The organism is Streptomyces sp. NPDC001002, from assembly GCF_053599215.1.
This window is the reverse complement of sequence record NZ_JBSFLV010000073.1, coordinates 1-47,380: the sequence shown is the minus strand read 5'-3', so window position 1 is coordinate 47,380 and position 47,380 is coordinate 1. Positions and strand designations below refer to the sequence as shown.

Sequence of the window (47,380 nt, the reverse complement as noted above, 5' to 3'; positions counted from 1 at the left end):
CCGTCGACGCGGGTGTCCCGGAGCCACGCCCGGCCTCGACGGCACGATGACCTTGGTCTCGTTCTCGTTCATGGATCCTCACGGCTGCTGCAAGGGGAGCGACTGGCTGAACGCTTGCGTCGATCACAGCCCATACGGCGAAACGTGTCCCCACTCCCCCAGGTGAAGACCACACGAAAAATTGCCCAACGGTCACGCCAACGGGTGCCGTTCCGCCGTGTCCGATGTGTGCGTGAACTCCCGGACGAGCTGGGCGAGTCGGGCCGGCTGATCCAGGGGGCGTGTAGCTGTCTTCGACCTCGACCAGCCGTCCCTGCGGAAGGAGTTCGGCCAGGCGCCGACCGTGTTCGGGGCGCATCACCCGGTCTTCGCTCGCCCAGACCACCAGCGCGGGTCGTTCGAAGGTCGTCAGGCGTTCGGCCGCCTTCGACAGGATCTCGGTGTCCGCCGCTGCGGCTCGTAGCACTCGTACGGTGTCCCGGCGGATGTCGGCCTGCCGCATGACCGGCCTCGACCATCGAAGAGTGGCGGCGTCTCCGCGTCGGGTCAGCCACCCGAACGCGATCGGGAGCCGCCGGATCGTCTTCAGCCTCATCTGCTGCATGAACAGCCCGAACATCCGGGGCGAGAGCCTGCCCGCGAGCACGAGTGTCCGGCCCGTCAGACCCGGCGGGAAGTTGTCGAAGGCATCGCAGGAGACGAGCACGGCTCGCCCTACGCGGGCGACGCCGTCACCCATGAGCAACTGGACGAGGGCCCCGCCGGTGTCGTTGCCGACAAGGGTCACATCCCGTAGATCGAGTCGGTCGAGAAACTCCGCGACCAGCCGGGCCACTCCAGGCAGCGACAGGTCCACGTCGAGGTGCATCGCGCGACGGTGTGCGCCGAGTGGGAGGGGCGGTGCCACGCAGCGGTGGTCGGCGGACAGGTCGACCATCGGTCCGTGCGCCCCGTGCGCGGGACGGTCCGTCGGCCGCGCACGGGGGCGTTCGGTTCGTCAGCCGGTGTAGCCCGCGAAGATCTTCGCGAACTCGTACGGCGACTGCGCGATGTTGGTGCACATGTACAGCGCGCCCGTGCAGGCGTTGCGGTCACGGGTCGCTTCCCAGAAGGCGAGCTCCCCGAGATGCGTGCTCTTGGCGAAGGCGACCAGTTGGCGGGCGTCGGCCTGGTCGTAGATGTGACCGTCGTCGTTCTGCCCGAGCATGGGCGTGACGCCGACCTTGGCCCAGATCTGGGCGTCACTGCTGCCCGGGTACAACGTCTTGAGCTGGGCGAACGTGCTCTGTGCGGCCTGCACGGCGGCGTCGCCGTAGTCGACGTTGCGGTAGTAGTCCATGGCCATCACGTTGACGACGTCGAGGTTCACGCCGGCATCGCGTGCCGACCGGACCACGTTCAGGCCGTCCGTCGTCAGGCCCTCCGGGAGCGCCGGCAGGGTCAGCGACACCCGCAGGTCGGGGTGGGCCTGCTGGAGGCGGGCGATGGCCTGCGAGCGACGTGCGACGGAGGTGGGGTCGGCGGTGGCGGCACCTTCGATGTCGAAGTCGACGTACTTCAGTCCGTACGCGTTCACGACCGCGTTGTACTCGGCGTAGAGCGCGTCCACGGTGGAGCAGGCCTGCGCCAGTTCGATGCCGCTGGCGCCGCCGAAGGAGACCTTGACATCGCCGCCGCCGGCTCGGATGGCGTCGATCTGGTCCTTGGCCCAACCGGCCCGCGGGTCATAGGCGTTGAACCACATCGCCTTGCAGGCCGAGGCGGTGATGAAGGCCATCGTGTAGTTCTTGATCCCGCTCGCCGAGGCCATGGCCGGCATGCTCGGCGTGGGCCACGCGCCCATGTCGACGTACGGCGCGGTGGACAGACCGCCGCTCGGCTGCTGGCCGCCACCCGCGGTGGTCGTGCCGGTGACGGACGTGCTGTAGGCGGAGAGGTTGCCCGCCGCGTCCCGGGCCCGTACGCGGAACGCGTAGGCCGTACTCGCCTGGAGCCCCGTGGCCGTGTACGACGTGCCGGTGACGGTGACGGGCGTTGCGCCGTCGCGCGAGACCTCGTATCCGGCGACGGACCCGGAGTTGTCGGTGGACGCCGTCCACCGCACGGTCAGCGAGGAGCCGGTCGCCGAGCCGACGGTCACTCCGCCCGGCACGCTGGGCGCCGTGGTGTCGGTGCTGCCGGTGCACGACCCGCCGTTGAGCTTGCAGTTCGTCGGCGTGCCGGTGCCGGCCGACACCCAGCCGAAGGCGGCGGACGCGCCCGGTGCCAGAGTGCCGTTGTACTCGCGGTTCTTGAAGGTGTAGTGGCTCCCGCTCTGGGTGAGCAGCGCGTCCCAGTACGAGCCGACCGTCGTGCCGGAGGGCAGGTCGAATTCGACGGTCCAGGCGGACAGCGTGGTGCTGCCGGAGTTCGTGACGGTGTACGCGCCCTGGTAGCCGCCGGACCAGGTCGAGGTCTGGGCGAAGGTCGCCGTGGGCGTGGTGGCGGCGGAGGCCGGTGGGGCCAGGACGGCGAGCAGCACTCCCACCAACAGGGCGAGAAGTGTCGAGGGTCTGCGCATTGCTGTCTCCAGGGGGGTTGGGCGCCGGATGGGCGCAAGAGACTGCATCGAATTGGTCCATACCAAAGCTCTGCTTGTGTACGTACCGACCGCTGGACCGCGCGTCAAGACCCGAGCAGGGCGTCAGGGACCGCGCCGCGACAACCCCCTTGATCAACGGCTGCTGCACAACTCCACGCCGAGGACGCTCAGTTCGTGGTAGACGCGGGTGCCGTAGCGGCGGGAGACGACGAGCCCGGCGTCTCTGAGCACGGTGGCGTGCTCGCTCGCGGAGGCCGGTGAGATCCGAGCCTTGCCGGCCAACTCGGTGGTGGAGGCCGGGTGTTCGGCGAGCGCCATGAGCACGGTCGCTCGCGTACGGCCCATCAGCGCGGAGAGCGGGGCGTGAGCGTGTTCCATGTTCGGGTTCAGCCATGCCAGGTCGTGCTGGACCGGGTAGACGAGGACGTGCGGGCCCTCGGCGTTCTTCAGCGTGGTCGGTGCGCGCCAGCAGAAGAAGGAGGGGATCAGGGTCAGTCCTCGTCCCGCGAGGTGGATGTCGCGGTCGGCGGGATGAAGCGGCAGGGAAAGTACAGGTGGTTCCCACAGCGCCATGGGACGCAGGGCGGTCAGGACACCTTCGACGCCGTGGGTGAGGAACGCGCGCCCGAGTCGGTTCCTCTCGGCTCGGACGCTTTCCCTGATCTGCCCCCAATAGGGTTCCACCGCGTGTCGGTAGTACCCCGTCAGCGCGGTACCCAGCAGCTTGAGAGCACCCGGTTCGGCGTCACGCATCGCGGAGACCCATGTCGTCGGTGCCTGTCCCGCCGCCAGCTGATCCATGTCCGCCCGCAGCCGCCCGCGGGGCGTGCTGAGCACGCGGTCGACAGCGGTGCCGATGTCGGGCAGCGGGTCGGACGGTGTGAGGAAGTCCGGCGAGTAGCCCCACGGCGGCGCGAGCATGAGCAGCGGCCGCATCTGCGGCGCCAGCCTCGGCCGAGTGCGTCGGCGCCACCGGTCGAACACGAGAGCGCCCTCGGTCTTGCCGAGCAGATGCGCGCTGAGCAGCACCTCCCACAACGGCTCAGCTTCTGCCGCGACCCGGACGCGTGCCAGATCGTCACTGGTCATGTGAAAGCGCAGTGCCAAAGGTCATCCCCCGGTGCCGACGGCTTCACGCTTGGACGTCCGGCGCGTTCCGGAACAAGATCTCTCAGTTGAACGCGCTGGTCCAGGCCACTTCCGGCCAGGTGCTCGGCCGGTTCGGCCCGCTCTCGCCGGTGTCCCGGCAGGAGTTTCGGTCCAGCCCGAAACATAGTGCGGTGCCTCCGTCGACGACTGCACCGTACTGACGCACGGCCCAAGGGTGCGGCGGGCCGCGCCTCGTCCCCGCCCATGGCGGGGGCACCTTCACAGCCGTAACCGTCCGCGCAGGAAAGGGGAATTGGGGTCGATGAGACGTGCACTCATGTCACTGTGTGCGGTCATGGCGGCCACTCTGGCGGCCACGGCCGGATGCGCCGACGGCGGGGCGCAGCAGGATCCGCCACCGCGTCCCCGGGCACTGGACTGGCAGCAGGAACTACGTGTCTCCGACGCACAGCAGCATCTGACCAGGCAGTGCATGTCCCGCCACGGCTTCGCCTACTGGGAGGACCGTGGCCTGACGCTCCAGGAGAGCCGCCCGGTGCGCTACGTGCAGGACGACGTGGCCTGGGCCCGCACGTACGGGTACGGCGGCCGCATCGACGAGAGAAACCAGCGTGTCCACGAGCGCAACCCCAACGGCACCTACCGGCTGAGCCTTTCCGCGTCGCGCCGCACCGCCTTCGACACCGCCCTGGACGGCGGCGACAGCGCCCGCATGCTCACGGCCCCGCTGCCCCGCGGTGGAGAGATCAGCAAACGCCTCGGCGGCTGCACGGAGGAGGCGGAACGCAGGCTCTACGGCGACCCCGCCGTGTGGTTTCGCACGGGAAAGATCGCCACCGGCCTCAGTGCCCTCTACGGCGACCGGCTCATGCGCGACCGGAAACTCAGCTCCGCCATCCGCGCCTGGTCGCGGTGCATGGAGCAAGCGGGACACCCCTTCAAGGATCCCCAAGCAGCCCGTGACGCCGTCCGCGTCCAGACCGGCCGACTGGGCGCGGCCCGCGCCGAGGAGGCCTTCACCGCCGAGCGGAAGACCGCCGTGGCAGACGCGACCTGCGCCCGTAAGACCTCCCTGGGTCCCGTGGCGACGGCTCGGGAGACGTACTACCTGAACCGCCTGCGCGACCGGTTCGGCGCGGACATCGACACCTACCGACGCCTCGGTCAGCGGGCCTACGACCGGGCGGTGCGGATCGTTCCGGAGCGGGACTGACCACCTCACGCCACGGACGGACACCGCCCGTCGGTGCGGGCACGCCGGCAATTCAGCCAGGCGGACCGGCACCGAAGCATGCCCATCACCACAAAGACAGTGACCAACGAAGGGAACCAGCATGCGCAAGTTCACCGCCACCGCCGCGGTCCTGGGGCTCGCCGCCCTCGGTCTCGCCGTACCCGCCACTGCCGCGCAGGCAGCCGAGAGCGGCGTCCCGGGCCCCGGCTGCAACAGCAAGTGGGGCGCGCGCAACGGCTTCATGTACGCCTGGCAGGACCTGGACTGCACGGGCACTCTGCTGATCAGTACACCGGGCAGCAGTTCCTACTGGGGTGCGGCGGCCAACGACAAGGCGACCTCCGTCATGAACCGCGGCTTCGTCGGCGGCAACGACCACGTCGTGTTCTGGGAGGACGCGGGCTTGGTGGGCGGTCACACCTGTCTCGCACCCGGCGAGCTGTACGCCGACAACCTGACCGATGACTGGTTCACCAGCGGTGTGGTGGTCAACGACAACATCAGCTCACACGAGTGGTTGACCGCCTTTCACTGCGGGGCCTACCTGCACTGATCCGCTCACTTGAATCGCGGGGGTCCGGAACCGCCCCACGGTTCCGGACCTCCGTATCGTTTTTCAGGTACACCGGATCGCAAGAGCCCGGTCCCTCAGCCGGTGTGAAGGATCCGAAAGCGACCAGGCTCCGCCGGATCGCGGTCGACGATCTGCACCGGGGCCGAGCCCCATTGCCACACGCTGATGCCTTCCACACGGGAGAACCGAATCTGTCCGCGCGTCCCTTCGACCGCGACGCGCCCCCAGGATTCGGCGATACGCGCCCGGTCCACGCCCTGCGAGCGCAGCGTCTCGGCGAGGACGGTGATCGTGTCGTAGCCCTCGAAGGCGACGAAGGAGGGCGCTTCGTCCAGTCGCTCGCCCAACGCCTTCTCGACTCGTGCGCCGAGAGGGCTGAGGGCCTCCGGCAGGTAGCGCAGGAACGGAACCCCGGCGCCGTCGTCGCTCAACAGCCTCGCCCACTCCGCGAACTCCGGTTGCCCGGCCGGAGCACCGATCATCACTTCGGCCAGGCGCTGATCGCCGCGGACCGCCTTGACGATCGACACGGCAGGCTCCGGAAACCCAGCCAGAATCAGGAGAGCAGTCGCACGGTGGCCGACGAGTGCGTCGCACACCTCCGCAGAGGTGAGCGCGCTCATGTCGAGTTCGGTGACGGTGCCGCCGTGTGGAGCGAAGTGGTCGCGCAGGATGCGGATCCCGGACGCCCAATACACGCTCGGTTGGGATGCCACTGCGATACGGCTGTGCCCCGCGCCGAGGAGGAAGTCCGCGTAGACCCGCCAGCCGCGCGACTGCGGCGGGGCCAGGCGCGCGACCCACTCCGTGGGCTCGTCGGTGAGGGCGTCGAGTACCGCGGACGAGCACAAGAACGGCACGCCCAGGGCGTCGGCCCTGGCGGCAGCCGCCCGGGCGACGACGCTGTGGTACTCCCCCGCCAAGGCCACGACACCCAGGCGGGCCAGTTCGTCCACGGCCGCCGTGGCCTTCTGCGGATCCGCCGCAGTGTCCCGGACCACCAGTTCGACCGGGCTTCCGGCGATGCCGCCGGCGTCATTGACTTCGCCGACGGCAAGCTCGAGTCCGGCCAGCAAGTGCCGGCCCGCCTCGACCCAGCCGGGCCGAGTGAGCGGAACGAGCGCTCCGATCCTGACGGCGGATCCGTCGGTCGGTTCCGTTCCTGATGCTGGTCGTGGCGCGTTCATGTGCTGACATCTCCCCCGTGACGACTCGGTCGCACGTTACCCGGATCGCCGGATGTCAGGCGCCTGTCGGTCTCGGCGGGCCGAGCCCCTACGTGCTCAGACCCGTACGGGTGTGGGGCGTTGCGAAGTCAGGGCGATCTCGCCCTTGAGCATCCGTCCGCCGTCTCCGGTCAGGCGGAGGTAGTAGTCCGCGGAGCAGGACGTGCCGTCCTCGTCGAGGGCGAAGATGCCCGACCCGGCGGGCACGTCGGCCGCGGTTTCGGCGGTCTTGGCGATCTGGTTGGCCTCGTTGAACTCGTCGAACATGGAGATGTAGATCCCCTGGGCGCCGAGCCGGACCATGTTGTAGAACTGCCGCCACATGAAGTCGCCGTGGGCGCGCTGGCGGTCCTGCAGGTCGCCGGGGAGGACGCAGGGCTGGTAGTCGATGCCGTGGGCGGCGCAGTCGGTGAGGTCGGGCTGGTTGACGTTCTGGTAGAAGTTGTCGGAGTCTGCGGCGGTGCCGATGCGGCCGACCATCCACGGGGACAGCATGTGGAAGGCGTGGTACACGTCGGCGAAGCCGGGCCGTGAGTCCTCCGTGCCGGTGCGCCAGTGGGTGGGGACGCCTCCGATGACGTAACAGCCTCGGTTCTTGAACCAGTTGACGACGTCGAGGCACTCGGCGGCGCCGAACGGCCGGGCGTCGTCGCTGAAGCCGAAGCCCCAGATGCACACCACGGGCTTGCCGTTCTGCTGGGCGTAGGCCGAGGACTGGGTGTGCGCGGACATCTTGCTCGTCCAGTCCTCCTTGATCTGGCTCGCCATCGAGGTCCAGTTGGTGACGTCGTACATGATGTAGAACTTGCGGCCGTTGGCCTCGGCGGCGGAACGGACCTTCTGCGCCATGGCGTCGCGGGTGGGGCCCTCGCCCCCGAACGGGTTGAAGCGCTGGAGGGCCGCGGTGTCGATGGCGTTCTCGCGCATCCAGCGGAAGTGGGTGTCGACGGTCTGCTGGTCCCAGGAGGAGAAGAGCACCGCCGGGGAACCGCCGTTCAGGTTGGGCATGTTGGTCCGGTACGTGGCGGTGTAGTCGCGCACGTCGGGCCACGACTTCGCACTGTTGGCGCCCGGGGCCGGGGCCTTGGACATGTCGGGGCTCCAGTGCCACCAGCCGTTGATGGGGGCGCCGTCGCCGCTGCAGGCGAACCAACCCTGGTAGCCGACGGTGACCTTGCCGACCACGTCACCGACGGGGCTGGCGACGGTCCGCAGCGAGGTCTGGGTGGCGGCTCGGGCAACGGCCGTCGACAGGGCGGCCGTTGAGACGGTTCCTGCGGCCAGGGCGAGAGCCTGGCGGCGGGTGATGGCCATGGGTGGGGTCCTCTCGGTGCGGTGGGGGGAGTGAGGCCAGAATCGGAGATACGTCGGTCAGGGCTGTCCGCTGCCGGGCGTAACCGGTGCGCTGCCCACCGGAGTTCGCCAGCTGTGGGCAGGGGTGAAACCCAGCAGTCGCTGCGCGCGCGTGCTGTCGAAGAGGGAGCCGTGGCGGCCGATGCCGGCCAGGATCGCGGTGTCGGGATAGTGGGCCAGCAGCAGTTCGCCCGTGGGCAGTCGGGCGGAGGTGTCCGGTGCGGCGGCGTTCACGACATGGTGTCCGGTCAGTGGCGCCGTGAGCGCGGCTCGTACCGCCTCGGCGGCGTCCTTGGTGTGCAGCCAGGCCCACAGTTCACGGCGGTTGGCGGCGGGGTCGTCGGCGACTTCAGCGAGCCTCGCCTCAAGACGGGGGCCCTCACCGACGAACGGGAACCGCAGCATGACGGTGGTGGTCCCCCAGCGACGGGTGGTGAACGCGGCTGCCTGTTCGCTGAGTTGTTTCGACAGGCCGTAGGAGTCGACGGTCAGGTCGGGGTGGTTCTCGTCGATCGGCAGATAGCGGGGGGCCTGGTCGCGGTCGGCCCAGGCCAGGCCGACGGCGGCCGCGCTGGAGGCTCCGACGATCCGGTGGGCCGATCGTCGGCCGGCTTCCTGGAAGACCGTGTACGCGCTCATGGTGTTGATGCGGAGCGTCTCGTACTCGTCGACGATGCCCGGTGCGGGGACGGCGGCCAGGTGGACGACGTCCAACCGGCCGCCGGGCTCGACGAGTTCGACGGTGGCGTCGAAGGCGGCCTCGACGGCTGCCGGGTCGCTCAGGTCGCCCTGGGTGGTGGCCGCGAGGTGCTTGGTGTCCGCGACCGGGCGGGCGTCGGTGCCGACCACGGTCCATCCGCGAGCGGCGAGATGGGCGGTGACCGCGGTGCCCAGTCCGCCCGCGGCGCCGGTGACGAGGGCGGTGCGGGGAACGTCACCGGCGGTCCTGTGCTGCGAGGTCATCCCTTGACCGCTCCCATCAGTCCGTTCACGAAGTAGCGCTGGGCGCACAGGAAGATGGCGATCACCGGGACCACCATGATCAGTGCGGCAGCCATCAGGGAGTTGTACTGCACGACGTTCTCCGACTGCATGGCCTGGAGGGCGATCGGCAGGGTGTAGGTGTGCGGGTCGTTCAGCGAGATCCGCGTGAGCTGGTACTCGTTCCAGGTCGGGATCGCCGTCAGCAGGGCGATGGTGACCAATGCCGGGCGGGCCAGCGGGAGGTAGACGCGGGCGAAGATGCGCAGTTCGCCCGCTCCGTCGATACGGGCGGCCTCGCGCAGTTCGGTGGGGACCGTGGTGAAGGCGTTGGTCAGCATCAGCACGGCCAGGGGCGCGGAGCCGTTCACGAACGGCAGGACCAGGCCCCAGTGGGTGCCGAGGATGTCGAGCTTGCTCTCCAGCAGCACGATCGGCAGCAGGGTGACGACGCCGGGCACGAACAGCAGGGCCAGGAACAGCCGGTAGAACAGGCGCTTTCCGGGGAAGCGCAGCACGGCGAAGGCGTAGGAGGCGGCCGCGTACACGACGACGACCAGGACCGTGGTCAGCACCGTGACCTTGACGCTGTTGGTGAAGTAGTGGAAGAAGTCGAGCTTGTTCCAGGTGTCGGCGAGCGTGCTGCCGGTGGGGTGGTGCGGGATGAGGTGGCCGCCGGAGACGACCTCGGCGTTGGTCTTGAACGCGGCCGACACCATCCACAGGAACGGGTAGAGGCTGATCGCCGCGTAGGCGGCCAGGACCAGGACCACGACGGTACGTGCGACCAGGGCGCCGGCCGGTTTTCCGCGCCGGGGTGCCTGGGTCCGGGGCGCGGTGGCCGGTCGTGGGGTCAGAGTGAGGGTCATCCCAGCCTCCGCAGGGCCCGCTGGTTGATGAAGGCGACGACGAGGGCGGCGACGAACAGCAGCCAGCCCAGGGCGCTGGCCAGCCCCAGCGTCGGCGACAGTTCGGACAGGAAGGCGAGCCGGTAGGTCTCCAGGCCGAGGACGTCCGTGGCGTTGCCGGGCCCGCCGTTGGTCATGATCAGGAACAGCTGGAAGCCCTGGAGCGCGTCGCGCAGATTGAGCAGGGTGATGACGAGGGTGATCGGGCGCATCAGCGGCCAGACGACGTGCGTGGCCACGCGCAGCGCTCCGGCCCCGTCGAGGGCGGCGGCTTCCAGCAGCGAACCGTCCAGCGACTGCAGGCCGGTGAGATAGAGGAGGGTGGCGACGGGTACGGCGGACCACACCATGACGACGATGAGGGTGGGCAGGGCCGTGTCGGGGTTGCCGAGCCAGCCCTGCGGCTGGGACAGCGAGCCCATGCCCACTGACTTCAGCAGCAGGTTGACCGCGCCGTCCGGCTGGAGGATGTACTGCCAGGCGAAGTACACGGCGATGCCGCTGGTGACGTACGGCAGGAAGTAGATGGAGCGCAGGATGCCCTGCAGGCGCCGCACCGAGTTGAGGACCAGCGCCAGCGGGTAGCTGACGAGGACGGTCAGGATGGGTACGGCGATCATCACGTACAGGGTGTTGACCGCGGCTGTCCTGACGATGGGCGCGTAGGTGGGGCTGTTGCCGAGCAGGTCGGTGTAGTTCTTCAGGCCCACCCAGCGCCAGTGCGGCCAGAAGCCGTTCCACTGGGCGAAGCTGAGCGAGAAGCCATAGACGATCGTGTAGACGCCCATGACGCCGAAGAGCACCAGGGCCGGGGCGATGAAGGCGTAGCCCCAGGCCGTCTCGCGCAGCCGGGCCGACCTGCGGGGGCCTTCGGCCCGGCTGGTGAAGCGGCGCGTGCGGGCCGGGGTCGGGCCGGGCAGGTCTCCGGTCGTGGAGGCGGGGAGGTCGAGGGTCATGGCTACTGCTCCGCCCAGTTCGACTTGATCATGGAGCCCATGCGGTTGCCGGTCTGCCGAGCGTTGGCCGACTTCAGGGGGGTGAACTCGGCGAGGACCGCGCCGACTTTGCCCGCGTCGTACAGGCTCGGGCGGTAGGCGGTGTATCCGGCGTTGTACGCGTTGTCGCCGGTGCCGAAGGTGTCGAGCATGCCGGTCAGCAGAGGGCCGAGGGCGGTGCGGTCGGCGCCGGTGAGGGTGTTGGGCGGCACGTCGAGCGCGGTCCGGCCGAAGGCGGCGGCGGTGTCGGGCCGGGAGAAGAAGCGCAGCCACTCCAGGGCCTGCCGCTTGCGCGGGGAGGTGCGGGTGACCGACAGGCCGGTCAGGGCGAACGGCGAGAGTTGGAGGCCAGGGATCACGGCTCGTCGGGGCGAGGGCACCGGGAAGGTCATGATGCCCTTGGTGTCACGGCCGTTCTCCGCGAGGAAGGCGAGCGTGAACGTCCCTCCCACCAGGAACGACGACTTGCCCTGCGCGAAGGAGAGGTCGGCCTCGTCGATGGCCTTGGCCGCGGTGCCTGGCATCCAGTACGGCGTGATCTGCCCGTAGGTCTCCAGGACTCGCTGTCCGTCCGCGGAGGTGAACCCCTTGGACGCGTCGCGTCCGAAGAGCGCCTCGAAGCGTTGCTTGCCGAGCATCCCGAACGCCATCGGCTGCATCAGCCATTCCAGCGCGGTGGAGGGCTGTTTGACGCCGATGGTGATGCCGCCGGTGCGCGGGTCCGTGCGGTGCACGGCGGCCAGCGCGTCCATGAACTCCTCCCAGGTGGAGGGCGGTTCGGTGATGCCGGCGGCGGACAGTCGGGAGCGGTCGGCGTAGACGATGCCGAAGGTGCCGACGGTCAGCGGCACGCTGAAGCGCTGGCCCTCCTTGACGCCCATGGTCTTGGCGCCCTCCACGAGGGAGTTCTCGTACTGCTGCTCGGTGACGGTGCCGTCCGTGCGCACCTGCGGCAGATAGCGGGCCAGCCAGGTGTCGTCGACAGTGTCCTGAAGGTCCTCCAGCAGGCCCGCGCCGCCGAAGGAGAGGTCGTCGCCGTTGGCGTGGACCTCCATGACGTCGGGCAGGTCGTTGGTCCGCGCCGCGGCCTGCACCTTGGTCAGGAACGCGTCGTCGGGGGTGATGGCCTGCACGCCGACCTTGGTGCCGGTGGCCGCGGTGAAGCGGGTGGCGGCGTTCTGGAGCGCCTTGACGTGGGACTGCTTGAACGTCCACATCGTCAGGGTGTTGCCGTCACCGGCTCCCTGACCGCGCCCGCAGCCCGCGGCGGCCAGGGCGAGGGCCGGCGCGAGGGCGAGGAGACGGCGGCGGTCGCGCCGGAACGGAGGGCTGTGACTCACGCAAGCGGCCCTTTCTCGAGGGGGCTCGCGGTCCGCGCTGGCGAATCGCTGCCCGCTGACGTGCCGGAGTGTGCTGGGCCCTCTGCCTGGGCCCTCTGCGCACAAAGGGGCGGGGCGGCTCAGCCACGGGTATCTAAATCGAGTTGATGTACGGTGTCAACGCCTGTAACAACCCGAGAATCCGCGCACGGTCCCCGTCCGCCGCGGCCGCCACGACTGAACAGGACTTCGCTCGTGTCTCCTTCTCCGGCTTCCCCCGCACCGCGACCCGTGCCTGCTCCCCCCACACCGCGACCCGTGCCCGCTCCGACCGCACCGCGACCCGTCCTCGCCCCGGCCCCCTGGTCCGCCACCACGGCGGACGGGGTCCGCGTCACCGCCGTACGCACCTTCACCTGCGCCCCGCAGGGCTGCCCGTACGTGATCGTCCGGGTGGAGACCAACCAGCCGGGCCTGTACGGGCTGGGCTGCGCGAGCGATCCGCAGCGCACCACGGCGATCCGTGCCGTGGTCGACGACTATCTGGGCCCCATGCTGCTGGGCCGCGACCCTGGCGACATCGAGGATCTGCACCGGCTGCTGCTCAACAGCGGCTACTGGCGCGGGGGTTCGATCGCCAATAACGCGCTGGCCGGCATCGACGTCGCGCTGTGGGACATCAAGGGCAAGACGGCGGGACTGCCCCTGTACTCGCTGCTCGGCGGGCGGGTCCGCGACGCGGCCGACGCCTACACGCACGTGGACGGCCAGGAGGCGGGTGAGATCGCCGACCGGGTCCTGGCCGCGGCGGAGGAGGGGTGGCGGCACGTGCGCGTGCAGGTCGCGGTGCCCGGCACGGACACCTACGGCACCGCGCCCGCAGACCCGGCCGAGGCACGCCGACGCGAACTGCGCGCGGGCAGCTGGGACTCGCTGAGCTATCTGCGCCAAGTCCCGCCCGTACTGCGGGAGATACGCGAGCGGGTGGGCACTGGTGTGGAGCTGCTCCACGACGCCCACGAGCGCCTTACGCCTTCGCAGGCACGGGAGTTGGTCCGTGCCGTCGAGGAGGCACAGCTGTTCTTCCTGGAGGACGCGCTAGCCCCGGAGGATGCGCCGCACTTCGCCCAGTTGCGTGCGGCCGGCACCGTGCCCCTGGCGGTCGGCGAGCTGTACAGCGAACCGCAGGCGTATCTGCCGTTGCTGACCGAACGGCTCATCGACTTCGCCCGGATCAGGATCCCCACCCTGGGCGGCCTCACCCCGACCCGCAAACTCGTCGCCGCCTGCGAGCTGTTCGGGGTGCGTACGGCACCGCACGGGCCCGGTGATGTCAGCCCGGTGGGCATGGCCGCGAACCTGGCGCTAGACCTCAGCTCCCCCGCGTTCGGCGTGCAGGAGGCGGCCACCTTCACCGAGGCCACCCGTGAGGTCTTCCCGGGCACCCCCGTGCCCCAGGGAGGCGCACTGCTCGGCTGGAGCGCGCCCGGGCTCGGCGTGGACTTCGACGAGAAGGCGGCCGCCCGCCACCCCGTCACCGCACCGCTCCAGCACGACCGTTGGGCCCTGCTGCGCGCCACCGACGGCAGCGCCCATCGCCCCTGAGCCGACCGCTGCGCCGACCGTCCCCGCCTCCCGGCAGTCAGCGCAGCAGCAGGCTCTTCGGCTGCGCTGACAAGCTCTGGTCGAGGACGAGACAGGCCGCCCCGACGGCGGCCACGTGCTCACCGATCGTCGTGGTGGTCACGACGGTCGGGTGCACGGCCTTCACGAACGGCGACGAGGCGACCATCGGCTCGATGACCTCCAGGAACGGCCCGGACATCTGCGGCCACAGCGGACCGCCGAAGACGATCGTGTCGCTGTCCACGAGGGTCGCGGCGGCGCACACGCCCCGCCCGATCCGGATCGCCCAGCGCCGGACGACGCTCGCGGCCGGCTCCTCCCCCGCCCGTGCCCGGCGGGCCAGCTCGTCGAGGCTGCGGCGGGCGTCCTGCGGGCCGATCGGGGTGAACTCGTGGCCCAACGCCCCCTCCTTGATGGCCTCGTCGACCAGCGCCTTGGTGGAACAGGCGGCACCGAGCCCGCCGACCTCGCCCGCGTTGCCGGACACCCCGCGCAGCACCGAGTCCTCCACCACCAGGCCCATGCCGGAGCCGGTGCCCAGGTAGAAGAAGAGGAAGTCGCGGGTCTGGCTGGCCGCGCCGACCCACCGCTCGGCGACCGCGGCGGCGATCACATCCTTGTCCAGCAGCGTGGGGAACCCGGTCTCGGCGGCGAGCCGCTCGCGCAGCGGAACGCTTCCCCAGTCCGGCAGTTCGGGCGGATCGACGACGTACCCGTGCTGCGCGTCCAGCGGTCCGGGAGCGGCGATGCCGAGCCCCAGGATCCGGTCGCGTTCGACGCCCGACCCCTCCGCGAGCGCCTTCACCGACCGGGCCATCTCTGTCATGACCTGGTCGGTGTCGACGCCGAGGGGGGTGGGCTCGCCGTGCTGGGCCACCACCGTGCCCAGCAGGTCGAGCAGGACGTAGGTGATGACGGCCGGGTCGAGGTGGACGCCGAGCGCGTAGCAGGCGCCGGGCACGACCCGCAGGAGAGTACGCGGCTTGCCGCCCCCGCCGCTCCACTGCTTGCCCGACTCCTCGGCCAGTCCCTGGTCGATCAGCCGGCGGCAGATGTTGGACACCGTCTGCGCGGACAGGCCGGTGGCCTGGGCGAGTTCGACGCGGCTGAGCCCCTCGGGATGGCGGCGGATGGCATCCAGGATGACGGACTCGTTGAAGTCGCCCATGCGCGGCAGGTTCGTACCCCGCCTGATCGCCGTGTTCCTCATGCTCACTTCTTACCTGTCCCCCTCACGACGGTGCACGTCACAGGCGCGCGGCCGTCGACGGCCCTTCAGCGCCACGCTCCCCCGCGCATCCGCTCCGCAGGCGGCCATCACGACACCTGCCGGACCATGATGACCGACCAGGGCTGTGCCGGCCTGCTGTAGTCCACCACGCCCTCCGTGTCGGCGCTCACGGCCTCCAGGCGGGTCGCGTGCGCGCGCCGGTCCAGGTGGGCGAGCTGCTCGCGGGTGGGCGCCGCGGGCGAGCCGAGATCACGCCAGGCGCCGAGGGCGTCCCCGTGTCCCGGTTCGAGGCTCTCCACTTCGAAGCAGGCCCCGGGTCGAAGTCCCGTCAGGCGCACCCGGAGGGGACGCGGACGCCCCTTGGCCTGGGTGGCCTCGGCGAGCGCCCGATCGTCGAAGGAGGCCGGGACCGACTTCGGCTCCTCCTGCGGGTAGTGATGGATCAGTACGACGAGACGGTCGGTGCCGCTGTCTTTGGTGACGACGTGGTCCTCACCGCGGTCGAGCAGCCGGTCGCCGAGCGCGCCGAGCATGCGGTAGGCGTGGTAGGTCGGCTTGGGGATCCCGGGCAGCGTGAGCATGCCGAACCCGCCGTGGAACAGCTCGTCGCCCGCGCCGCCCTCCTCGAAGACGTCGGTGAAGGTCCAGTAGGCGAGGGAGTCGACGGTTCCGACGGAGTGCAGCACGGACCGGACGACGTAGGTGGCAGCGGGCACGGTGTCGTGCGTGTGGTCGCGGGGCGAGGACGAGGACGACCACTCCGTGAGGTGGATCTCCGCGTCGGGGAAGGCGCTCTTGGCGACCAGGTCGCGGAGCAGTCCGAGATCGGTGGGCGTCGCGTCCTTGCCACGTGTCAGCTTCTCCCCCTGACCGTGCTCGTCCAACGCCCAGTCGGTGGGGTAGGGGTGGGTCGAGACGAAGTCGACGGGCAGCTCCTCGGCCGCGCAGAAGGCGAGGAAGTCCTCCACCCACACCGGCCGCCACTCCAGGTCGTCGATGTCGTCGCGGCCCGCGACGATCCGCAGGTCCACGTTCTCGCGCTCACCCGAGAACCGGCCGTCAGGAACGAAGTTGGAGGTGGCGGGACCGCCCACCCGCAGGTGCGCGTCGACCGCCTTCACGGCACGCGCGGTGACCTTGTAGAGCTCGAAGTACTCCGCGCGCGTACCGCGGAAGAAGCCGTTGAGGTTCGCCTCGTTCCACACCTCGAAGTACCAGCGACGAACTTCCTCGATGCCGTAACGCCCCACCCAGTGGCGGACGGTGGCGTCGATCAGGCCGGCCCATTTGTCGAGGTCGACGGGTGGCGAGCCGTGGGCTCCCCACCAGAAGACGGTGTTGGTCTCGCGGGCCAGGGCGCGCGGGCTGAAGCCGAACTCGACGAACGGGCGCACGCCGGTGTCCAGCAGGAAGTCGAACAGGGCGTCGACGTACTGGAAGTTGTGGACCGGCGTGCCGTCCTCGCGCTCCGTGTAGACGAACATGTCGTCGTGGAAGAGGCCGTGGAAGCGGATGTACTCGAACCCGCAGTCGCGCCGGGCGGCGACGAGTTGGCGCTGCCAGTCCGCGCGCAGTCCCTCGTTGGCACGTCCGGCACCCACCACTCGGCGCCAGAAGGGGGCGAGCGGCTCGCCCTCCGTCGCCGCGTCGACGTCGATGTGGATGGGTGTTTCCCCGCTCGGGCGTTCTGGCACAGCCCCTCCCTCACCGCGATACTAAATCAATTTGATTGAGGTGAGCTTAACAGGGCGACTCCCGCAGAAAGCGAGACCGGGAGGCGAGTGATCCCGGTCAGCCCCTGCGGGTGGAGCGGGTCAGGCGGAACGCCGAGACGAGGAAGAAGATCCCGCCGAGGATGGCGTATCCGGCGAGGGCGCCGAGCGAGGGGGCGTCCTGCGAGGCGCTTCGGATGAAGCTCGCGCCGGCCAGCACCGAGATGCCGCCGCTGACGATCATGGCCCACTGGCCGCCCATGGGCCGACGGGCGACGCCCACGAGGAGCTGGACCAACCCGGACACGACGGCCCACGCACCCCAGACGCGCAGCACGTCAGCGGTGCCCGAGGCCCCGGCGATCGCGACGCCGACAGCGGCCAGCGAACTGACGGCGATGTTGACGTACAGGCCCTTCACCGGCCCGTCCGTGCGCGCCGACCTGGCGTCGACGACGGCCGCGACCACGTCGAAGGCCGGATAGACGAACAGCAGCACCCTGGCCGCGACGGTGAGGTCCGAGCCGGACACCAGGAGGAGCACCGCCCACACGGCGGCGAAGACGAAGCGGACGACGTACAGCCGGCGCAGGGCGGGCGGGGTGCCGACATGTGCGGCGGGAGCGGCGGATGCCATGGGGTTCTCCGTGGGTCAGGGTGGGAGGAGATAAGAGAGAACGTTCTCTCTACCTCGGAGCCTGACACATCCCTTCCACGAAAACAAGAGAGAGCGTTCTACCCGCTATCCTGGGTGGCATGACGCAGACGGAAGCCGGCACAGGCACCGGCAGGAGAGTCTCCGAGGCCCGGGAGCGGCTCCTGAGGACCGCCGGGCAGCTCTTCTACGCGGAGGGCATCCACACGGTGGGCGTCGACCGTCTGGTCGCCGAGTCGAAGGTCACCAACGCCACCTTCTACCGCCATTTCCGCAGCAAGGAAGACCTTGCCGTCGCCTACATCGGCAGCGTCGACCAGGCGATCCGCACCCAGATCGGTTCCCTGACGGCCACGGACGCGTCCCCCGACGGCGTCCTGCGGGGCATCGGCGCGTCCCTGGTCGAGCAGATCCGCTCGCCCGGCTACCGCGGATGCGCTTTCCTCAACGCGGCGGCGGAATTCCCCGATCCCGAGCACCCGGTCCACCGTGCCGTCGTGCAGCACCGCGCGTGGTTTTTGCAGACGATCACCGAACTGTTCGCCGCCATCACGGTCGCTGAGTCCGAGCACGCGGGGCGGCACTTCGTCATGGTCCGCGACGGCGCGATGAGCGGCGGCTACCTCGGCGACCCCGTCCTGGCCGGCGAGACGCTGCTGCGCGGCATCGACGGGCTCCTGCGGATCCACACCGCCCGCGGCGTCGACGAGTCGGCCGCCACCACCGCGCCCAGCGAGGCGTCCTCGGCGACCACGCCCGTCTCCGACATCGAGTGCTCGCCGCCCCACGCGTAACGTCGTTCGGAGCGTAAGGCCCCGAACTCCGTTTCCGTGCCCGCGAGTTCTCGCCGCGAGGTCAGGTCATGCCGTCACCGTTTCGGAGCGATGGACGTGCTCGGCGATGCGGGTGGCGAGTTCGGGCCACAGTTCGTGTGGAAGGTTGTGGCCCATTCCCTCCACGACCAGCAATTCGGCATTCGGTACGGCGGCGGCCGTGGCGCGACCGCCGCTGACGTCGCACACGGGGTCGGCGGCGCCGTGCACGACCAGCGTGGGCACCCGCAGGGCGCGCAGTCGCTCGGTCCGGTCCCCCGTAGCCACGACCGCGAGGCCCTGGCGCTGCATGCCGAGGACGTCGTATCCCCGGTCGAAGACCCGTCCGGACCGTTCGGCCGCCGCGATCGCGTCGAAGGCGAAGCCCGGGGACGCGGCGAGTCGCAGGGCACGTACCTGCCACTCGACGAAGGCCTCCCGGTCCTGCGGCGGTGCTCCGAGTTCGGCGAAGACCGTGAAGTCGGCCTCCCCCACGCCGGGTTCACCGGTCGTGGACATCATCGATGTCAGCGAGCGGACCCGCTCCCCGTGCTCGATCGCGATCATCTGGGCGATCATTCCGCCCATCGAGGAGCCGACGAGGTGGACGCCCGTGAGACCGAGCGCGTCGAGCAGGCCGACGGTGTCCGCCGCCAGGTCCGACAGCGTGTACGACACCGTCGAGAGGTCTCCGGAGAGAGCCGCCGCGAAGTCCGGTACGGGCGCGTCGTGCAGGTGCGTCGACCGGCCGGCGTCGCGGTTGTCGAACCGGATCACCTGAACTCCCCGGTCCACCAGGGCCTGGCAGAACCCCTCCGGCCAGTTGATCAACTGCGCACCGGCCCCCGTGATCAGGAGGGCCGGCGGTGCGCCGGGGTCGCCGAACCGTTCGTAGGCGATCTCGATCCCGGACGGGCCGACGTTCTGTGCTGTCACCTCTGCCATGGCCGAGACGGTAGCCACGGCGGGCGCGCGAAAGAACGAACCACGGTCTGACGTTTTTCGCGCACCCCCCGAGTTACGGTGGAAGTGGCCGAGGAGAACCGTCAGCGCATCAACGCACCGCGCACCGTCAGGCCGTAGTTGGCGCGCAGTCGGCGCAGTTCCCAGTACGAGACCGCGGTGACCGACAGCGGGCCGCCGAGGAGAAGTACGATCCGCACGCCCACCGGCACACCCGTGTAGGAGCCGGTGAACAGGTTCACCAGTGCCATCTCCCACACCAGGGTCAGCGTCAGCAGCGCCGGCACGGTCTCGTGGATGTCCGCGGTACGGAAGACGTGGAGCAGGGACAGCCCCATGCCGTAAATGACGAATGGCAGGACCCACACGAGAGTCGCCACCGTGAGCAGCCAACTGACCACGGACATCACGGGGTTGACGGCCAGCTTTCCGTCGACGAGACCGGAGAGGACGGCGGCGGGGAACACGGCCACACCGCCGATGATCGCCAATACCGCGCCGGACGGCTTCGCCGCGCGCCGCAGCAACTGCTGCCGGGCCGGCGGACGCGCCAGCACGACGAACCAGCCGATGAAGACCGGGAAGGTCACGGCGAGGACCAGGATGCTGATCCAGGAGTCGTTGAGCCGATCACTGGCGGCGTCGCTCGCCGAGTCGACCAGCTTGTAGGAGTACGTCACCCAGAGGACCGCGCCCAGACCCACGTACGTCCGGATCTTCTGGATCCGGGCGACCACCGCGTCCTCCACCCGGTCCGGGCGCGAGGGCCTGAACACCCTGCGCGCGATGGCGATCGGACCGCCGGCCCGCCACATTCTGCGGAACACTCCGACCCGCTGTGGCACCGGTTGCGGATACCCCGGCGGGTAGGGGTACGGGTGCGGTTGGGGCGGATAGCCGCCCTGGTGCGGGGGGACGTTGTACGGATACGGCTGCGGCGGCACCGGAGGACCAGGAGGACCCTGCGGGTAATGCGGCTGCTGGGGCGGACCCTGCGGATTCCAGGCACTCATCTCTGAACTCTCCCCCGACATGATTGTGTGCAACGGACACGCAGCGGCAGTGTATGGGGTACAAGTGCCGCTTTTGGCGGACGCCAGGCTGCACCCGCGAAACGGACAGGAGTGATCAAGGTCCATGACCAACCCCTCTTCAACTCCCGGGCGACGGGCCCTCGTCGTGCGCGGCGGCTGGGAAGGCCATTCACCGGTGGAGATCACCGAACGGTTCGTGCCCTTCCTCAAGGAACACGGATTCACGGTCGAGACCGCCGAGTCCCTCGACGTCTACGGTGACGCGGACCGGCTCGCCGCCACCGATCTCGTCGTCCAGTGCTGGACCATGGGGGAGATCGCCCCGGAGTTGTCCCGGACGCTCGCGGCCGCGGTGCGGGCGGGTACCGGGTTCGCGGGCTGGCACGGTGGCATCATCGACTCCTTCCGCGGCGATCTCGACTACCACCTGCTGACGGGTGGTCAATTCCTCATGCATCCGGCCGAGTTCGTGGAGTACACCGTTCATCTGGTCCCCGAGCACGCGGGCCACCCCGTGATCGAGGGCCTGGCCGACTTCGACGTCCACACCGAGCAGTACTGGGTCGCGACCGACCCCGACATCGATGTCCTCGCCACGACCACCTTCCCTGCCGACGAGGAGCGGGACCACCCCGTCGTCATGCCGACCGTGTGGACCAGGACCCACGGCAGCGGGAAGGTCTTCGTGTCCGCGATCGGTCACAAGCCCGACGACTTCGACATACCCGAGGTCCGTACGCTCACCGAACGGGGGCTGCTGTGGGCGAGCAGGTGACACCTCTGCGGGTCGGCATGGCCGGCGCCGGCAGGATCAGCGGCCAGTACCTGACGACGATGGCCGCGACCGAAGTCCTGCGGCTGACCGCTGTCACCGACCTGGACTCCGCCCGGGCCGAGGAGGCGGCCGCCGCGTCCGGCGCGAAGGCCGTCGGCAGCCTCGCCGACCTGCTGGCACGCGACGACGTCGACGCCGTGCTCAATCTGACCATCCCCGCCGTGCACGCCGAGGTGGCGCTGGCCGCGATCGCGGCCGGCAAGCACGTCTACGGGGAGAAGCCGCTGGCCACCACCCGCGAGGAGGCCGCCGCCGTCCTGGCCGCCGCACGCACCGCGGGCGTACGGGTCGGCTGCGCACCCGACACCGTGCTCGGCACCGGTGTCCAGACCGGACGCAAGGCCGTGGACGACGGACTGATCGGTACGCCCGTCGCCGCGACCGCCTTCATGACCACCCCCGGCCACGAGGCGTGGCACCCCGACCCGGAGTTCTACTACCGCCCCGGCGGCGGCCCGCTGCTCGACATGGGCCCCTACTACCTCTCGGCGCTGATCCACCTGCTCGGTCCGGTGGCCGCGGTCACCGGCGCGGCCTCGACGCCGCGTGCCGAGCGCGAGATCGCCACCGGTCCCCGTGCCGGACAGCGCTTCGCCGTCGAGGTGGACACCCATGTCACCGGGGTGCTGCACCACACGAACGGCGCGCTGTCCACGCTGTTGATGAGCTTCGACATCCACGGCGCCGATCTGCCGCGGATCGAAGTGCACGGCACCGAGGGGTCGTTGTCATTGCCGGACCCCAACAACTTCGACGGTCCGGTGCGGTTGTGGAAGGCAGGCGCCGACAGGTGGCAGCCGCTTGCGGTGTCCGCCGGTCACCCACACGCCGGACGCGGTGTCGGCCTGGCCGACCTCGCCGTCGCCCTGGCCACCGGCCGCCCCCACCTGGCCTCCGCCGAACTCGCCGAGCACGTCCTGGACGTGATGCTCACGGTGCTGGACGCGGCACACCAGGGGCGGACCCTCGCGGTCACCACCACCTGCGAACGGCCCGATCCGGTCGTCTGACGGCCGGGCAACCGGCCCCGTCGCTGTCCGGCCGAGCGCATCCGATTCACCCGTAATGCCAGAATGATGAGTGATCGTGTTCCTTCTGGGCACTCGGGCATCGGAGCGGCATTCCATGGACAGTGACGGAAGTACCACCGGGGCCGGTGAGCGGTGTCTGGTCACCGGTCCCGGCGGTTACATCGGCGGAAGGCTGGTGCCGGAGCTGCTGGACGCCGGATACATCGTCCGGTGTCTGGCCCGCACCCCGGCCAATCTGCGCGACCATCCGTGGGCGGACCGGGTGGAGGTGGTCCGCGCGGACGTCACCGACGCCGGAAGCCTGCGTTCCGCGCTGCGGAACGTCCAGGTGGCCTACTACCTGGTGCACTCCATGAACGCCGGGCGGGACTTCGAGAAGAAGGACCGTCTCGCCGCCGAGACCTTCGCCGCGGAATGCAGCAAGGCCGGAGTGCGCCGCATCGTCTACCTCGGGGGCCTCAACCCGGCCGATGTCCCGGAGGACGAGCTCTCCCCGCACCTCCGCTCCCGCGCCGAGGTCGGTCGCATCCTGCTGGCCTCGGGCGTCCCCACGACCGTGCTGCGCGCCGCCGTCGTGATCGGGTCCGGCTCGGCCTCTTTCGAGATGCTGCGCTATCTCACCGAACGCCTGCCCGTCATGGTGACGCCCAGCTGGGTCGGCACCCATGTCCAGCCCATCGCCGTCCGCGACGTACTGCGCTATCTCGTCGGCAGTGCCCGCATGCCCGAGGACGTGAACCGTGCCTTCGACATCGGCGGCCCGGACGTCCTCACCTACCGGCAGATGATGGAGCGGTACGCCCTGGTCGCCGGCCTGCCCCGGCGCCTGATCGTGCCCGTGCCCATGCTCACGCCACGGCTGTCCAGTCACTGGATCGGGTTGGTCACCCCCGTGCCCGCCGCGCTCGCGCGGCCGCTGGCGGAGTCTCTGCGCCACGAAGTCGTGTGCGCCGAGCACGACATCGCCGACCACGTACCCGACCCGCCCGGGACCCCTCTGCCCTTCGACCGGGCGCTCACACTCGCTCTCCAGCGCGTGCGTCAGACGCAGATCGCCACTCGCTGGTCCTCGGCGTCACTGCCCGGAGCCCCCAGCGACCCGCTCCCCACCGACCCCGACTGGGCGGGCGGCAGCCTCTACACCGACGAACGGACACAGGACGTCCATGCCGATCTCGACGCGCTGTGGCGGGTGATCGAGGGAATCGGCGGCGAGAACGGCTGGTACTCCTTCCCGCTCGCATGGGCCGTACGCGGCTGGCTCGACCGGCTCGTGGGCGGGGTGGGCCTGCGTCGCGGCCGCCGTGACGCGAACCGGCTGCGGGTCGGTGACGCGCTGGACTTCTGGCGCGTCGAGGAGATCGAGCGAGGCCAACTGCTCAGACTGCGCGCGGAGATGCGCCTGCCCGGACTCGCCTGGCTGGAGATGCGGGTGGAACGGGACGACCGCGGCGACGTGCGCTACCGGCAGCGTGCGCTCTTCCATCCCCGTGGACTGGCGGGACACCTCTACTGGTGGAGCGTCGCGCCCTTCCACGCCACCGTGTTCAACGGCATGGCCCGCTCGATCGCGCGCACCGCGGAGCGGGCCGGCACCACCGGCGGCGGTGCCAGGCAGGCTGACTGACGGGACCGGTGGGCCGGGTTCCATGGTTAGCCTTACCTTACCTACACTGCTGGAACGTACAGGCATCACGTCCGGAGAGGCCCAACCCCGTGACTCCACCCATGCGTTCCGCCGCCGACCGCCCGACGCTCGGGCGGCGCGGCTTTGTGCTCGGAGCGGTGGGTACCGCTCTGGCGCTCAGCGGCTGCTCGTCGAGCGATGGCGGCACCAGTGCTGGTGACGGGAAGAGCGGTGACTCCGGCACGACCGCACAGGCCGCAGCCGCCGGCTTCCCCGTCACCGTGAGCGGCAAGGAGGGCACGGCCAAGGTCACTTCGCCGCCCAAGCGGGTCGCCGCCTGCGGCTATCTCCGCGACACCGACCTCGCTCTCGCCCTCGGCGCGCCACTCGTCCTCGCCACCAAGAACGCGGTCTTCCCCGGCGGTCTGGCCCCGTGGCAGAAGCCCGCATCGCAGCCGGTGCTCGTGGGTACGGCGGCGGGTATGCCCTTCGAGAAGATCGCCGCCGCCAGACCCGACCTCATCCTCGCCTGCGACGACTACCAACTCCACGACCACTACGCGAAGTTCGCACGTCTGGCACCCACCCTCAGCTATCGCGAAGGCGTCGGGCAGGACAGCTGGGACGAGATGGCCCGGCGGGCGGGCGATGTTCTCGGGAAGCGGGAGAAGGCCGACGCCCTGGTCGCGGAAGTGCGGAAGAAGATAACCGACGTTCGCGAGCAGCACCCCGAACTCCGCGGCAAGACCTTCACGTTCGGGCCCATGGTGGGGGGCGACGTATTCACCATCAAGAGCGCCGACGACTCCAGCGCTCAGTTCTTCAGCCAGTTGGGCATGACACTCTCCCCGAAGGTCACCTCGCTGCCGGACAGCGCCACCGCCGGCCGCGCCGCCATCGCGAAGGAGCGGCTCGATCTCCTCGACGCCGACGTGGTCATCCTTACCTTCGACACCCCGCAGGGGCGCGCGGAGTTCGAGGCACAGCCACTCTTCAACGAACTCAAGGCCGTTCAGCGCAAGTCCTACATCAGCCTCGACCTGGCCACCGCGATCGCCCTCGGGTTCCCCTCGGTGCTGAGCCTTCCCTACGGCCTCGACTCGGTCGTCCCCAAGCTGTCAGAGGCGGCGAAGCGCAGTGCCTGAACCGCGCACCGGAAAGGGCGAAGACGCCCGCGATCTCGCCGAGTTGCAGGCCCCGGTCGTCGGCCGGGTCACCGTCGCCGCCGCTCTGCAGGCACTCGCAGCGGCCCTGTCCATCGCGCCGATGGTCGCCGTCGTGGAGATCGGCCGACGTCTTCTCGACGGCCGCGACGACCATCTCTGGGCCATCGCCTGGACCGCCGTGGGCCTGCTGGCCGTACGGCTTCTGCTCTATCTGTTCGCGGGCACGCTCAGTCATCTCGCCGACGCCGACCTCGCTCTGGGGCTGCGGCGCAGGCTGGCGGACCATCTCGCGGTGCTGCCGCTGGGCTGGTTCGCCGGGGGCGTCTCGGCGAAGGTGAAGACGACCGTGCAGGACGACGTCGGCGCGCTGCACCACGCCGTCGCGCACGCCCGCGGTGACCTCGCCGCCGCCGTGGCCGGCCCCGCGGTCATCGGCGTCTACCTGCTGTGGGCCGACTGGCGCCTCGCCCTGCTCACCTTCGCGGTGATCGGCGGTGCCCAGAGCGTGCGGATGCGGATGGCCGCCCGGTCCGCCGAGCCGGTGCAGCGCATCGCCGCCGCACAGCTCGAACTCACCGCCGCCTCCATCGAGTTGGTGCGCGGGATCAGCGTCGCCAAAGCCTTCGGCGGAGGTCGAACTCCGCAGCGATTCAGCGAGGCGGCCGCCGCCTACGCGGCCGTCAACGACGAGGCGCAGCGCCTCTTCATCCGCCAGCGCAGTCTGACGCGGGCCACCGTGGCGCCGGCGACGATCCTGTTGCTGATCACGGGCTGCGGGGTGGGGCTGGTCGCGCTCGGCTGGACGGACCCCGTCGACATCCTGGCGTTCACGCTGCTCGGGCTGGGACTGTTCGAGCAGATCACCCCCATCTACGCGGCGCGCGGTCTGCGCCGTACGGCCCTGGGCGCCGCACACCGCATCGCCGGCCTCCTGCGCGAACCCGCCCAGCAGGCCGCGACTCACCCCACCGCCCTGCCGCCCCGCAAACCGGGCACTCCCCCGGTGCTGGAGCTGGACGGCGTCCGCTTCGGCTACCCCTCCACCAGCGGCGACCGCGAAGTGCTGCACGGCCTGGACGCCCACTTCGCGCCCGGCACGGTCACCGCGCTGGTCGGTCCCTCCGGCGCGGGCAAGTCCACGCTCGGCATGCTCCTCGCCCGCTTCTACGACGTCACCGATGGCGCGATCCGCCTCGACGGCATCGACATACGGGAGTTGGACCGCGACGAGCTGTACCGCACCCTCGGCTTCCTCTTCCAGGACGTCATCCTGCTGCGCCGGTCCGTCCGCGACAACATCGCGATGTCCCAGCCCGACGCGAGCGACGAGACCGTACAGGCCGCGGCGAAGGCCGCCGCCGTCCACGACCGGATCACCGCGCTCCCCCGGGGCTACGACTCGGTCGTCGGCGAGGACGCGCGACTGTCCGGCGGCGAGGCGCAACGCGTGAGCATCGCGCGCACGCTGCTCGCCGGTACGCCGATCGTGGTGCTCGACGAGGCGACCGCGTTCGCGGACCCCGAGTCCGAGGCCGCCGTACAGGACGCCCTCGCCGAACTCGCGGGCGGGCGAACGCTGTTGGTCATCGCGCACCGGCTGCGGACCATCGCCGCCGCCGACCAGATCCTGGTCCTGGACGACGGACGGATCGCCGAGCGCGGGCGGCACGAGGACCTGCTCGCCGCCGACGGAACCTACGCGCGCATGTGGCGCGCCCAACACGGAAGCAGCCCCGCATGACCACTGCGCTCCTGCGGATCGTCGGCGGCGCCGGACGTCCGCTGCTGATCCGCTTCCTGCTGGCCACCGCCCTCTACGCGATCAGCGAGGGCGCCGCCTTCGGGCTGCTCGTGCCGCTGCTGTCCGCCCTGCTCAACGGCCGTACCGGCGAGGCCGGTTGGTGGCTGCTGCCACTCGCCGGGGCCGTCGCCGTCGGCTGGTACGCCCACTACGACAAGGAGCTGCGCGCCCTCCAGCTCTCCTCCGCCTGGCGCCGCGCCCTGTACGAACGCATCGGCGCGCACACCGTCCGGCTGCCGCTGGGCTGGTTCGACGCCACCCGCACCGCCCAGCTGGAACGCCTGCTCGGCCGGGGCGTCAACACCGTCACCAGTGTCGTGCACCTGGCCCAGACGCTGTTGGGAGCCGTCCTCACGCCCGCCACCATCGCCGTGTTCCTGCTCTGCTACGACTGGCGCATCGCCGTTGCCGTACTGGTCACCGTGCCCGTCGTGCTGCTGGTGTTCGCGCTGGCCGGGCGGCTCACCGACCGCACCGAGGCCGAGCACGACAAAGCCGCCGCCGAAGCGAGCGCCCAACTCGTGGAGTTCGCCGGCGCACAGCCCGTGCTGCGGGCCAACGGCCGTGCCACCAGCGGCCATCGGCAGTTGGAGGAGGCCCTGCAGGGTCAGCACCGCGCGGCCCGCCGTGAGGTGATGGGCGCTTTGCCGGGCTTGCATCTTGGACAGCTCGCCATCCAACTCGCCTTCACCGCCGTCCTCGTGGTCGGCCTGCTGCTGGCCACCGGCAACGAGATCACCCCCGCCCGCATCACCGCCCTGCTGGTCCTCGGCGTCCACTTCCTGCAGCCCCTCGCCGTCATCGCCTCCGCGGCCTCCGCCCTGCGCGCCACCCGCGCCGCCATCGACCGCATCGACACCCTGCTCAGCACCCCGCCCCTGCCGGAACCCGAACGCCCGCACCCCACCGCCGATCTCGAAGCGTCCGTCGAACTCGATGCGGTCCGCTTCAGCTACGACGGAACAGACACACCTGTCCTCGACGGCCTCGATCTGACCGTCCCGGCCGGTTCCACCACCGCGCTCGTCGGGCCCTCGGGAGCGGGCAAGACGACGGTCACGAAACTCATCGCGCGCTTCGCCGACACCGACGCGGGCGCCGTACGGATCGGTGGTGTCGACGTCCGTGAGCTGGCCGGGAACGACCTGATGGACATGGTGTCGCTGGTCTTCCAGGACGTGCATCTGCTCGACGCCACCATCGAGGAGAACATTCGCCTCGGCCGCCCCGACGCCACCGACGCCGAAGTCCGCGATGCGGCCCGCCGGGCCCGGGTCGACATCATCGCCGACCGGCTGCCCGACGGCCTCGCCAGCCGCGTCGGCGAGGGAGGGTCGCTGTTGTCCGGCGGCGAGCGCCAGCGCGTAGCCATCGCCCGCACGCTCCTCAAGGACACCCCGATCGTGCTGCTCGACGAGGCGACCTCCGCCCTGGACGCCGAGAACGAGAACGCCGTCCACGAAGCCCTGCGCGAACTGGGCGCCGGCAGAACACTGTTGGTGATCGCCCACCGGCTGTCGACCATCGCCACGGCCGACCACATCGCCGTGCTCGACAGCGGCCGCATCATCGAGCAGGGCCGGCACACCGAACTACTCGCCGCCGAGGGACGCTACGCCTCCCTCTGGCACGACTACGAACGCGCCCAGGGCTGGCGCCTGACCAACCGTCAGTGACTCTCCGGCGTCGGCAGATCACGAGCGCCGGCCACGCGCGGCCACCGGCGAGCGCGGCAACTTGCCCTTACTGAGGGCTCGTTGTCGCGCTTCGCCGCCAGGAGCCCGATGACGACGCCGACGAGCACCAGGGCGGCTCCGGCTATCTGGCTCATCGCGGCGCCGCCCGCTCCGGTCACGAACAGGGCGAGGAGGGAGGCGAAGGGGATGAGGCCGTTGAACAACCCCGCCCGGCCGGCTCCGAGCCGCTCGACAGCTCCGTACCAGAGCAGGAAGACGACGGCGGTCACGCCGAAGGCGAGGAAGGCCAAGGACCACAACTCCACGGCCGTCGGGGCCCGGAGCACGGGAGTTCCGGTGGCCGCCCGCTCGATCCACGCCACGACGAACAGCAACAGCGACGCGAGGCCGCACGCGTACGTCGTCACCGTCAGCGCGCCCAACTGCGCCACCGGCGAGACCCCCAGCAACGTAACCGCGGCAACCCCCACAACGGCCAGGCACGACCACCCGAACCCCCGCACATCCCACTGCACCCCGGCGCCCGCCGACATCTGGGCCACGGCGCAGCCCACTCCTACGCACACCGCACCGGCCAGCAGCCCCCGCGAGGGGCGTGACCGCGACAGTAGGGCGCGGACCATGACGATGACCAGGGGCGCGGCGCCGACGGCGACGCCCACGTTGCCCGGTGCCGTCAGCGATGTGGCGTACACGAGGACGACGCCGTACCCCGCCATTCCCATGACAGCCAGCAGGACGATCCAAACTGTCTGGGTCGGGTTCGGGCGGACGAAGGTGTGGTTGCGGAGGCGCGCCCAGGCGAACAGGAACACCGTCGCCAAGCCGTAGCGCGCGGCCTGGCCGCCGATCAGTGGGAAGTCATGCAGCCGGCCGGCCGCGGCGACCGAACCGCCTACCAGGCACACCGCGCCGAGGGCCAGAGCGGCCCCGGAACGCTCTCGCGCACTCAACATCATTCAGCCAGGCTGGCAGCCTCGCGTCGTAAGCAGAAGTAGGGTATTGCTAACCCTGTCGTAAGGAGAGCTGGTGATCGAGGCGCAGCGGTTGGCCGTCTTCCGGGAGGTCGCCCACCGGGGAAGCTTCGCGCGGGCGGCACAGGCCCTGCGGCTGACGCCCTCGGCGGTCTCGCAGAAGATGGCGGCCCTGGAACGGGCCGCGCAGGCAAGCCTCTTCGAGCGCAGTACCCGGGGCGTCACGCTCACCGCGGCCGGGCAGGCGTTGCTGCGTACGGCGGACGCCATCCACGGCGAACTCCACCGCGCCGAACGCACGCTCGCCCAGCTGAGGGAACAGGGACCACCGGCGCTGACCGTCGCCACCTTCGCCAGCGCGGGCATGCTCCTGCTCGCCCCTGCCCTGGCCGCGCTCGCCGACCGTCGGTCTCCGCACGTCGATACGACCGTGATCGAATCCGAGCCGCAGCAGGCGCTCTCGGCGCTCGACGACGGCGGCACCGACATGGCCCTCGTCTATCACTTCCAGACCGAACAACCGCCCCCGAGCTGGGCCGACATCGCGCGACGGTACGAGTATCACCCGCTTCTGCAGGACGAGTTGCGGCTCGTCGTGCCCAACGGCCATGCTCTCGCCCGGCGTTCGACCGCGCGGCTCGACGATGTCGCCGACGAGCCGTGGATCCAGATGTGGGACCTCCCGGGCACCGCACTCGACGCGCTCGCCGCCGCGCACGGGCTGCGGCCCAAAGTGGCGTGCCGGGCCGGTGACTTCCCCTTCATGCAGGCGCTCGTCGCGGCGGGCGTCGGCATCGCGTTCATCCCCGCCCTCGCCGTCGAGGACCGCCCCGACACCCGCGCGCTGGTCCTGACCCCCACGGCGAAGCGGTACATCGGCGTCTACACCGCGCCCGGCACACCGACCCACCACGCATCGCACGCCTTGCTCGACGCGCTCAAGGAGCGTGCCGCGGCGGTCCGCGGTCAGGGAGCGAGCCGGCGTTCGGCGGAGACGGAGTAGGCGTGGCGGCGGAAGGCCAGCATGGTGTCGTCGGAGGGTTCGACGCCCGGGGCGAGGCGGGTGGGGTCGAACACCTGCTGCTGCCAGTGCTCCTCCCGCGGCGAGCGGGCGGTCACGTGCAGATGTCCGGCCGGAATCAGCGGTCGGTGCTCGGGCCACGCCTGTGAGGGATCGTGCGTGGGGTCGCCCGACTCGGCGAACTGGTACACCACGGTGAAGGTGACGGGTCCGGTCTCGAGTCGGGAGTCGAGGTCGCCGATGAGGAAGTCCGGGGCAAGGGTCTCGGCGTACGCGGGATCCAGTTCGACTTCGCCCAGTTGGGGCACCAGGCGGTAGCGGAAGGGCCGGCGCACACCCGAGTCGTCCACCAGGACGAAGGCGTGCAGGCCGTCGTAGCGGGTGGTGGCGAAACTCGCTGGTGCCTGCTGGCCGGCGAAGGACTTCAACGCGCCGCGGCTTTCCGGGTGTTGGGCCAGGACCGTCGCGAACTTGCCCGCCGCGGCCAGTTTGCCTTTGGCGCGGTCGGCGAATCCGCCCTCCGCTCCCGCCTTGCCCAGCGCTTCGACGAGGTCGATGAAGCCTTCGGGATTGTGGCTGGGGAAGACCCGGAAATTCGCGGCCACCAGGTCCATGACGCTCTTGTCGGCGTCGAGGAACTTCACGGCCATGCCGCGTACGCCGCGTGCCCGGTCGTCGGCGTCGAAGCGGCCCGAGCCGTTGGAGAACCGGATGACCGCCTCGGACTCGGCGGTCAGGCAGGTGGCGGTCGTCCACTTGGTGACCTGTCCGCTGGGCACGAAGCGCGCGTCGTAGACGGCTCCGCGCGCGTGCAGACGGCGATCGTGCGGACGCGGGTGCGCGGCGGCTTCGATCCGGTCGACGGCCTGCGCGGCGGTCATGCCGTCCGCGGTGACTGAGGAGTCCTGCGGTGTCTGTGCCATGGCCGCATCATCGCATTCGCGCTCGTCGCAGGCGCGGCTGATCGGGGCAGCGCGGGAGTCCTGCCCGAACGGGCAATACGGCGAGGTCCTGGCGGGCGATGGCCGAACGAAGGCAACGCGGTGAGCGCACACCGGCGCTCCGGTTCAGGCCGAGTTCTCGCGTTTCCCGATCTCGTGGAGCGTCAGCGGCAGGCTCGGCGCGTGCCGAGCGCGCCCCAGAATGGCCCGCAGCAGGGCGTCGCGAGTGCCGAAGTGGTAGATCAGCATCCGGGCCGAGGTCCCGGTGGCGGTGGCCAGCGGTTCGAGCCGGTCGGGGAGGCCGTGCGCGAGGGCGTGATCGGCGCAGGCATCGTGCACGTGGACCTTTCCGTGAGGCGAGCGCCGGTCAAGGGCCGACCGCGATGGCCACGAGCCGACGCTCTCGGCCCAAAGCGCGGTCGAGGATGCGGACCAGGCGGTACATGAGGAACCGCCGCTTCATCAGTTCCTGGACGCGTGCCGTCTCCGTGGGGTCGAGGAGTCGGGCCGTGGCCGACACGGCGGGGGCGCCGGCGGGAACCGTGCCCTTCATGTCGCACGGGGCGATGGTCACTCGCGGGATGTTGCGGATCCGCTTGGCCTTTCCGGTGTCCGGTGGTGTCAGGGCGTAGAGGGTTCCGTCGTGCACGAGGCTGCCGACGGGGGTGGGGACCGGTTGGCCGTTGCGGCGGAAGGTGGTCAAGCTGACGTGCTTGCCCTTGCCGATGCGGTCGAGTGCCTGCTGGAAGTCGCTGCTCGGGGTGGACATGGGGGCTCCGAAGCTAGTGGGCGTGCCGGCCGGCGAGGGCGCGGGCCGTGCGCGCGGCTTGTTCCTCGACGGACGCGTCGGTGTTCCAGGGGTCGGGCAGCATGTCCTGCTGCTGGAACAGGGCCAGTCCGTGGGCCGCCGCGGCGACCTGGACGAGCAGTTCGAACGCCTCGTCCGGGTCAGGGGCGATCTCACTGGTGACGGGCATGAGGTCGTCGTGCAACGCGCCGCCCGCGCGGGCGAGTTCGGGGTGGCGGCTCTTGTCGAGGCCGGCCAGGAAGGTGATGTCGAAGAGGGCGCGCTCTTCGGCGGCGAACCGTACGTAGGCGACGGCGAAGGCCGCCAATCGCTCGGCCGGCGCCCTGTGCGCGGCCAGCGCCTCGCGGTAGCGGCGCCGCTGCTCCTGGTAGCCCTTCAGCGCCAGCGAGGCCAACAGAGCCTCCCGGTCGGCGAAGTGCTTGTAGGGCGCGGACACGCTCACCCCGGCCCGTCGGCACGCCTCGGCGAGGGTGAATCCGTGCGGTCCCCGCTCACTGACCAAGACAAGCGCGGCCTCCTCCAGCGCGTTGCGCAGATCTCCGTGGTGGGTGCCGGTGGGACGCCGTTCGACTGCCATAAATCGAAGGTTAACACTATTCACCATAGGTGGTAAATGGCATTCACCATAAAGTGGAGGCTTCGCCCCACCCCCGTCGGCCGACGAGATCCCCCACGACGCCAGGAACCGCGGTGAGGCGCGTCATTTCTCGGTCGGGGTGGGGGCTCGGGGAAGGAGTAGTTGGAAGCAGGCTCCGAGGGTGCGCGGGGTGAGGGTCAGGGTGCCTCGGTGGCGGTGGGCCAGGTCGCGGGCGATGGCGAGGCCCAGGCCGGTGCCGCCGTGGTCGCGGGAGCGGGCGTCGTCGAGCCGGACGAAGCGTTCGAAGATGCGCTCGGCCTCTTCGGCGGGCACGCCCGGTCCGTCGTCGTGCACCGTGAGGACGACCCAGTCGTCCTCGTTCCGGACGGTGATCTGGATGCGGTGGGCGGCGTGGCGGGCGGCGTTGTCGATGAGGTTGCGCAGCAGCCGTTCGTATTCGTCTGGGTTTCCCTGTGCGTGTGCGGGGGCGGTGCTCTCGCAGGTGAGGGTCAACGGCCGTTCGGTGAGCGGGTATTGCTCGGTCACCCGGGAGGCGAGGGATGTCAGGTCGACGGTGTCCGGGTCGGCCGTGGGGGTGCGGGTGTCGAGACGGGCGAGGAGCAGCAGGTCTTCGGCGAGGGCCTGGAGGCGGCGCGTCTGTCGTGCGGCGGTGGTGGCTGCGGCAGGCCAGTCGGTGCGATCCGGGTAGGCGAGCGCGACCTCCAGGCTCGCGAGCAGTGTGGTGAGAGGGCTGCGCAGTTCGTGGGCGGCGTCCGCGACGAAGCGGCGTTGCTGGGATGCGGCGTCGTCGAGGCGCTGGAGGGTGCTGTTGATGGTGGTGGCCAGGGCGGCGATCTCGTGTCCCGTGGCGGGAACGGTGACGCGTTCGCGAGGGTCGTTCGCGGTGACCGAGGCGGTGAGGACACGGATGGCCTCGACCGGCCGCAGCGACCTACGGACGGTGAAGTAGACGGCAGCGGCGATCAGTACGAGGCTGACGAGCCCGGCCCGCAGCAGCAGGAGGTCGGTGGTCCTGGCGATGTCCTCGGCCGTTTTCGGGAGCACCACCACATAGACCCGCAGGTAGGCGTCCGGGGCGACGCCCAGAGCGGCGACTTCGTCCCTGCTGAGTTCATCGACGCCGACGTCGGCGAACATGACCGTGAAGGTCCCGCCGGCCAGGCCGAATCTGTCCCTGGAGTGGGAGCCGCGCTCCGGTATGCGGAGGGGAATGATCGTCAGCAATCCGGGCTCCCTGGTCTCCGACGGGGCGGGGAGCACATGGCGGGTGCCGGGATCGAGGGCTTCCATGCCTCCGCCGTAGGCGACAGCGGTGCGCCGGCCGCTCGCGACGACCTCGTACGGCAGCACGATGCTTTTCTGAGCGGGAAGCACACCCCCGTTCAGCTGATCGACGAGAGCCCAGACCTGTTGCTCGGCCTGTCGTTCGGCGATCCGTGTGCCCTGGCGGTAGACGTCGTGGTGCAGCCACCAGCCGATGCCGACCAGGATGACGGCGGCGGCCGAGGCGGCGGCCAGGGCCGTACGGGCTCGTACCGAACGCGGCCACCAACGGCGGCGCGGCTCAGCCGCGTTCACGGTCGTCCACCAGTCGGTAGCCGGTACCCCGTACGGTCTCCAGGGACCGTCGGCCGAACGCGGAGTCCACCTTCTTGCGCAGTGCGCTCACGCGCGCCTCCACCAGGTTGGGATCCAGGGCCTCATCGGGCCACGCGTGATAGAGCAGATCCCCTTTGGAAACCGCCTGACCCGCCCGGCGGGCCAGCAGCTCAAGGACGGCGAACTCCCGGGGAGTGAGTTCCACCCGGGTCCCGGCCCGGCGGCAGACCCGCCCTGCGACATCCAACGAGAGGTCGCCCACGGCAAGGACGGGCGGGGCGACCGTGGCGGCCCGTCTGACCAGGGCCCGCAGCCGTGCGACGAGCACCACGTAGGAGAAGGGCTTGGCCAGGTAGTCGTCGGCCCCCGTGTCCAGGGCCTCTGCCTGGTCCCAGTCCCCGTCCTTGGCGGTGAGGACCAGGATGGGCGTCGCGTTGCCCTCCCGGCGCAACTGGGCGCAGACCTTGTAGCCGTTGAGCCCGGGCAGCATCAAGTCCAGTACGACCAGGGCGTATTCACCGGTCCGGGCCATCCACAGTCCCTGCCGGCCGTCATGGGCCAGGTCGACGCTGTAGCCCTCGGCGGTCAGACCGGTGTGCAGGGTGTGGGCAAGGTCGACCTCGTCTTCGACCACCAGGATGCGCATGCGGTGCAGCCTCGCACAGCGCAGGACCGCCTTCCTGATCGGCCGGTCAGGTTGGATCAGCCTCCGGTCAACGAGGTCCCGGCACGCTGGCGGACATTCTTCGCCGCTGCTGAAAGGCCCTGTCGCCGATGTCCGTTGATCAACGTCACCCCGTCGTGGCCAGGACGGTCTCCCCTCCCGTCCCCGTCCGTCGACCATCTCCCAGCCCGGCCAAGGCCGTTGTCGTCCTCGCGCCGATGGCGCTGACCATCGCTCTGGGGCTCTGGGGTATCCGCCGGAAGAACACCATGTGGGGCGACGAGGCCATCACCTATCAGCTCGCGCACCGCGACCTCTCGCAGATATGGGGCACCGCCCAGCACGTCGATCTGGTCCATGCCCTCCACTACGCCGTGATGCATGAGATCTTCGGTCTCTTCGGCGGCGGGCCGCTGACGTTGCGGCTGCCGTCCGTACTGGCGATGTCCGTGGCCGCGAGCGGAGTTGGGCTGCTGGGGCTGCGCCTGGCGGGACCCCGTGCCGGGCTGCTGGCCGGGCTGGTGTTCGCGCTCCTTCCCCAGGTGCAGAAGTACGCACAGGAAGGCCGCTCGTACGCGATGGTGTGCGCCCTGGTCACCTGGGCCACCTACGCGCTCGTGGTCAGCCTCCGGCAGCGCACCCGGTGGCGGTGGGCGGTCTACGGCTCCACCATGCTGCTGGCGTGTCTGCTCCATGAGTTCGCGGTCCTCGCCCTGGTCGCACACGGCGTCACACTGGTCGTCTCCCGTGTTCCACGACCGGTGTTGAGAGCCTGGAGTGCGACTGCCGCGGGCGTGGTCGCCGGGCTGCTGCCGCTGGCGATCCGTAGTGCGGGGCAGACGGGGCAGGTGTCGTGGATCGAAGGACCGGTTCGGCTTCCCGGTGTCCTGGCCGTGACGGTCGTGGGCGTGGCGTGCGCCCTGGCACCCGTGGCGGTGAGAGGACCCGTGCGGCTATCCGCGCTGGCTGTGCCGATCGCTGTGCTTCCGGGCCTTCTCCTGCTCCTCGCCTCACTGGTCAAGCCCCTTTTCGTCGACCGGTACGTGCTCTACAGCAGCATCGGAATCGCCTTGCTGATGGGCGCTTGGACGGACTACTTCCTCCGGCGACAGCGGTCTTCCCGTATCGCGTGGATCGCGGGGGTCGCCGTACTGGCAGCGCTCGTCCAGCCGAGCCTGTCCCTGAGGACACCCCAGAGCCGGACCAACAACGTCACCGCCATCGGTTCCGCCATACACAAGGACGGGCGTCCCGGCGACGGGCTGCTCTATCTCTCCGACCGGTTCCGGGCCTGGACCGCGGCAACACCCGAGGACACCCGTCTCCTGACGGATCTGGCCCTGGCACAGGATCCCGCTTCGTCCAACACCCTCGCCGGCGTCGAGGTTCCCGCCCGGGAGATTTCGGCGCGCATGCTGGAGTTCGACCGTATCGTCGCGGTCCGTGACCCGGCGGGCGCGCACTCGCCGACCACCCCGCAGGACGAAGCGAAGACAAGCACCCTTCGGCGCCACTTCCGTGAGTACGGAACAACTCGGGTCGACGGAGCGCGAGTTACCGTCTACGTCCGAGACCACGACCCGTCCCTCAAGGCCGGACCTGGATCAACCAGCCGGGAGCGAGCGGTGGGTTGACGACGTGACAGCGGTGGCGACGGTCGGGCCGACGCCACTGACGTGCGGGGAGAGCTCGCAGGCCGGCCTCAGTCCGCGGCGACCGGCTCGGCCAGTTCCGTCGCTGCGTCGCGGACGCCCAGGCGCAGGTGCTCGACGTGATAGAGGGCCTGGTCGAGGAGTTCGGCCACGTGGTTGTCGTAGAGGGCGTAGATGATCGAGCGCCCGTGCCGCTCGCCGGTGACCAGGCCGAGGTTGCGCAGCAGGCGCAGTTGGTGGGAGCAGGCCGAGGCTTCCATGCCGACGGCGTCGGCGAGGTCCCCGACCGAGCAGGGGCCCTCCTGGAGCCTGGCCAGGATGTGCAGTCGCGAGGGGGTCGCGAGGGCCTGGAGTGTGGCGGCGACGTCGGCGGTGCCGACCGCGTCTAGCCGCTCACGCGTCGTGGCACTGGTGGTGGCGTCGGTTCCGTGGCCCATGCGGCCATCGTACTCGTGACACTTGAAGACCTGTTCATATGTTCCTGTATGGTGAGGAGCAGTCACCCCGTCCGCCCGTGAAGGGTTGTTTTGTCATGCCTTCCGTCCTGGATCGGCGGCCTGCGCCGGTCGTCACAGGTCCGCGACCGACCACCCCTTCTCGGCGACGCACCCGGATTCTGTTGCTGCCGGAAGCCCGGTTGGCACTCGCGGCACTGCTGCTGTTCCTGCTCGCCCTGCCGCTGCACCTGTCGGGCGCCTCTGCCTGGTCGTGGGGTCCGCTGTTCGGCGCCGCCTACGTCACCGGCGGCTGGGAACCGGGCTGGGAGGGACTGAAGGCCCTCAAGGACAAGACGTTGGACGTGGACCTGCTCATGGTCGTCGCAGCGCTCGGCGCCGCCGCGATCGGTCAAGTCCTCGACGGCGCACTGCTGATCGTCATCTTCGCCACCTCCGGTGCCCTGGAGGCCATCGCCACCGCGCGGACCGCCGACTCCGTGCGCGGCCTGCTCGATCTCGCGCCCACCACGGCGACCCGGCTCCGCTCCGACGGCAGCGAGGAGAGCGTCGAGGCCGAGCGGCTGGCCGTCGGGGACATCGTCCTGGTCCGGCCGGGCGAGCGCGTCGGCGCCGACGGCCAGGTTCTCGACGGCGCCAGTGACGTCGACCAGGCCACCATCACCGGCGAGCCGCTGCCGGTGGCCAAGCGGGCCGGGGACGACGTGTTCGCCGGGACCGTCAACGGCACCGGCGCCCTGCGCGTACGCGTGGAGCGCGACCCGGCGGACTCGGTGATCGCCCGGATCGTGAGGATGGTCGAGGAGGCCTCGCGGACCAAGGCACCCACCCAGTTGTTCGTCGAGAAGATCGAGCAGCGCTATTCGGTGGGCATGGTCCTCGCGACCGTCGCCGTGTTCGCCGTCCCGCTCGCATTCGGCGGGGAACCGAAGTCGGCCCTGCTGCGGGCGATGACGTTCATGATCGTGGCCTCGCCGTGCGCGGTGGTGCTCTCCACCATGCCGCCGCTGCTGTCCGCGATCGCGAACGCGGGACGGCACGGTGTGCTCGCCAAGTCCGCCGTCGTGATGGAACGCCTCGGGCAGATCGACGCCGTCGCCCTGGACAAGACCGGCACCCTGACCGAGGGCATCCCCCAGGTCACCGATGTCCGCCCCTTGCGCGGCGGCGCTCTGGACGAGGATGCGCTCCTCCGCCTCGCCGCTTCGGCCGAGCACCCCAGCGAACATCCCCTGGCCCACGCGGTCGTATCGGCCGCGCGCGAACGCGGCCTGGCCCTGGCCGCCGCCGACGACTTCGCGTCCGTTCCCGGCCTGGGCGTCACCGCCACGGTCGACGGCCGCGCGGTCCAGGTCGGCTCGCCGGCCCGTCTGCCGATGGCCGACGCCGACTCTGACGCCGCCTCCACCTCCGATCAGCCCTACGAGACGGTCGTGCGGGAGCTGGAGGAGGCCGGGCGCACGGCGGTCGTCGTACTGCGCGACGCTGTGCCGATAGGGGTGTTGGGCATCGCCGACCGACTACGGCCGGACGCCGCCGCCACCGTCGCCGCGCTCACCCGCCTGACCGGCCGGACCCCCGTCCTGCTGACCGGCGACAACGAGCGCGCCGCGCGCCACCTGGCCGCCGAGGTAGGCATCACCGAGGTACGCGCAGGCCTGTTGCCGCAGGACAAGGTGGCGGCCGTACGGGAGTGGGAGGAGCAGGGCCGCAAAGTGCTGGTCGTCGGCGACGGCGTCAACGACGCACCCGCGCTGGCCGCCGCCCACACCGGCATTGCCATGGGCCGGGCCGGTTCCGACCTCGCCCTGGAGACGGCCGATGCCGTCGTGGTCCGTGACGAGCTCGCCGCGATTCTCAGCGTCGTGAGGCTGTCGCGCGCCGCCGGCCGTCTGGTCCTCCAGAACCTGGCAATCGCCGGCGTGTTCATCGCGACGCTCGTCGCCTGGGACCTGATCGGCACCCTTCCGCTGCCCCTCGGCGTAGCTGGGCACGAGGGCTCCACCGTCATCGTCGGCCTCAACGGCCTGCGCCTGCTGCGCGAGTCCGCTTGGACCAACTCTGCCGAGAACACTGTGTAGTTGTCCCTGGCCCCAACCTCACATCGGTTAAAGGTCAGTTGCAGCAGTCACACCCGGGATGGCAGCCACACGTATCGCTCAACTCGGCCTCGGCAGCCGGGATCGTCATAGCCCCCGAGGGCGCACAACAGCCCTTGCCCTGCCAGGCATCACGGCCCTCCTTGACGGCGACGCCGGCGATGACGAGAGCGGAGACGGGGTCGGCCCAGGACCAGCCAAGGGTGGCGTTGAGGATGAGACCGGTCAGCAGCACAGCAGAGAGGTACGTGCACAACAGGGTCTGCTTGGAGTCGGCGACCGCGCTGGCGGAGCCGAGTTCGCGGCCCGCGCGGCGCTGGGCGGCGGACAGGAACGGCATTACGGCCAGGGAGAGTGCCGCCAACACGATGCCGGGGACGGAGTGTTGGGCCTCACCGGAGCCGGTCAGGGCGCGTACGGCATCAGCGGTGACGTAGACGGCGAGCGCGAAGAGCGAGAGGGCGATGATGCGGAGGGTGGTCTTCTCGCGGGCGTCGCGCACAGCGTGCTCACTCGCCGAGAACTGCCAGGCGACCGCGGCGGCCGAGGAGACCTCGATGACGGAGTCCAGCCCGAAGCCGATGAGGGCCGTGGACGAGGCGAGCGTGCCGGCGGTCAGGGCGACGGCCGCCTCCACGACGTTGTAGGTGATCGTCGCGGCGACCAGCTGCCGTATCCGGCGGGCCAGCAGGTCGCGGCGGGCCGGGGACGGCCCGAGGGATATCGCCGTCATCAGCAGCACCCCTTCTCGTCGGCATCGACGCACGTGCGGTCGGTCTCGACGGCGACCACGGCGGCGCGCAGGTCGTCCAGCGCGTGCCCGAGGCGTTCGTCGGCCAACTCGTAGCGGGTACGGCGGCCGTCGGGCACGGTGCTGACCAGGCCGCAGTCGCGCAGGCAGGCGAGGTGGTTGGAGAGCCGGGTGCGGGAGACGCCGAGGGCGTCGGCGAGATCGGCGGGATAGGCCGGGGCCGTGCGCAGGGCGAGCAGGATCCGGCAGCGGATCGGGTCGGCGAGCGCGCGCCCGAACCTGGCCAGCACGTCGATGTCAGAGGCAACAGTCAGCACGACCCGACAGTACACAACTTCCTGAATTCAGGAAATCCTGAATCGATGGTCGAGAACCAAGTCAGGTCAAGTAGGCGTAATGATTTTCATTTGAATCAACCGACCCCCTACTAGTGACAATCGTTTCCATTTACGGTCGTGAGTGTTCCGCTCCACCGGGCCCTGCCCTGCGTGTGAGGCCCATCAGATCGTCAAGGAGACCGCGTCGTGCGTACTGCCGGCATCCCGAAATCCCGCCCCGCCCGACTGTTCGCCGGCGGCCTGGTCGCCGTCGCGGCGCTGGCCGCCACCAGCGGCTGCTCCACGGCCTCTTCCGACGACACCGCCAACGCCGGGGCGACGACGACAGGCAAGACCATCAAGGTCGTAGCGGCGGAGAACTTCTGGGGCAGCATCGCCTCCCAGCTCGGCGGCGCTCACGCTCAGGTCAAGAGCATCATCGACAACCCCAACGCCGACCCGCACGACTACGAACCGACCGCCGCCGACGGCCGGTTGGTGGCGGGCGCCGAGTACACGATCGTCAACGGCATCGGCTACGACGCCTGGGCGGACAAGCTGCTGTCCGCCAACCCCGAGAGCGGCCGCACCGATCTGAAGGTCGGCGACCTGGTGGGCATCAAGCCGGGCGGCAACCCGCACCGCTGGTACTCGCCGGACAACGTCCACCAGGTCATCGAGAAGATCACCGCCGACTACAAGAAGCTGGACCCGGCAGACGCGGCCTACTTCGACGCCCGGAAGACGACCTTCGAGACCCAAACCCTGGCGCCCTACAACAAGTTGATCGCCGACATCAAGGCCAAGTACGCCAACACCCCCATCGGCGCCTCGGAGTCCATCGTGACCCCGCTCGCCGAAGGCCTCGGCCTGAAGATGCTCACCCCCGAGTCCTTCCTGGACGCCATCAGCGAGGGCACCGACCCGACGGCCAAGGACAAGCAGACGATCGACCAACAGATCAGCCAGAAGCTGATCAAGGTCTACGTCTACAACAGCCAGAACGCCACGCCAGACGTCCAGGCCCAGGTCAAGGCCGCCAAGGCCGAGGGCATCCCGGTCGCCACCGTGACCGAGACCCTCACCCCGGCCGGGGCGTCCTTCCAGGCGTGGCAGGTACGGCAGTTGCAGGGCATCGAGAAGGCCCTGGGGCAGGCGACGGGCAGGTGAGCACGGTGAATCCGGCCACCCGGCGGGGCGACGCGGCCCGGCACCGCGTCCCCGCGCAACCGGCCGCACGACAGCAACCGCGCTCCCCCGTCGTGTCGTTGCGTGGCGCCGGTGTGCGTGTCGGCGGCCGCACCCTGTGGTCGGGTGTCGAACTGGACGTCGGCGCCGGTGAGTTCGTGGCCATCCTCGGCCCGAACGGCGTCGGCAAGTCGACGCTGGTCAAGATGCTGCTGGGCATCCTGCCTCCCGCCGCCGGCGAGGTCCGAGTGCTGGGCGAGGCACCCGGCAGGGCGGGCCACCGCATCGGATACCTGCCCCAGCGCCGCAGCTTCGACGCGAGCCTGCGCATCCGCGGCACCGACATCGTGCGGCTCGGCCTGGACGGCGACCGCTGGGGCGTACCGCTTCCGGTGCCCACTCGGTTCAGTGCCCGGCGACGGGCCGCCCGGGACCGTGTCGCCGAGGTCGTCGAGCTGGTCGGGGCGAGCGCGTACGCCCACCGGCCGATCGGTGAGTGCTCGGGCGGCGAGCAACAACGCCTGCTGATCGCCCAGGCACTCGTACGCGATCCCGAACTGCTGCTCCTGGACGAGCCGTTGGACAGTCTCGACCTGTCGCACCAGGGCGCGGTGGCCGGGCTCATCGGGCGGATCTGCCGGGAGGCCGGCGTCAGCGTCGTCATGGTCGCGCACGACGTGAACCCCATCCTCGCGTGGCTGGACCGGGTGGTGTACATCGCCGAGGGAGGTGCGGTCGCGGGCCGCCCGCAGGAGGTGATCACCACCGAGACGCTCACGCGGCTGTACGGCGTACCGGTGGAGGTCCTGCGGACCAGCGACGGGCGCCTTGTCGTCGTCGGTCAGCCCGAGGCACCCGCCCTCCACAGCGACCGGCACGCGGCGGGAGACAGGCCGTGAACTGGGCGGATACGACCGCCGGTTGGTCGTGGAACCCGGTGACCGACCTTCAGCAGATCTGGGCGTTCCCGTTCATGGTCAACGCCTTTCGGGCCGGTACCGTCGTGGCCGTACTGGCCGCCATGATGGGCTGGTTCATGGTGCTGCGGCGGCAGAGCTTCGCCGGACACACCCTGGCCGTGGTCAGCTTTCCCGGCGCGGCCTGCGCGACACTGCTGGGCATCGGCGCGGGCTTCGGCTACTTCGCCTTCTGTGTCGGCGGCGCCCTGGTGATCGCCGCGATCCCACGCTCCGGACGGGGCGGCAGCGGTCAGGAGTCGGCGCTGACCGGCACGGTCCAGGCGTTCCTGTTGGCTTGTGGCTTTCTGTTCGTCGCGCTCTACAAAGGGTTCCTCGGCGGGGTCAACTCCCTGCTGTTCGGCAGCTTCTTGGGCATCACCACCGACCAGGTGATCGTGCTGACGATCGTGGCGGCACTCGCGCTCGGCGTGCTGGCGGTCATCGGCAGACCCCTGCTCTTCGCCTCCGTCGACGACGACGTCGCCACCGGACGCGGGGTGCCCGTGCGAGCCCTGTCCGTGGTCTTCCTCGTCCTGCTCGGGGCGGCGACCGCGGAGGCCAGTCAGATCACCGGCACCCTGCTGGTCTTCGCCCTGCTGGTGATGCCGGCCGCGGCCGCCCAGCAGCTTACGGCCCGGCCGGCCACGAGCCTGGCGCTGTCGGTCCTCATCGCGATCGCGGTGACGTGGACCGGGCTGATCGCCGCCTACTACTCGCCTTACCCGATCGGGTTCTACGTGACCACCTTCGCGTTCGCCGTCTACGTCCTGGCCCGCGCGGCGCGCACGCTCTCCACAGCCGTCGGCCGGTACCGCCTGGTGCGAACAGGGGCTGTCGCATGAGCGCCTTCAGCCACCCCTACTTCGTGCACGCGCTGCTGGCCGGCACCGCGATCGCCCTGGCGGCCGGTCTCGTGGGGTACTTCCTGGTGCTGCGCGCCCAGGTGTTCACCGGCGACGCGCTCAGCCATGTGGCGTTCACCGGGGCGCTCGCGGCCCTCGCGCTCGGCTACGACCTGCGGCTGGGGCTGTTCGCGGCCACCGTGCTGTTCGCCGTGGTGCTCGGCGCGCTGGGCCGCCGCGGTCGCGCCGACGACGTCGCCATCGGCAGCCTTTTCTCCTGGATCCTGGGCCTGGGCGTCTTCTTCCTGACCCTCTACACCACGTCCCGCAACACCGGGAACGGCACCGCCGGGGTGACCGTCCTCTTCGGCTCGATCTTCGGCCTCTCCAGCGGTCAGGCGCAGGTGGCGGCGGTCGTGGCGGGCGTCATCTGCCTGGGCGTGCTCGCGGTCGCCCGCCCTCTTCTCTTCGCCTCCGTGGACGAGGCGGTGGCGGCGGCCCGCCGAGTGCCGGTACGTCTGGTGAGCCTCGCGTTCCTTGCCCTGGTCGGCGCCTGCGCAGCCGAGGTCACCCAAGCGGTCGGCTCGCTGCTGCTGCTCGGCCTGCTCGCCGCCCCCGCGGGCGCGGCACAACGGTTCACCGACCGGCCCTACCACGCCCTGGCGTTGTCCGCGGGACTCGCGGTGGCGGAGATGTGGGCGGGCCTGGCCCTGAGCTACTACGCCCCCCAACTGCCGCCCAGTTTCGCCATCATGGCCGTCGCCACAGCCGTCTACGCGGTCGCGCTCATCGCCGTACGCCGGCCACACGTCCGCGCCGGTCTCGCGGAGGCGTGATGAGCGCACCGGCCGACGACCTGGACCTCATCGGCCGACGCACCGCCCAACGCACCAGCGTCGTAAGGGCGTTGATCGACCACGGCGACTTCGTCAGCGCCCGCGCCCTGCACGACGTACTCAGGGATCACGGCGCGCGCGTCGGCCTGAACACCGTCTACCGCACCCTGGCGGCCCTCGTCGACGCGGGCCGCGCCGATGTCGTACGCGACCGGGGTGGTGAACGCCTCTTCCGGCACCGCCCGTTCCCCGGGCACCAGCACTATCTGCTGTGCCGTGTCTGTGGGTTGAGCGTCCTGGTCGACTCCGCGGCGGTCGAGACCTGGGCCGAGCGCGTGGCCGACGTCTCCGGCTTCGCGGACGTCGAGCACACCGTCGAACTCACCGGGCTCTGCCCGCGGTGTCGATCCAGTTAGTAATGGGATCCATTTTCATGTAGCGTCACTCGCGACCCACCGAGCAGGAGGATTCCCATGGCCGTTCCCAAGCGGAAGATGTCCCGCAGCAACACCCGCCACCGTCGCGCCCAGTGGAAGGCGACCACGCCGGCGCTCGTACCGATCACCATCGACGGTGTCGCGTACCTCCTGCCCCAGCGGCTGGCGAAGGCGTACGAGCGCGGGCTGCTGCGACCCGAGGGCTGACCGTTCATGACCTACGGCTCCCGCGACCGACTGCCCGTCACCGTTCTGTCCGGATTCCTCGGCGCGGGCAAGACCACCCTCCTCAATCATGTCCTCGGCAACCGCGAGGGGTTGCGCGTCGCGGTCATCGTGAACGACATGAGCGAGGTCAACATCGACGCGGCCCTGGTGCGCGGCGGCGAGGCGGCTCTGTCCCGCACCGAGGAACGCCTGGTCGAGATGACCAACGGCTGCATCTGCTGCACCCTGCGCGACGACCTGCTGGAGGAGATCGACCGGCTGGCCCGCGAGGGGCGCTTCGACTATCTGCTCATCGAGTCCTCGGGCATCTCCGAACCCATGCCGGTGGCCGCAACCTTCGCCTTCGCCCGCGACGACGGCGCCACTCTCGGGGAGATCGCCCGCCTGGACACCATGGTCACGCTCGTCGACGCCGCCAACTTCCTGCCCGAACTGGTCGGTGGCGACGAACTCGTCGAACGCGGCCTGGACCAGTACGAGGACGACGAGCGCACCGTCAGCGACCTGCTCATGGACCAGATCGAGTTCGCCGACGTCGTCGTCCTCAACAAACTCGACCTCGTCGACGAGGAGTCGGCCGACCGGCTGCGGGCGACCCTCACCCGCCTCAACCCGGCCGCGCGCGTCGTCCCGGCCGTGCACGGCCGCGTACAGATCGGCGACGTACTGGGCACCAAGCTCTTCGACCTGGAACGCGCACAGCAGGCCCCCGGCTGGGTACGGGAACTCAACGGGGACCACGTCCCCGAGACGGAGGAGTACGGGATCTCCTCGACCGTCTTCCGCTCCCAACTGCCCTTCCACCCGGGCCGGTTGTGGACGTTCGTGACCGAGGAACTCGACAGCGGCACCTACGGGCAGATCCTTCGCTCCAAGGGCTTCTTCACCCTGGCCAGCCGCCCACGGGTGACCGGCCTGTGGTCACAGGCCGGCTCCGTCGCCCGCTTCGAGCCCTCCGCCGTGAGCAACCCCGACAGCCCCGACGGCCAGGAACTGGTCTTCATCGGCACGCACCTGCAGCCGGACGCGCTGCATGCCGCGCTGACCAACTGCCTCCTGACCGCCGGCGAGAGCCTCCCTCCTGTCGACCCGTTCCCCGTTTGGGACACCTACGGCATCGACGACGCCTGCGCTCACGAACACCCCGAACTCGTGGCGGGGATCTAAAGGATCCGGTCCCGTTGGGCAGTGGTCAGCCGTACGTCACAGTGACCGGGGTGCGCACGCTGCGGGTCGGGAGTGTGAGGGTCAAGGTGTGGGTCGTGCTGTCGAAGTGGTAGGCGTGCGGGGGCAGTTGGGTTCTCCCCACTCGGACGGTGCTCGGGGCGGTGACGCCGAGGAGGGTGACGGTCCACTGCCGGGTTCTGACCTGGCCGTGGAATGACCCGGTCGCGGGGGCGATCGTCAGCGTGTGCTGGGAGCCGTTCTCCCGGTACCGGATCTTGGTGACGGCGCTGTGGCCGCGCCCGGCGGTGGTGCCGTCGTCCTCGTAGAGGGTGGAGGAGCCGGAGGCACCCTCGGCGACGGTGAGTGTGACCTTGGTGAGCGGGGCCTTGTCGTTGGCGGTGATGTTGGTCGTGCGGGTCGGGACGACCGCGCCGGCCCGCACGAACACCGGCATGGTGTCGAGACCGGTGGTGACGTTCTGGGTGGTGCCGCCGGTGTAGGTCCTACCGGTGAAGTAGTCGGTCCACTGGCTGCCGGGCGGGAACCACACCGAGGTTGTGGCCGTGGTGCCCGGCGTGGTGACAGGGGCGACGAGCATGTCCGGTCCGTAGAAGTACTCGCTGCCCGAAGTGGCGTACGCCTGGGGCTCGTCGGGATACTCCAGGTACATCGGGCGCGTGACGGGGACGCCGGTCGTGGCGGCCTGCTGCGCCAGTGTGTAGGTGTAAGGAACCAGGTTCTCGCGCAGGTTGAGGAACTTGTCCGCGGAGGCACGGGCCGCGGTGCCGTACTGCCAGGGCAGCCGGTCGCTGTGGTTGCTGTGCAGCCGGTCGATGGGCTGGAAGGTGCCGAGCTGGACCCAACGGGCGTACATGTCGTCGGGGAGCTTGTGCGTGGTGTGGGTCGTGCCGTCGGAGGTGTAGGTCTCCGAACCGGTCAGGTTGGTGGTGTCGTTGTGGCCGCCGATGTCGTGGCTGATCGCCGACATGCCGGTGGCGGCCGCTTCGCCGGGCGTGTAGCCGACCTCGGCCTTGAGGGTGCCCCAGGTGGAGGCGGTGTCGCCGGTGAAGTGGACGGTGGTGCGCTTGTCGGCCCACGGTCCGGTGGGCAGCCCCTGCTGGCCGCTGTAGCCGCCCGCCTGGAGCGATCCATAAGCGCGGGAGACAACGAATCCGCGGCCGATGTTCTTGTCGGCGTCCCAGGCGTACTGCTGGTTGATCCACGCGTCGGGTGTGACACCGGGCAGCGAGGACTGGGAGTTGTCGCAGCACCAGTCAGGCCACCAGAAGTCGTTGCCCTGCTGGTCCATCGTCTGGTGAAGGTCCATGTACGCCTTCAGCTGGTCGGGGTCACCCCAGTCGAAGGTGTAGCAG

Annotated in this window: 45 protein-coding genes; 20 read left to right on the top strand and 25 right to left on the bottom strand. The window is 70.2% G+C overall.

Annotated elements, in window-relative coordinates; all coding sequences use genetic code 11:
- The 3 genes from ACWDR3_RS29125 to ACWDR3_RS29115 form a co-directional block, all read right to left on the bottom strand.
- On the bottom strand, window positions 1-868 hold an 868-nt coding region (locus tag ACWDR3_RS29125), incomplete at its 3' end, for an alpha/beta fold hydrolase (protein WP_450355549.1).
- 129 nt (window positions 869-997) lie between these two features.
- Window positions 998-2,560, bottom strand: coding sequence for a cellulose binding domain-containing protein (locus ACWDR3_RS29120; RefSeq protein WP_450355548.1), 1,563 nt, complete (start codon window positions 2,558-2,560; stop codon window positions 998-1,000).
- Window positions 2,561-2,713: 153 nt separating this feature from the next.
- Complete coding sequence (locus ACWDR3_RS29115) at window positions 2,714-3,670, bottom strand: ArsR/SmtB family transcription factor (RefSeq protein ID WP_450355547.1); 957 nt, start codon at window positions 3,668-3,670, stop codon at window positions 2,714-2,716.
- Between the two features lie 355 nt (window positions 3,671-4,025).
- Here ACWDR3_RS29115 and ACWDR3_RS29110 point away from each other — a divergent pair, with 355 nt between their 5' ends.
- Both ACWDR3_RS29110 and ACWDR3_RS29105 read left to right on the top strand, forming a co-directional pair.
- On the top strand, window positions 4,026-4,904 hold the full coding sequence (locus ACWDR3_RS29110) for a hypothetical protein (protein WP_450355546.1): 879 nt from the start codon (window positions 4,026-4,028) through the stop codon (window positions 4,902-4,904).
- Window positions 4,905-5,025: 121 nt separating this feature from the next.
- Window positions 5,026-5,478, top strand: coding sequence for a peptidase inhibitor family I36 protein (locus tag ACWDR3_RS29105; RefSeq protein ID WP_450355545.1), 453 nt, complete (start codon window positions 5,026-5,028; stop codon window positions 5,476-5,478).
- 95 nt (window positions 5,479-5,573) lie between these two features.
- Here the strand turns inward: ACWDR3_RS29105 and ACWDR3_RS29100 are convergent, their stop codons facing one another.
- The 6 genes from ACWDR3_RS29100 to ACWDR3_RS29075 all read right to left on the bottom strand — a co-directional run bounded on the left by ACWDR3_RS29100 (window position 5,574) and on the right by ACWDR3_RS29075 (window position 12,302).
- Complete coding sequence (locus tag ACWDR3_RS29100; RefSeq protein ID WP_450355544.1) at window positions 5,574-6,686, bottom strand: ABC transporter substrate-binding protein; 1,113 nt, start codon at window positions 6,684-6,686, stop codon at window positions 5,574-5,576.
- Between the two features lie 96 nt (window positions 6,687-6,782).
- Window positions 6,783-8,039, bottom strand: coding sequence for a glycoside hydrolase family 71/99-like protein (locus ACWDR3_RS29095; RefSeq protein ID WP_450355543.1), 1,257 nt, complete (start codon window positions 8,037-8,039; stop codon window positions 6,783-6,785).
- 57 nt (window positions 8,040-8,096) lie between these two features.
- The gene (locus ACWDR3_RS29090) at window positions 8,097-9,041 is read right to left on the bottom strand and encodes an NAD-dependent epimerase/dehydratase family protein (protein WP_450355542.1); all 945 of its coding nucleotides are present in this window, start codon (window positions 9,039-9,041) and stop codon (window positions 8,097-8,099) included.
- Window positions 9,038-9,928 (bottom strand): carbohydrate ABC transporter permease, encoded by an 891-nt coding sequence (locus tag ACWDR3_RS29085; RefSeq protein ID WP_450355541.1) that lies wholly within the window; start codon window positions 9,926-9,928, stop codon window positions 9,038-9,040. Before ACWDR3_RS29085 ends, ACWDR3_RS29090 begins: the two co-directional genes overlap by 4 nt.
- Window positions 9,925-10,923, bottom strand: coding sequence for a carbohydrate ABC transporter permease (locus ACWDR3_RS29080; RefSeq protein ID WP_450355540.1), 999 nt, complete (start codon window positions 10,921-10,923; stop codon window positions 9,925-9,927). The genes ACWDR3_RS29085 and ACWDR3_RS29080 overlap by 4 nt, the downstream gene beginning before the upstream one ends.
- Window positions 10,924-10,925: 2 nt before the next feature.
- Window positions 10,926-12,302: an ABC transporter substrate-binding protein gene (locus ACWDR3_RS29075; protein ID WP_450355539.1), complete on the bottom strand. Its 1,377-nt coding sequence runs from the start codon at window positions 12,300-12,302 to the stop codon at window positions 10,926-10,928.
- Window positions 12,303-12,599: 297 nt separating this feature from the next.
- Between ACWDR3_RS29075 and ACWDR3_RS29070 the strand changes: the two genes are divergently transcribed.
- Complete coding sequence (locus tag ACWDR3_RS29070) at window positions 12,600-13,886, top strand: enolase C-terminal domain-like protein (protein WP_450355538.1); 1,287 nt, start codon at window positions 12,600-12,602, stop codon at window positions 13,884-13,886.
- 37 nt (window positions 13,887-13,923) lie between these two features.
- On the opposite strand, the gene ACWDR3_RS29065 is transcribed toward ACWDR3_RS29070, so the two are convergent.
- The 3 genes from ACWDR3_RS29065 to ACWDR3_RS29055 all read right to left on the bottom strand — a co-directional run bounded on the left by ACWDR3_RS29065 (window position 13,924) and on the right by ACWDR3_RS29055 (window position 17,487).
- Window positions 13,924-15,117: an ROK family transcriptional regulator gene (locus ACWDR3_RS29065; RefSeq protein ID WP_450355537.1), complete on the bottom strand. Its 1,194-nt coding sequence runs from the start codon at window positions 15,115-15,117 to the stop codon at window positions 13,924-13,926.
- 107 nt (window positions 15,118-15,224) lie between these two features.
- Window positions 15,225-16,832 (bottom strand): GH39 family glycosyl hydrolase, encoded by a 1,608-nt coding sequence (locus tag ACWDR3_RS29060; RefSeq protein WP_450355536.1) that lies wholly within the window; start codon window positions 16,830-16,832, stop codon window positions 15,225-15,227.
- 97 nt (window positions 16,833-16,929) lie between these two features.
- Window positions 16,930-17,487 (bottom strand): hypothetical protein, encoded by a 558-nt coding sequence (locus tag ACWDR3_RS29055; protein ID WP_450355535.1) that lies wholly within the window; start codon window positions 17,485-17,487, stop codon window positions 16,930-16,932.
- A 119-nt stretch (window positions 17,488-17,606) separates the two neighbouring features.
- On the opposite strand from ACWDR3_RS29055, the gene ACWDR3_RS29050 reads away from it, so the two are divergent.
- Window positions 17,607-18,299, top strand: coding sequence for a TetR/AcrR family transcriptional regulator (locus tag ACWDR3_RS29050; RefSeq protein WP_450355534.1), 693 nt, complete (start codon window positions 17,607-17,609; stop codon window positions 18,297-18,299).
- A 66-nt stretch (window positions 18,300-18,365) separates the two neighbouring features.
- On the opposite strand, the gene ACWDR3_RS29045 is transcribed toward ACWDR3_RS29050, so the two are convergent.
- Together ACWDR3_RS29045 and ACWDR3_RS29040 are read right to left on the bottom strand one after the other, a co-directional pair.
- Window positions 18,366-19,262 (bottom strand): alpha/beta fold hydrolase, encoded by an 897-nt coding sequence (locus ACWDR3_RS29045; protein ID WP_450355533.1) that lies wholly within the window; start codon window positions 19,260-19,262, stop codon window positions 18,366-18,368.
- A 101-nt stretch (window positions 19,263-19,363) separates the two neighbouring features.
- Complete coding sequence (locus ACWDR3_RS29040) at window positions 19,364-20,293, bottom strand: hypothetical protein (RefSeq protein WP_450355532.1); 930 nt, start codon at window positions 20,291-20,293, stop codon at window positions 19,364-19,366.
- Window positions 20,294-20,417: 124 nt separating this feature from the next.
- Here ACWDR3_RS29040 and ACWDR3_RS29035 point away from each other — a divergent pair, with 124 nt between their 5' ends.
- The 6 genes from ACWDR3_RS29035 (at window position 20,418) to ACWDR3_RS29010 (ending at window position 28,450) form a co-directional block, all read left to right on the top strand.
- Window positions 20,418-21,089: a ThuA domain-containing protein gene (locus ACWDR3_RS29035; RefSeq protein ID WP_450355531.1), complete on the top strand. Its 672-nt coding sequence runs from the start codon at window positions 20,418-20,420 to the stop codon at window positions 21,087-21,089.
- Window positions 21,074-22,159, top strand: a complete 1,086-nt coding sequence (locus ACWDR3_RS29030; RefSeq protein WP_450355530.1) for a Gfo/Idh/MocA family protein — start codon at window positions 21,074-21,076, stop codon at window positions 22,157-22,159. The genes ACWDR3_RS29035 and ACWDR3_RS29030 overlap by 16 nt, the downstream gene beginning before the upstream one ends.
- A 115-nt stretch (window positions 22,160-22,274) precedes the next feature.
- On the top strand, window positions 22,275-23,807 hold the full coding sequence (locus tag ACWDR3_RS29025) for an SDR family oxidoreductase (protein WP_450355529.1): 1,533 nt from the start codon (window positions 22,275-22,277) through the stop codon (window positions 23,805-23,807).
- A 101-nt stretch (window positions 23,808-23,908) separates the two neighbouring features.
- Window positions 23,909-24,952 carry an ABC transporter substrate-binding protein gene (locus tag ACWDR3_RS29020; protein WP_450355528.1) on the top strand — a complete coding sequence of 348 codons (1,044 nt, stop codon included), beginning with the start codon at window positions 23,909-23,911 and terminating at the stop codon, window positions 24,950-24,952.
- Entirely contained in the window at window positions 24,945-26,714 is a 1,770-nt protein-coding gene (locus tag ACWDR3_RS29015; RefSeq protein ID WP_450355527.1) for an ABC transporter ATP-binding protein, read from the top strand. Before ACWDR3_RS29020 ends, ACWDR3_RS29015 begins: the two co-directional genes overlap by 8 nt.
- A complete protein-coding gene (locus tag ACWDR3_RS29010; RefSeq protein ID WP_450355526.1) occupies window positions 26,711-28,450 on the top strand; it encodes an ABC transporter ATP-binding protein in 1,740 nt (579 codons plus the stop codon). Before ACWDR3_RS29015 ends, ACWDR3_RS29010 begins: the two co-directional genes overlap by 4 nt.
- On the opposite strand, the gene ACWDR3_RS29005 is transcribed toward ACWDR3_RS29010, so the two are convergent.
- A complete protein-coding gene (locus ACWDR3_RS29005) occupies window positions 28,444-29,430 on the bottom strand; it encodes a DMT family transporter (protein ID WP_450355525.1) in 987 nt (328 codons plus the stop codon). The two genes, ACWDR3_RS29010 and ACWDR3_RS29005, sit on opposite strands and share 7 nt — an antisense overlap.
- A gap of 70 nt (window positions 29,431-29,500) precedes the next feature.
- Here ACWDR3_RS29005 and ACWDR3_RS29000 point away from each other — a divergent pair, with 70 nt between their 5' ends.
- Window positions 29,501-30,448: a LysR family transcriptional regulator gene (locus tag ACWDR3_RS29000; RefSeq protein WP_450355524.1), complete on the top strand. Its 948-nt coding sequence runs from the start codon at window positions 29,501-29,503 to the stop codon at window positions 30,446-30,448.
- On the opposite strand, the gene ACWDR3_RS28995 is transcribed toward ACWDR3_RS29000, so the two are convergent.
- The 6 genes from ACWDR3_RS28995 to ACWDR3_RS28970 all read right to left on the bottom strand — a co-directional run bounded on the left by ACWDR3_RS28995 (window position 30,412) and on the right by ACWDR3_RS28970 (window position 35,058).
- On the bottom strand, window positions 30,412-31,389 hold the full coding sequence (locus ACWDR3_RS28995) for a catalase (RefSeq protein ID WP_450355523.1): 978 nt from the start codon (window positions 31,387-31,389) through the stop codon (window positions 30,412-30,414). The two genes, ACWDR3_RS29000 and ACWDR3_RS28995, sit on opposite strands and share 37 nt — an antisense overlap.
- A gap of 144 nt (window positions 31,390-31,533) precedes the next feature.
- Complete coding sequence (locus ACWDR3_RS28990) at window positions 31,534-31,746, bottom strand: hypothetical protein (protein ID WP_450355522.1); 213 nt, start codon at window positions 31,744-31,746, stop codon at window positions 31,534-31,536.
- Between the two features lie 28 nt (window positions 31,747-31,774).
- Window positions 31,775-32,176, bottom strand: coding sequence for a PPOX class F420-dependent oxidoreductase (locus ACWDR3_RS28985; protein ID WP_450355521.1), 402 nt, complete (start codon window positions 32,174-32,176; stop codon window positions 31,775-31,777).
- 13 nt (window positions 32,177-32,189) lie between these two features.
- A complete protein-coding gene (locus ACWDR3_RS28980; protein ID WP_450355520.1) occupies window positions 32,190-32,792 on the bottom strand; it encodes a TetR/AcrR family transcriptional regulator in 603 nt (200 codons plus the stop codon).
- Window positions 32,793-32,915: 123 nt separating this feature from the next.
- Window positions 32,916-34,391 (bottom strand): sensor histidine kinase, encoded by a 1,476-nt coding sequence (locus ACWDR3_RS28975; RefSeq protein ID WP_450355519.1) that lies wholly within the window; start codon window positions 34,389-34,391, stop codon window positions 32,916-32,918.
- A complete protein-coding gene (locus ACWDR3_RS28970; protein ID WP_450355518.1) occupies window positions 34,378-35,058 on the bottom strand; it encodes a response regulator transcription factor in 681 nt (226 codons plus the stop codon). The genes ACWDR3_RS28975 and ACWDR3_RS28970 overlap by 14 nt, the downstream gene beginning before the upstream one ends.
- Before the next feature lie 236 nt (window positions 35,059-35,294).
- Between ACWDR3_RS28970 and ACWDR3_RS28965 the strand changes: the two genes are divergently transcribed.
- A complete protein-coding gene (locus ACWDR3_RS28965; RefSeq protein ID WP_450355517.1) occupies window positions 35,295-36,710 on the top strand; it encodes a glycosyltransferase family 39 protein in 1,416 nt (471 codons plus the stop codon).
- A 68-nt stretch (window positions 36,711-36,778) separates the two neighbouring features.
- On the opposite strand, the gene ACWDR3_RS28960 is transcribed toward ACWDR3_RS28965, so the two are convergent.
- Window positions 36,779-37,165 (bottom strand): ArsR/SmtB family transcription factor, encoded by a 387-nt coding sequence (locus tag ACWDR3_RS28960; protein WP_450355516.1) that lies wholly within the window; start codon window positions 37,163-37,165, stop codon window positions 36,779-36,781.
- Window positions 37,166-37,260: 95 nt separating this feature from the next.
- Between ACWDR3_RS28960 and ACWDR3_RS28955 the strand changes: the two genes are divergently transcribed.
- A complete protein-coding gene (locus ACWDR3_RS28955; RefSeq protein ID WP_450355515.1) occupies window positions 37,261-39,264 on the top strand; it encodes a heavy metal translocating P-type ATPase in 2,004 nt (667 codons plus the stop codon).
- A 34-nt stretch (window positions 39,265-39,298) separates the two neighbouring features.
- Here the strand turns inward: ACWDR3_RS28955 and ACWDR3_RS28950 are convergent, their stop codons facing one another.
- Together ACWDR3_RS28950 and ACWDR3_RS28945 are read right to left on the bottom strand one after the other, a co-directional pair.
- Window positions 39,299-40,015 (bottom strand): cation transporter, encoded by a 717-nt coding sequence (locus ACWDR3_RS28950; RefSeq protein ID WP_450355514.1) that lies wholly within the window; start codon window positions 40,013-40,015, stop codon window positions 39,299-39,301.
- Window positions 40,015-40,350 carry an ArsR/SmtB family transcription factor gene (locus tag ACWDR3_RS28945; RefSeq protein WP_450355513.1) on the bottom strand — a complete coding sequence of 112 codons (336 nt, stop codon included), beginning with the start codon at window positions 40,348-40,350 and terminating at the stop codon, window positions 40,015-40,017. Before ACWDR3_RS28945 ends, ACWDR3_RS28950 begins: the two co-directional genes overlap by 1 nt.
- 207 nt (window positions 40,351-40,557) lie before the next feature.
- On the opposite strand from ACWDR3_RS28945, the gene ACWDR3_RS28940 reads away from it, so the two are divergent.
- From ACWDR3_RS28940 to ACWDR3_RS28910, 7 genes are read left to right on the top strand one after another with little or no spacing between them, the layout of a single operon-like run.
- Window positions 40,558-41,520: a metal ABC transporter solute-binding protein, Zn/Mn family gene (locus ACWDR3_RS28940; protein ID WP_450355512.1), complete on the top strand. Its 963-nt coding sequence runs from the start codon at window positions 40,558-40,560 to the stop codon at window positions 41,518-41,520.
- A 5-nt stretch (window positions 41,521-41,525) separates the two neighbouring features.
- Entirely contained in the window at window positions 41,526-42,437 is a 912-nt protein-coding gene (locus tag ACWDR3_RS28935; RefSeq protein WP_450355511.1) for a metal ABC transporter ATP-binding protein, read from the top strand.
- Window positions 42,434-43,339, top strand: a complete 906-nt coding sequence (locus ACWDR3_RS28930; protein WP_450355510.1) for a metal ABC transporter permease — start codon at window positions 42,434-42,436, stop codon at window positions 43,337-43,339. The genes ACWDR3_RS28935 and ACWDR3_RS28930 overlap by 4 nt, the downstream gene beginning before the upstream one ends.
- Complete coding sequence (locus ACWDR3_RS28925; protein ID WP_450355509.1) at window positions 43,336-44,175, top strand: metal ABC transporter permease; 840 nt, start codon at window positions 43,336-43,338, stop codon at window positions 44,173-44,175. The genes ACWDR3_RS28930 and ACWDR3_RS28925 overlap by 4 nt, the downstream gene beginning before the upstream one ends.
- Window positions 44,175-44,591 carry a Fur family transcriptional regulator gene (locus ACWDR3_RS28920; RefSeq protein ID WP_450355508.1) on the top strand — a complete coding sequence of 139 codons (417 nt, stop codon included), beginning with the start codon at window positions 44,175-44,177 and terminating at the stop codon, window positions 44,589-44,591. Before ACWDR3_RS28925 ends, ACWDR3_RS28920 begins: the two co-directional genes overlap by 1 nt.
- A 57-nt stretch (window positions 44,592-44,648) precedes the next feature.
- Complete coding sequence (gene rpmF / locus ACWDR3_RS28915; protein ID WP_450355507.1) at window positions 44,649-44,819, top strand: 50S ribosomal protein L32; 171 nt, start codon at window positions 44,649-44,651, stop codon at window positions 44,817-44,819.
- Window positions 44,820-44,825: 6 nt separating this feature from the next.
- On the top strand, window positions 44,826-46,007 hold the full coding sequence (locus tag ACWDR3_RS28910) for a GTP-binding protein (RefSeq protein ID WP_450355506.1): 1,182 nt from the start codon (window positions 44,826-44,828) through the stop codon (window positions 46,005-46,007).
- A gap of 25 nt (window positions 46,008-46,032) precedes the next feature.
- Here ACWDR3_RS28910 and ACWDR3_RS28905 read toward each other — a convergent pair.
- Window positions 46,033-47,380, bottom strand: a 1,348-nt coding sequence (locus ACWDR3_RS28905; RefSeq protein WP_450355505.1) for a TIM-barrel domain-containing protein, incomplete at its 5' end; no start/stop codon positions are given.

Bases quoted from the DNA above. Each gene is read 5' to 3' on its own strand.
- ACWDR3_RS29120 (WP_450355548.1), bottom strand. From the start codon at position 2,560: ATGCGCAGACCCTCGACACTTCTCGCCCTGTTGGTGGGAGTGCTGCTC.
- ACWDR3_RS29115 (WP_450355547.1), bottom strand. From the start codon at position 3,670: ATGACCAGTGACGATCTGGCACGCGTCCGGGTCGCGGCAGAAGCTGAG.
- ACWDR3_RS29110 (WP_450355546.1), top strand. From the start codon at position 4,026: ATGGCGGCCACTCTGGCGGCCACGGCCGGATGCGCCGACGGCGGGGCG.
- ACWDR3_RS29105 (WP_450355545.1), top strand. From the start codon at position 5,026: ATGCGCAAGTTCACCGCCACCGCCGCGGTCCTGGGGCTCGCCGCCCTC.
- ACWDR3_RS29100 (WP_450355544.1), bottom strand. From the start codon at position 6,686: ATGAACGCGCCACGACCAGCATCAGGAACGGAACCGACCGACGGATCC.
- ACWDR3_RS29095 (WP_450355543.1), bottom strand. From the start codon at position 8,039: ATGGCCATCACCCGCCGCCAGGCTCTCGCCCTGGCCGCAGGAACCGTC.
- ACWDR3_RS29090 (WP_450355542.1), bottom strand. From the start codon at position 9,041: ATGACCTCGCAGCACAGGACCGCCGGTGACGTTCCCCGCACCGCCCTC.
- ACWDR3_RS29085 (WP_450355541.1), bottom strand. From the start codon at position 9,928: ATGACCCTCACTCTGACCCCACGACCGGCCACCGCGCCCCGGACCCAG.
- ACWDR3_RS29080 (WP_450355540.1), bottom strand. From the start codon at position 10,923: ATGACCCTCGACCTCCCCGCCTCCACGACCGGAGACCTGCCCGGCCCG.
- ACWDR3_RS29065 (WP_450355537.1), bottom strand. From the start codon at position 15,117: ATGAGGAACACGGCGATCAGGCGGGGTACGAACCTGCCGCGCATGGGC.
- ACWDR3_RS29055 (WP_450355535.1), bottom strand. From the start codon at position 17,487: ATGGCATCCGCCGCTCCCGCCGCACATGTCGGCACCCCGCCCGCCCTG.
- ACWDR3_RS29050 (WP_450355534.1), top strand. From the start codon at position 17,607: ATGACGCAGACGGAAGCCGGCACAGGCACCGGCAGGAGAGTCTCCGAG.
- ACWDR3_RS29045 (WP_450355533.1), bottom strand. From the start codon at position 19,262: ATGGCAGAGGTGACAGCACAGAACGTCGGCCCGTCCGGGATCGAGATC.
- ACWDR3_RS29040 (WP_450355532.1), bottom strand. From the start codon at position 20,293: ATGAGTGCCTGGAATCCGCAGGGTCCGCCCCAGCAGCCGCATTACCCG.
- ACWDR3_RS29035 (WP_450355531.1), top strand. From the start codon at position 20,418: ATGACCAACCCCTCTTCAACTCCCGGGCGACGGGCCCTCGTCGTGCGC.
- ACWDR3_RS29025 (WP_450355529.1), top strand. From the start codon at position 22,275: ATGGACAGTGACGGAAGTACCACCGGGGCCGGTGAGCGGTGTCTGGTC.
- ACWDR3_RS29020 (WP_450355528.1), top strand. From the start codon at position 23,909: ATGCGTTCCGCCGCCGACCGCCCGACGCTCGGGCGGCGCGGCTTTGTG.
- ACWDR3_RS29010 (WP_450355526.1), top strand. From the start codon at position 26,711: ATGACCACTGCGCTCCTGCGGATCGTCGGCGGCGCCGGACGTCCGCTG.
- ACWDR3_RS29005 (WP_450355525.1), bottom strand. From the start codon at position 29,430: ATGATGTTGAGTGCGCGAGAGCGTTCCGGGGCCGCTCTGGCCCTCGGC.
- ACWDR3_RS28995 (WP_450355523.1), bottom strand. From the start codon at position 31,389: ATGGCACAGACACCGCAGGACTCCTCAGTCACCGCGGACGGCATGACC.
- ACWDR3_RS28985 (WP_450355521.1), bottom strand. From the start codon at position 32,176: ATGTCCACCCCGAGCAGCGACTTCCAGCAGGCACTCGACCGCATCGGC.
- ACWDR3_RS28980 (WP_450355520.1), bottom strand. From the start codon at position 32,792: ATGGCAGTCGAACGGCGTCCCACCGGCACCCACCACGGAGATCTGCGC.
- ACWDR3_RS28970 (WP_450355518.1), bottom strand. From the start codon at position 35,058: ATGCGCATCCTGGTGGTCGAAGACGAGGTCGACCTTGCCCACACCCTG.
- ACWDR3_RS28965 (WP_450355517.1), top strand. From the start codon at position 35,295: ATGGCGCTGACCATCGCTCTGGGGCTCTGGGGTATCCGCCGGAAGAAC.
- ACWDR3_RS28960 (WP_450355516.1), bottom strand. From the start codon at position 37,165: ATGGGCCACGGAACCGACGCCACCACCAGTGCCACGACGCGTGAGCGG.
- ACWDR3_RS28955 (WP_450355515.1), top strand. From the start codon at position 37,261: ATGCCTTCCGTCCTGGATCGGCGGCCTGCGCCGGTCGTCACAGGTCCG.
- ACWDR3_RS28950 (WP_450355514.1), bottom strand. From the start codon at position 40,015: ATGACGGCGATATCCCTCGGGCCGTCCCCGGCCCGCCGCGACCTGCTG.
- ACWDR3_RS28925 (WP_450355509.1), top strand. From the start codon at position 43,336: ATGAGCGCCTTCAGCCACCCCTACTTCGTGCACGCGCTGCTGGCCGGC.
- ACWDR3_RS28920 (WP_450355508.1), top strand. From the start codon at position 44,175: ATGAGCGCACCGGCCGACGACCTGGACCTCATCGGCCGACGCACCGCC.
- rpmF (WP_450355507.1), top strand. From the start codon at position 44,649: ATGGCCGTTCCCAAGCGGAAGATGTCCCGCAGCAACACCCGCCACCGT.
- ACWDR3_RS28910 (WP_450355506.1), top strand. From the start codon at position 44,826: ATGACCTACGGCTCCCGCGACCGACTGCCCGTCACCGTTCTGTCCGGA.